The sequence below is a fragment of the Zwartia panacis genome (assembly GCF_030410395.1).
GTDB lineage: Bacteria > Pseudomonadota > Gammaproteobacteria > Burkholderiales > Burkholderiaceae_B > Zwartia > Zwartia panacis.
This window is the reverse complement of record NZ_JAUHHF010000013.1, coordinates 1-57,671: the sequence shown is the minus strand read 5'-3', so window position 1 is coordinate 57,671 and position 57,671 is coordinate 1. Positions and strand designations below refer to the sequence as shown.

Sequence of the window (57,671 nt, the reverse complement as noted above, 5' to 3'; positions counted from 1 at the left end):
ATATTCCATACAAAGGCAGTTCACCCTCTATCGCGGACGTCGTCTCAGGCACAGCATCCATGTCCTTTGCAGTGCTACAACCCGCCTTACCTCTCATCAAAGCCGGTAAGCTTCGTGCGCTAGGTGTCGTGATGGCGGAGCGCGCTTCTCAGCTGCCAGATGTACCGACTATCGGAGAAACGCTTCCTGGATTTTTAATCACGGGATTTAATGGTTTGTGTGCGCCAGCTGGCACGCCACCCGCAGTATTGAAAACACTTAACGACGCCATCACGAAAGTCGTGACGACACCGGACATTCGAGATCAACTTGTGAGTGCCGGCAACCCGGTACTGGATCGTCCGCTGCCGCCAAAAGAATTTGCAGAGTTCGTCAAAGTCGATATCGAGAGATGGCGAAAAATCGTCACGGACGGCAATGTCACACTTAAATAAAGCCTTCACTTCGAAACTGTCGATCAATCAACGTTTATTTGTATTCACATAAAGAGGTCCAGCATGTCTGCTCTTTCTGAGTCACTCAAGAAATATATCGGTGTGCAATCCGAAACCGAGATCGCTTGCGATACAGTCGAGCGCGGCGCGGTTCGTCGTTACGCGCAAGCCATCATGTATGAAGATCCTATTTTCAACACTGCTTGCGAAAATAACGCGCGCTACGGAGGACCTGTCGCGCCACCGTTGTTTCCGAACCATATGTTTCGGCGCGCTTTTGGTGAGCCGGATCCAATTCAGGACAACGCGCGAAATCCTGACTTCGATGGCATTGTCGCGGCGACAAGCTCGCAAGGATTACCAGCGATTGAACCCTTGGCCGGCTACGCGCTGCTCAATGGTGGATCCGAGATCGAGTTCTTTCGTTATGCCCGTCACGGGGAAACAGTCAAACTGACTTCCCGTTACGCGGACATTACAGAAAAAGAAACAAGCAAGGGACCGATCATCCTGGTCGTGACCGAGTCAGAATATCGCAATAGTGAAGGTGAGCTACTCATCCGCACCCGTCGCACACAGATCCGGAGGAAATGACATGGCACTCGGCAAAACACCTTACTTTGAGGATGTCATCATTGGTTCAGACATTCCCGGATTGGAAAAGGGTCCCCTGACAACGGCGCACCTGATGCGTTGGTCTGCCGCCATGGAAAACTGGCACAAAATTCACTACGACAAACCCTTTGCGATGGAGCACGACAAGTTGCCAGGTTTGTTAATCAATGGCTCTCTCAAACAACAATTCGTGATGCAACTTCTTGCTGATTGGGCGGGCCCTCAAGGGTGGGCCTGGAAAGCCAGCTTCCAGTTCAGAGCGATGAATCTTGTCGAAGAAACAGTCCGTGTCTGGGGTCGCGTCACAGGTAAACGGGAGGGTCCCGATTTTGGACTGATCGATATCGAACTGGGCATTATCAATGATGCAGGCAAGGAGTCGACCCCCGGTACGGCGACTGTCGCCCTGCCTTACAAGAATGGCAAACCACTTCCCTATCCCTTTGTTCCACCTAAGCTCTAATAGGTTCATGTATTCAACGAGCAGGTAGCGCGCATGGCACAGACTGATCCTGACGGCGCCTTGACCGGACTACGCGTTCTTGACCTGAGTCACGGTATCGCCGGGCCGTTTGCGGCTCGGCTGCTGGGCGACCATGGTGCGGATGTGATCAAGATCGAGCGTCCGATTACCGGAGACTTTGCCCGCACGCTGCCACCGCTCAAGCAAGATGCTCCGTTCCCCGAGCAAAGTCTGTTGTTCCAGTATCTCAACTGGAATAAACGGAGCCTTGCGCTGGATTTAAGACTCGCTGAAAACAAACCGACGCTTCAAAAACTGGTCGAGCAAAGCGACATCGTGATCGAAAGTTTCCGACCCGGCCGCTTAGAGAGCTGGGGCCTTGGTGTGGACCAATTACTCGACTGGCAACCTAAGCTTGTAGTCACCTCAGTGACCAACTTTGGACAAACCGGGCCCTATGCACAATACGCCGCGAGCGATCTGACGTTGCAGGCTTTAAGCGGCATCATGCAAATCAGTGGACAAGTTGATCGTGAGCCTCTGAAACACGGCTTGTCACAATCATTTTATTGTGCAGGATTGACGGCTGCGTATGCCTCGATCATGGCCTATACGGCCGCGCAAGCCGATCAGTTTGGCGAACATGTCGATGTCTCCATACACGAATGTCTCGCGTCTGAGCTGGTTCTCAACCAGTCCTATTACGCGTTCCTGGGGGCCGTTCAAGGCAGACGAGCGATCGTGCAAGATCCCTTTGCCGGGGAGCCCATCGCAACGCGCAAGGGCTATCTTGCATTTCAAACGGGAGGTGGAGCGCCATTTGAAACGTTTGCCGAACTATTCGATCGCCCAGAGTTTTTGGAGAAACGTTTTTCAAGTCCGCCAGAGCGTGAAAAACGTGTCGCCGAAGTCAAAGCACTGCTTGAAGAGTGCGTGGCGGATCGCGATGCGAAAGAAGTGTTTCTGGCCGGGGCACAAAAACGATTGCTTCTGGGAGTTGTGCAAAGTGCCGAAGATTTATTGCATTGCGAACATTTAAAAGAACGACAGTCTTTCGTCGAAATAGATCATCCTGCGACATCCACACAACTGCGCTTTCCAGCCGAGCTCGCCAAGCTGTCACTCACCCCCACATCGGTGCGTCGCCGCTCACCCACGCTCGACGAGCATCGCACTGAAATACTCGCACAGATTGGGAGAGGCAGATGACTCAACCCACCCTGCCGCTCAACGGCATCCGCGTCCTAGACCTGTCTTATGTTTTCGCGGTTCCCTACATGGCGGGCCTATTGAGTGACCTGGGTGCGGAAGTCATCAAGATCGAAGCGCCACATAAACTTGATCAAACACGTGGTCGAGCCTTTGGACCATACCTCGATAATGATCCCGCGCAAGATCCCTGGAATCGATCCGGAATTTTTTATGTCGTGAATCGCGGTAAACGTTCACTCGCGATGGACTTGGGCCAGCCACAAGGCCAAGAACTGTTTCGGGAACTTGTCGCCAAGAGCGACATCGTCCTGGAAAACTTCACGCCCCGCGTGATGCGTAAATGGGGCTTGAATTACGACGAACTCAAAAAAATAAAACCATCATTGATCATGCTGTCCAATACGGGCTATGGTTCTACGGGACCCTGGTCTTCGTTTCCAAGCCAAGGCACGACCTTGGAAGCCACGATGGGCATTACGTTTTACACAGGGTATCGGGATGACAAGCCTTGGAAAGTCGGACAGTCCTATCCTGATTTCATCGCCTGCTGGGCAGGCCTCAATGCATTATGGGCGGCCATCGCGCACATGCGAAAAACAGGTCAAGGCCAGTGGATCGATGTAGGGATGTATCAGCTTGGTGTCGCCCTGATGCCCGAACCGCTTTTACAAAAGCAATTGGACGGTACCGAACCCGTCAGAATGGGCAACGAACATCCTGAACATGTTCCGAGCAATCTATATCGGGCCCAGGGTGAAGATCAATGGCTTGCACTGACTGTTCGAACGGATACACAATGGGCTGCGCTGACGTCCCTGATGCAAAAGCCGGAGCTCGCATCGGATCCGCGCTTTTTTTCTGCACCCGCAAGACGGATCAATAGAGAGGTCGTGAACAAGATCGTCGCCGAATGGTGCATGACGCGTAGTCCAAAGGATCTTTTTGAACAACTACAAGCTCACGGGATTGCAGCCGCTCCTGTTTTAAATAGTCGAGATCTCCTCAGAGACCCTCATCTCAAGCAACGCAAGTTTTACGAAACCGTTCTTCATCCAGAACCGATTGGGGAGCGCCCCATCATTGGAAGGCCTTACAAATTGCGGTTTCGCGATGCCCATATTAAAAAACCCGGTCCGCGTTTCGCCGAAGATAACGACAGTATCCTCAGAGACATACTCGGGAAAACACCCAAACAGATTCAGGCGCTTAAGGCTTCTAATGTGGTGTCCGACTGCCCCACCAATCCAGGACTATCGGGAACAATGGATACCGAATCGATGCTAAGACTTAAAACCCTTGTCGCTGTCGACCCTGACTACCGCAACAAGTAAGAGGAGAGCCCACTGTGCATGTCATCAGTCGTAGCAAGGGATATATCTGGGCTGGTATTGTCGGGATTTTACTGTCCTCGGGCTACCTGCATATGACCCTAGATCTTCCGATGGGAGAGATGGATCAACCCGGCGCAGGCGTTTTTCCGATTTTGGTTGCGGGCATACTCTTGGCGGCAAGTCTGTCTTCCCTCTGGGAAGGGTGGCGACACAGACGACATAGTCCAGCGCTGGATCTGCCAGAGGGCGCAGATCGATCGCGACTGCTCAAGCTTATCGGTTTGCTTTTGATTTATTTTGTGACGATTCCCTGGGCGGGCTTTTCTTTGAGCAGCATCATTTTTTGCACGCTGCTTATTCGTCTGATCTCCGATCTGACCTGGCAGCGCAGCGCTCTGTATGCCTTTCTGATGACCGCTGCGATCCATATTATTTTTATCACGATACTCAAGGTTCCCATGCCAGCCGGAATCCTCATCGAAATCTTCAGGAGCTAGTATGGAGGCAATTGACGGGCTTCTCTATGGTCTGAGTGTCGCATTCACCTGGAACAATCTGCTTGCTGCACTAGTCGGAGCGCTCGCGGGCACCTTGATCGGTGTACTTCCGGGGCTTGGACCTACTGCGGGCATCGCCATGATTTTGCCACTCAGTTACTCACTGGATCCCACCAGCGGGCTGATCATGATGGCGGGCATGTATTACGGCGCGATGTATGGTGGCTCAACGACCGCAGTCCTGATTAATATGCCCGGCGAGTCGGCATCCGTCATCACATGTATTGATGGCTACAAGCTCACCAAAAAAGGACGCGCAGGCGCGGTACTCACGATCGTCGCGATTGGCTCTTTTGTGGGCGGAGGCTTATCTGTTTTAGGTGTGATGCTCTTTGCCCCGGCACTCGCCAATGTTGGTCTGCTTTTTGGTCCAGCTGAATTTTTCGCACTCACCGCGGGTGGTCTTTTGTTATTTTCAAGAATCTCCGGCGGCACACTTGCTGCCGGTATTTTTCCGATGGCGATTGGATTGATGCTCAGCACAATTGGCCAGGAGATGGTGACAGGCGCTGATCGCTTTACTTTTGGCGTGTCGGATCTCACACTCGGAGTCGAGCTTGTCGCACTCGTTGTCGGGCTGTATGGCTTGACAGAGATCATGTCCGTCATTGAATCTTTACAAAAACAAGGCAAACCCATTCACGTCAAGCTCAAAGAAATGTTTCCCTCTCGCGAAGAGTGGCGTCGATCCTGGGGACCTTATGGTCGAGGCACCGCGATAGGATTCGTGCTTGGATTGTTACCCGGCCCATCCGCCACGATGGCGAGCTTCGCGTCCTATCGTCTGGAAAAAGGCGTATCGAAACATAAAGAACAACTCGGAGAGGGAGCAATCGAGGGCGTGGCGGGCCCAGAAACAGCCAACAACGCGGCCGCGACTTCATCTATGGTGCCTTTGCTCGCGCTGGGAATCCCGTTTGGTTCCGTCACGGCCTTGATGCTGGCTGCCATGATGGTGCATGGTGTGCAGCCAGGTCCCATGATGATGACCTCTCACCCTGAAATATTCTGGGGTGTCATCGCATCCATGCTGATCGGCAATGCCATGCTGGTTATTTTGAATATCCCTCTCATCGGTGTCTGGGTCAGCCTCTTGCGTGTACCCAATCACGTTTTCCTGCCAATCATCTTGATGGTTGCCACTGTGGGATGCTACAGCGTGCGCAACAGCATGGTGGACGTTTACATGCTGTGGATCATCGCACTGATTGGATATGTACTGCGCAAACTTGAATTCCAGCTTGCACCAATGGTTGTGGGTGTGGTGCTGGGACCCTTGATCGAAAAACATCTGCGGGAAGGCTTATTCATGAGTCTGGGCGATGTTTCAGTGTTTTATACCAGTCCAATCGCGGTGAGTATCTGGAGCGTTGTCATCCTCGTCATGATGCTCGAACCGCTTCGCTCACTGTACGGGAAGCTGTTCGGCATCAAGGTCAAAAAGCTTATCCCGGAGAGCTCGGAGTAGCCTCCATCTTCACCCATCCCGGATCAAGACCAATCGCGCCTTGGTGGGCAAGTGCCGCGATTCGCTCTTGGGGATACCCCATTTCTTTTAAAATTTCCGCAGTATGTTGACCGAGTCGAGGAGGTGGCAGTCGCACCGATCCTGGCGACTCGCTGAACTTGATCGGCAAGCCAGCCATCGCCATCATCCCCAGACCTTCTAGCTCGATTTCCTGAACCATCTCTCGTGCGTGCACCTGAGGCTGCTCAACGACTTTGTCAATCGTATTCACAGGAGAACACGGAACATCGTTTTCTTTTAAACGTTTTTCCCAATATGCCAAAGGATGTTTGATCACAACATCACCAATCATCTGGATCAAAAGGGGTCGATTCAACGAGCGCATCTGTGGATCGATAAAGCGCGGATCTTCGAGCCAGTCTGGTTGCTCAAGCGCTGCGCACAGCCCCTTCCACATGCGTTGATTGAACGCAGAGATCACAATCCATTGATCGCTCGCCTGATACGCGCGATAGGTGGGGCTCGTCAACGCGCCACTTCCGCTTGGCCCGGGAACCTCGCCACTTGAAAAATAACGCGTGAAAAATTGAGCCAGCATTGCCATATGCCCTTCAAGCAACGAGGTGTCGACACGTTGTCCGCGCCCGGTTCGATGCCTAGTTTCCAACGCCATCATCACGCCGATTGCGCCGAACATACCGCCTCCAACATCGGCGACCGACATGCCCATCTTTGCCGGACTCCCCTCGGGATCACCAGTGATGCTCATGGACCCTGCGTAAGCCTGCATAAACAAGTCATTCGCAGGCTCTTTACTCAGAGGACCACTCGCGCCAAAACCACTGATCGCGCAATATATCAACCGCGGATTCACACGAGACAAACTTTCGTAATCCAGACCCAAACGCTCCAATGCGCCCACTCTGTAGTTATGCACCAGCACATCGGCGTCTTCGATCAGCGCACGCGCAATCCGCACGCCCTCTTCAGTTTTCAGATCAAGCGCCATGCCACGCTTGTTTCGATTCGCAGCGGCATAGTAATAACCCATCGCACCGTGAAAATATGGCGACCAGGCCCGACTATCATCACCGACACCTGTCCGCTCTATTTTGATGACATCAGCACCATAGTCGCCCAATAGCATGCCGCAAAACGGTCCCGCCATGGCCACACTGATTTCAACAACCTTAATCCCTGCAAGTGGTGCCGTCATATCTTTGTCTCATCCCATGCTGATCAATTATTTTTATAATTCACTTCTGTAGCGCCGCATGATTTCTTCATGTGTCTCGAACACGCCTTCGATGGCTGCCTGTTCGTTAATCATGTCAACCATTGTCGGCAATCGACTGCGTTCGATTTGGCTGTCAACATCCCAGAGTTTGGAACGCATGAACGCTTTTGCGCAATGCAGATAGGCTTGCTGAACACTCACGCGAATCACGAGCTTGGGTGCACGGACCTCGGTTGTGCAGCGTGCGATATCTTCAGGGTCTACACTCAACTCGGCGCGGCCATTCACTCTCAGCGTCTCATCCACGCCGGGAATCAAAAACAGCAAACCAAGACGCCCCGTGTGAATAATATTTTCCAGCGTATCGAGACGATTATTGCCGGGCGAATCCGGGATCAACAGAGTATTGTCATCGAGGACCTTGACGAAACCTGGTGCACCGCCACGTGGCGATGCATCGAGCACTTCATCACCGCCCATGCTTGAGAGCACGACAAATGGCGACAATCCGATATAGTGCTTGCAATGCCTATCAAGTGCAGCCAACTGTTTTTTTACCGCACGTTCTTTAGGTGTCGCATAGAGCGTCCTGAGTTGCGCGAGAGTTTCAATCCGCATCACATTAGTCCAGAGTTGCGACGATTTTTCCGAAATGTTTGTTTGTCCGCATCCGCTCAAAAGCCTGACCAATATCAGCGAATGCAAAGGTGCTATCGATCGGGAGTGCGAGTTTGCCGGACTCAAGGTGAGCGCCGAGATCGCCCAACGCCAGCGAGGTAATGCTTCTAACCTCTTCGACACTGCGTGTACGGAAGGTCACGCCGGTATATTTGATACGCTTGAGCGCATGCAGATCGAAATCAAACTCCGCAAAGCGTCCGGCCATGCGTCCAACGTTGACGATACGTCCAAGAATTGCACAGGCTTCAAGATTTTGTGTGCCGAACGGTCCAGAGAGCTGATCAATAATCAGATCGACACCCTTTCCGCCATTGGCTTCGATCGCGCGCTGTGGCCATTGCGGATCACTATTATCGATCGCGACATCCGCGCCGAATTTGGTCAGTTGAGCGCGCCTCTCAGCCGTGGTCGAGGTTCCAATAACTGTCTTGGCCCCCATCAGTTTGGCGATTTGCATCGCCATCAAACCCACGCCCGAGGAAGCGCCCTGAACGAGGACGGTCTCGCCTTTTCGCAGTTCACCTACAGTCACAATCGCGTTGTGCATTGTCTGAATCGCAATGGGTAATGTGACCGCCTGTGCAAAAGACATCGAAGGGTTGGGAATATCCATGACGCGTCCCCAGTCTGCCACGGCATATTCCGCATAGCCTGACGATCCAGAGCACATGACGCGATCACCGGGTTTGAAGCCTCGCACGCGAGCGCCGACTTCGACAACTTCTCCCGCCCATTCAATTCCGGGGATGGCGCCAACGCCACCCACATTGCCGTGCGCGCCTCCCGCGAGCACACCCAAGTCCGCACGATTCAAGCCGCAAGCGCGAACTTTGACCAACACTTGCTCCGGACCCACTGTTGGTTTGGGAACATCAGCGATTTCAAATCCACTCTTTGTGACGACAACTGCTTTCATTTTTTTATTCCTGTTCGTTTAACTTTATAAGGCTCACTATCCAATTCTTTCGCCATTACCGTGTCGCGGAAATGATGCCGCCATCCACCACGATAGTCTGACCTGTGATGTAACGCGCCTCATCGCTCGCCAAAAAAACGACAGCATGCGCGACATCCCAAGACTCTCCCATGTAGCCCGCAGGCACTTGCTTGTGACGATGCGCGACAAAACCTTCGTAGTCACCTTTAGCGTATTTTTCTGCCAGACGTTTTACTAAGGGAGTAAACATCAAACCAGGCGCGACGCTGTTGAGTCGAATGCCACGATCAGCATAAATGACGCCCGTGGTTTTCATGAGTTGCTCGAGAGCGGCTTTCCCTGCGGCGTAACCCACCTGGGGTTTACCAATATAGCGATGCCCCGCGACCGAGGAAATGCTGATGACTGATCCTCCACCCTGCGCCACCATTGTGGGCAGCACATATTTACACGCCAAGAATGCGCCTTTGACGTTAACGTCCATCTGTTCATCCCAGGTCTCCTCGCTCATGGAGACCGGATCTCCCGGCTCGGAACGTCCGACGTTATTCACCAGGATGTCAATGCGTCCATACTGCGCCAAACAAGCGTCCACCAATTTCTTGACGTCTTCCGCCCGGGTGGCATCGGCGACCATGACATGCGCCGATCCACCTTCTTCTGTGATGATGCGTTGTGTTTCCTGCGCGGCTTCAAGATTGAGATCGGAACCAAACACACTCGCTCCCTGCCTGGCCAAAGCCACTGCGATTGCCTTGCCGTTGCCCCAACCTTCTCCTAGTGTGCCGCAACCCGTTACGAGCGCGATTTTGCCATCCAGTCTAAACATAACGTCCCTTGTTTCTGTTGTTGTATGCAAAGCAATATTACCTGTGCGTCACAATAGGAGCAAAAGCCTTTTTAAAGCATACGTGACGCACCTTGAAATGTGGGTCCATCTGGTGAAATCAAGCAAGAACCCACATGATTCGCGCAGCAAAAAAAACAGGCCCGAATGTTGAGATTCGGGCCTGCGAATAACAGCGGAAAAATCGGATTGGCGCTACATCAAGTCAAATCGTTGACCAATGAGGCAAGCGTATCGTCAGGCAAGGTTTCCACATGCATCGGATACTCTTTGTGATCACAACCCACCATCATCTGAGCGCCCGCTTTGAGCGACTTTTTCATTTCAGGCGTCAACTCGAAACGCATAAAGTGAACGGATGATGTTTTGTCAGCCGTTGTGCGATCGAGATCTTCGTTCGCAATCGCGTACACGCGGGGCTGACCCTCGACCTGAATGAACATCTTGTGCTCAATGCCCAACAACTTCGCCAAAGCGAGACGGCGCTCGGCTTCGTTCGGGTATTCAAGCATCATCGTAGCCTTGAAGTTGGAGCCATCCGGTACGAGCGGGTTGTAAGCACCCAACTCGTCCTGAATACCTTCTTCGTCGAAAATTTTCTCGACACGCAACATTTCCTGAATTTGATAGCGCATCAAAAGCTCGCTTTCAAACAACAAGTTGAGATGCTCGCCCAGGCGGACGCTACGCTTGCGGCGCTCTTCGATCGCCTGCTTGCGCATCTCGGGACGGGCCTTATGATAAGCCTCGAGGGTCATCAAACTTTCACGCGAAATTTTGCTCATTTCCATTTCCTTTACAGACCGTATGCTTTGGCGATCAATGTGAGAGGATGAGCCATCTCAGCTTTCGCCAAGCCGTTTTCTTCCATACCCTGCTCGATGTGATGGCCAGCCAGCTGGCAATCCGAGCTAATGTAATCAGGTGTATTGTTTGCCATCGCCTTGAAGACGGGTTTACCAATCTTCATCGCCTGAGTATGAAACTCTTTCTTCACGCCCCAGGTTCCCGAGTGACCGGAACAGCGCTCGACCACGTTGACTTCAGTGCCGGGCACGAGCTTCAATGTTTCCGCGGTCTTTTTGCCCACGTTTTGCACGCGTGAGTGACATGGAATGTGATAACTCACGTGACCCAACTCTTCTTTGAAGTCAGTCTTGAGCAAACCATCTCTGTTGCGCTCGATGAAGTACTCAAACGGATCCCACATCGCTTCCTTGACCAGCTGGACATCCTCTTCGTCAGGGAACATCAAGGGGAGCTCTTGTTTGAACATCAGCGTACAGGACGGGATGGGCGTGACAATCGCATAACCTTCGCGTGCGAGCTTCGCAAGCTTGGGAATGTTCTTGTCTTTGTTCGCCGCAACGGACTCAAGATCACCGAGCTCGAGCTTGGGCATGCCACAGCAGGCTTCCTTATCCACCAACTCGTAAGGAATCTGGTTGTGTTCCAGAATCTTGATCAGATCCTGGCCAATACCAGGCTCGTTGTAGTTGATATAACAGGTTGCGTATATGGCAACTTTGCCCGGAGTCTTCGCGCCGTCCTTGACAGGCCATGCGGTCGAAGCCGTCGCAAGCTGCGGGAAGGTCTTGGATGCATACTCTGGAATCCAAGCCTTTTTATCCACACCAAGCGTGGATTCCATCACCGAACGCATGACACCTGTGCGGTTCAACGCATTGACGGACTCTGTCACAATCGGGATACCCGCGAACATGCCCATCTTGTCGGTCGACGCCAACAACTTGTCACGCATTTTGACTTCGCCGTTCTTGAACTTGACCGCTTTCGCACGCAGCATCAAGTGAGGGAAATCGAGGTTCCAAGGATGTGGAGGCACATAGGGGCACTTTGTCACGTAACAGACGTCACAGAGGAAGCACTCATCCACAACCTTGCCGTAGTCTTTTTTGTCAACGCCGTGAACTTCGCCGTCATCGGTCGCGTCAACCAGATCAAACAGTGTCGGGAACGAGCCGCACAGACTCAAGCACCGGCGACAGCCGTGACACATATCAAACACTCTTTCCATCTCAGTGTGCAGTTTTTCCTCGTCATAGAAGTCTGGATTTGTCCAATCCAGAGGATGACGGGTGGGAGCCTCGAGACTACCTTCGCGGTTTGACATAGTGGATCCTTAAATTTGTCACCCTGCAAGCGGGTGCAATGAAAACGATTGTGACCAGCATAGCCGGCCACAGATCTTGCAGTTTGGGCAGCAGTCGAAAATGTTCGCTGGCTGCCCAAATTTCTCAGAGACGCTTAGTCAACCAGTGCGTCCAGAGCTTTCTGATAGCGATTGGCGTGTGAACGCTCGGCTTTTGCCAAGGTCTCAAACCAGTCGGCGATCTCGTCAAAGCCTTCGTCGCGAGCGATTTTGGCCATGCCGGGATACATATCGGTGTACTCGTGTGTTTCGCCATGAACAGCGGCTTTCAGGTTGTCGCGGCTGGAACCGATTGGCAAACCTGTTGCTGGATCACCAGCAGCCTCGAGGAACTCGAGGTGGCCGTGTGCGTGGCCGGTCTCGCCTTCTGCTGTCGAGCGGAACAAAGCGGCAACGTCGTTCTGGCCTTCGATGTCAGCCTTGTTTGCGAAGTACAAGTAGCGGCGGTTAGCCTGTGATTCGCCTGCGAATGCGTCCTTCAGGCACTGTTCGGTCTTTGAACCTTTGAGCTGGGCCATATAGCCTCCTGACAAATGAAATTAAGAAGAAGAAGTGGAGTCTAGATCTGCGGAACCGGAAAAAACCGGCTCAATCTGTACTCTGACGCTAGTGTATGTCCTGCGCGTCGATGAAGGAAATTAAATTTATCTACTTTTTAGATAGTTTTTACCTAACAACACCCTAATAGGGGCGATCAGGCGCTCTTACCCCTGATACGCCCACTGGGGAGCGTTATTTGGCTGTATCGGCCATCCAACGTTCAGTTAAACGGACAAAGTAGCTGGCACCCACGGGAATAATGGCATCGTTGAAATCGTACGAGGTATTGTGCACCACACAAGCACCTTCGCCATGCCCCTCCAGACGATGATGGCCGTCTCCGTTGCCAATAAATGCATAACAACCAGGCTTGGCCATCAGCATATGCGCAAAATCCTCAGCCGCCATCACTCCGGGGAACTGGTCATTCACCATTTCAGGACCCACAATCTCTCTCATCACCTGCGCCGCGAACTGGGCCTCTTTTGGATGATTGACCACTGGAGGCGAAGCGCGCCTGAAGAAAATTTCGGCCTCGCACTCGTGCGCCCGGGCGATCTGAACCGCGAGCGTTCGCAATCGCTCCTCCAGGCGATCCAGGGCGGAGACGGAAAAAGTACGAATCGTGCCACCCACGGCTGCAACATCCGGAATGACGTTGGGCGCCACGGAACCCTCAAGCTGCGTCACGGCCAGCAACGCACGTTCAGTGCTCGGAATCACCTTGGCCACCAGACCCTGCAACGCTTGGGCAAACTCCAGTGCAGGTGCGACCGGATCCGTTCCTGTGTGAGGTAGCGACGCGTGCGTACCTTGACCTTTGATTGTGACCTTGAAGGTATTGCTCGAAGCCATGAATGGCCCGTTATTCAGAGCAAAGCCGCCCACGTTGCCGATCGAGAAGTTATGCAAACCAAACACCGCCTCACAAGGAAAGCGCTCAAACAGGCCATCTTCAATCATTTTTTTAGCGCCCGCCTTACCCATCTCCTCGGCTGGCTGGAACACAAAATTCACCGTACCCGTGAAATTGCGTGTCTGGGACAAGTGCCACGCCGCGGCGAGCAGCATGGTCGTATGTCCATCATGACCACAGGCGTGCATCTTTCCATCGTGGGTGGACTTATGTTCAAACTCATTGATCTCCTGAAGCGGTAATGCATCGAGATCCGCGCGTAAACTGAGTGTCCGGCCACCTTCGCCGACTTTCAACACCCCCACAACACCCGTGCCTGCGATGCCGCGATGCACTTCGATGCCCCACTCTTTAAGCAAGTTCGCGACGATCTCTGAAGTCCGATGCTCATCGAACCCGAGCTCGGGATGGGCGTGAATATCACGACGGATTTTGACAAAACGGCTGTAGTCCGCAAATGCATCGACGAGTTTCATGTTTAAGCTATTCCAATTAAAAGTTGACGTTATTTCCGCCTTTCAGACCCAAAATATCGCGCGCCTCGTCGGGCGTCGCAACCTCGCAATTCAACGCTTCAAGCACGGTACGAATCCGGGTGACCTGCTCGGCGTTCGATGCCGCCATTTTCCCGGGGCCGATCCACAACGAATCCTCCAAACCGACGCGCACATGCGATCCCATCGCCGCGCCCATCGTCGCCAAAGGAATCTGATTGCGGCCGGCACCGAGGATGGACCATTGATATTGATCACCAAACAAACGGTCAGCCGTTCGACGCATATGCATCAGATCCTCCGGATGAGGGCCAATTCCGCCCAAGATACCAAATACTGACTGAATGAAGATCGGTCCTTTAACGAGTCCCTTTTCCGCAAAGTGTGACAGGTTGTACAGATGACTGATGTCGTAGCACTCAAACTCAAAGCGCGTGCCGTTTTCCGAACCACGCCTCAATATCGTTTCAATATCTTTATACGTGTTCTTAAACACCAGATCGCGACTATTTTCAAGGTGCTGGCGCTCCCACTCATGCTTGAACTCTTTGAAACGATCCAGCATCGGAAACAAGCCAAAATTCATCGATCCCATGTTCAGCGAGGCCACTTCGGGCTGAAACGTCATCGCCGGACGCATCCGCTCCTCAACCGTCATGTGAGGACTGCCTCCTGTTGTGATGTTGATCACGGCATTGGTGGCTGCTTTGATTTCTTTTAAAAAGGGACGAAAAAACTCTGGATCTTGCGTGGGCTTTCCATCCTTTGGATCGCGCGCATGAAGATGCAAAATTGCCGCGCCTGCCTTAGCTGCATCAATCGCAGACTTGGCGATTTCCTCGGCAGTCACCGGCAGGTGGGGCGACATGCTCGGCGTATGAATCGCTCCCGTCGCTGCACAAGTAATAATGACTTTTCGCGCACTGGCCATACAGTCTCCACGTATTTGCTTTGAATGAAACTAGATTAAGTGAATGATTATTCAGCGGACTTTTTATGTGCGGCCAACGCCATCAGTCGTCTGTCACGCCATAGCCGTCTCTCAAGCAGCTTTTCCTTGGGCAAGATTGAACGGCGTTGCGCCTCAAGTTTTTCAATCACTGCTTCAGACCAGGGCTCGGTAGATGTCTGTTCGGTTGCGATAGTCTGATACATGTCATTGAAACGTCGTGCGTAATCCGCCAAACCCTCAGGCGCATTCAAATCAATGGTTTCAAAAGGTCCCATGAATGACCACCGCAAACCCAGGCCCTCGCGCACCGTGACGTCCAGACCCTCTGCGTCGACATAGCCCTGCTCGACCAGCCTGAAGGCCTCGCGCAGCAACGCACCTTGTAAACGATTGAGCACAAACCCCTTGAGCTCGCGATGAATCTTGACGGGCTTTTGTCCGACCCCCTCCATCACATCCCATGTTTGTTGAATCACCTTGGCATCGGTCCAGGGTGCACCGCAAATCTCAACCACTGGCACTAAATAGGGAGGATTCACAGGATGCGCGATCAAGCAACGCGCGCGTCCTGCAAGATCCTCTGTAAACGCAGAAGCAGGGATGCTCGATGTCGAACTGGCCAAAATCGTCGTGGGTGGCGCAAGCGCATCCATCCGAGCAAAAATTTCTTTTTTCATCTCGAGTCGTTCAGGCAGACTTTCCTGAACATAATCGGCACCGGACATCACCTCTTCGAGGCTTGCACACCCACTGATGCGGGAAATCAGGCCCGCAGCATCTTCAATCAATCCTGCTGCCCGCAGGTCCGACACTTGTTTCTCAATCAGTCTTGCAGCCTGACCCACAGCACTCGGATCCCCATCCCACATCTTCACGCGATGGCCACCGCGGGCAAATACGATCGCCCATGCCTGTCCGACCAATCCTGATCCCACAATCGCAATATTCATATGCTCCTCAGTATTTTTGCTGTTCGTACTGTGTTGTTTCGCGCAATCGACTCATCACGATAATACGGTTAAGTCAGGACCAGCAAGCGATTTGCGTCCATGGGATGCGCGATGACCGTCCAATCCACACCAAAGGCCAGTCTGAGTGCCTCAGAAGTGAGAACTTGACTGGGTATACCGTTCGCGATCACGCGCCCTTCGCTGAGCAAAACAAGTCTCTGACAGTGGCGCGCCGCCACATTGAGATCGTGCACCACAATCAGCACACCAATGCGCGCGGTGCAGACAAGCCGTTCCAATACCTGCATGAACTGAATCTGGTGCCTGGGATCGAGGCTCGCTAGGGGCTCATCCAAAAGCAAATAGGCTGACCCTTGGTAATGTTCGATTGCAAAACATTGGACAAGTGCGCGCGCCAGTTGCACGCGTTGTTGTTCACCGCCAGAAAGCTCGGTATAAATCTTCTCTTGCATGGAAACCAGTTCAGTCATGGTCAATGCGCGGTTTAACCATTGTTCAAGCTGGGCTGGGCTCGCTTGCGGATATGGATACGCCCCCATCGCCAAAATGTCGGCGACCTTCAGGGCAAAACTCAAATTGGATTGCTGCGTCACAACGGCGCGCCTGCGCGCTTGCTCAAGTGTGCTCAGGTGATCGAGTCCGACCCCATCAAGCTCGACCATGCCGTCAAGACTCTTGAATTCACCGGCCATCGCAGCGAGCAGTGTCGACTTGCCGGCGCCATTAGGACCTAACAGACCCACGAGCTCACCGGGCACAAGCGAAAGCTCGACTTCGTTCAACACAATGCGTTGAACACGCTCGAATGTGAGACGAGTGACGTTGAAAGGCATTAAGCTAAAAAGCCGCGACACTGCGCGGCTTTTTTCCTTGGAGCATCAAGCAGACGGGACGGTTTTGGCCATAGGAGGCAAGCCCTCGACACTGGCGTACCATGCCTCGAGTTTTGGATGACCCGGACGCCATGGCTCATTGGCAAAACGGAAATCCAGATATCCAAGCGCGCATGCGACGGCGATATCGCCAATCGTCTTCAAAGGTCCCAGACTGGCGACCTCTTTTTCGAGCACATCCAGAGCACGCGCGACCTTGCCACGCTGCAAATTAATGTAACCAATACGTCCCTCATCCTGAGGCAAGGCGATTTCTCGACGGCGCGGCTGGCTCGCATCCAGGATGCCATCGCCAAGCGCTTGCAGACGCAACGCAGCCCAGCGGGCAGGGCCCGCAGCAGGGAAAAGAGGAGGCGCGCTACCAATGCTGTCGAGATACTCGCAAATCACCGGACTATCAAACAAAGCCACACCTTGATCGGTGATCAGTGTCGGAATTTTCCCCAGAGGATTGGACTCTGACAAAACCGGATCCGTCGTGGCAATCGTCCACCTTTCAAGTTGATTGTCGATCCCGCGAGCAATGGCACAAGCAATCGCTTTACGAACATAAGGACTAGCGGCAGAAGCGGTAATTTTCATAAATGCATCCGATTAAAGAGTGTCAGAACAAGTTCGGTCTATTTGTACTACAAAAACCACGTCTGACGACACTGCTGCTATGCAGCAAATATTCATCGTCTCAAAAAGAATGGTCTGTAGTAAATTTTGTCCCAATCATTTGTTCTCTTGCGCTTCCTCGGACACCTCATGCCTAAACCGATCAATCTTCACGACTTCAGAGTGCTCGCCCAACGCAGGCTCCCTAAAATCGCATTTGACTTCATTGATGGCGGTGCCGATGACGAACTCGGCATGCTTCGCAACCGAGAGGCGTTTTCAACCTATCAACTTTTGCCGCGCTATCTGATCGACGTCACGCACCGAGATCAATCCGTAGAACTCTTTGGTCGACGTTACGCAAGTCCGATCGGCATTTCGCCAACAGGCATGGCCGGTCTTTTTCGCACTGGTGCCGATGCCATGCTCGCTGGCGCGGCTAAAAAAGCAAACGTCCCGTTTCTCTTATCGAGTGCAAGCAATCTCAAAATCGAAGATGCCGCGAAAATCGCGCCTGAAAATGTCTGGTTCCAGATGTACGCGACGAGCGATCCTCGCATCAATGAAGACCTCGTCAAACGGGCTCGGAATGCAAATGTGGGCGTTCTAGTCATTACAGTCGATGTGCCCGTCAATTCGAATCGAGAGCGCAATCGTCGCAACGGCTTTACGCGTCCTTTTAGGATGACGCCCGCCATCATGCTGGACGCCCTGACGAAACCAGGCTGGGTCATAGAGTATCTAAAAGCCGGTGGCATGCCCATGATGAGCAACTGGCAACCTTATGCCAGGGAAGGTGCGTCTGCGAACGAAGTCGCGGACATGTACGGCACCTTGACACCTGCGCCGATGACTAGCTGGGAAACTGTCGCCGCAGTCCGGGAACAATGGAAGGGGCCACTGGTTATCAAAGGTCTTCTACACCCTGATGATGCGACACAAGCTGTCAAACTCGGCGCTCAAGGCATCATTGTTTCAAATCACGGCGCGAGACAACTCGACAATGCGCCCTCGCCACTCACCATGCTTCCCGCGATCAAGGCAGTGGTTGGTGATCGCGCCACCTTGATGATGGATAGCGGCGTACGACGCGGCTCCGATGTCGTCATCGCAAAGTGCCTGGGCGCTGAGAGTTGTTTTTTCGGACGTCCCACACTCTATGCCGTGGCGGCCTTGGGACAGGATGGTGCCGAGCAGGTCTTTGCCATCATGCGCAGAGAAATTGACGCTGTGCTCACACAAATCGGGTGCGGAAATTTCAATGTGCTTGATGGTCGATATTTACAACCATCCTTTACATCGGTCTGACCATCCGTCTAACTGACGAGATCAATCACTACGTTGCCGAGCACCTTGCCTTGCTCAACCGCTTCATGCGCGGCAACGATATCCGAGAGAGCGAAACGCGCGCCAATGGCATGTTTGAGCTTTCCCGTCGCAAGCAGCTCACTCAGCCCCTTTAGAGCCGCTTGCCGCTCAGCGGGAGTCAAGTCATACACGAGAAAAAACTGCAGACTCAAACTCGTCGTCAAACAAAGCCGAAAAGGAATCAAAGGAGGTTCGACACGATTCGAACCGAAACACGCGACGGTTCCATGCGGGGCCAGCGCACCATCGCGCACGAGATCCGTTGTCGTGGAGAAGTCCATATCGATGATTGCATCGGCACCACGCCCGCCTGTGAGCTCCTTGACTCTTTGAGCCACAGCTTCGGTTTTATAGTTGATTGTTTCCTTCACTCCGGCTGCGCGCGCATGGGCCGCCTTGGCTTCGGAACTCACGGTTCCAATGACGCGAGCGCCTTTAAGCGTCGCCATCTGAGCGGCATAATGTCCAACAGCCGAAGCCGCTCCGATCACCAACACATTTTTTCCCGCAATATCGCCGCATCGTCTGACTGCTTCATAAGCAGTTAGCCCCGGAATTCCCATGCAAGCTGCGCCGTCAAAATCGACATGATCAGGCAAAGCAACGGCTTGAGCCTCAGGCAATGCAACATATTGCGCGGCAGTACCGAAAGGCCTTTGATACTGAGCATTCCAAAGCCAGACACGCTCACCGAGCCGGTCTTTGGATACGCCAGGCCCAACCTGGTCAATGACGCCACCCGCATCGCTATGCGGCACGATTCGCGGATCGTTGATCGGGCGATTGCGACGGGACTTGACGTCCGAGGGATTCACGCCTGAGGAGTGAATCTTGACACGGACTTCGCCTGGTCCCGCCTCGGGTGTAGGCAAGTCGCCCACGATCAACACTTCACGGGCTTCGCCGTTTTTTTCATACCAAGCTGCGTGCATTGCCTCTTCCTGATTTTTATATTTTTTTAAATGATTAATTCACGCAAGTTTGTTGATACTGAATCAACCGACCGTACTGATCGTACACGGGAATCTGCGCAGTCCGGCAAGGTACGGGCAGCGAGTAAAACTGGCCGTATGGAGGCACGGCCGGAGGATAGACATTGACGACCTGAGGGTAGACAGGAGGCGCGACATAGCGGTTGTATTGGCTGCCCACGCCGATCACCACACCCACAGCAGCACCGAGCGCTGCCGCATTCCAGGCATTAAAGTTGTTTTGCTTGTAGCCATGATAATGTCCATGACGATATTTGTTTGGGCCGGCATGCGCGGGCGCGAGTGCCGAGACAGTCAGGGCAGCTGCCGCAATCGCCAGTGTGATGGACTTTTTCATCATCGACTCCTTGGAGTATTCCAATCAGATCAACACGATTTCCGCAAGAGTTGCAGACTATCGTTACTACCTAGTTTACGACCAAAATTTAGCGCATGTGAGTGATCAAACAATAAATTTTTTACAAACCGCCCTTGATGCGGTCCTCCAGATGCCCCACCGATACGATTATGATGAAAGAGCGACATTTGGACGGGCGAATCCATGACTCAGACTGACGCACCTCTTGAAAGTTCCACCACTTTTCAAATACCTGGCATGGATTGCCCCGCCGAGGAACAGCTTGTTCGTCTAGCCCTTGCCTCTTTGGAAATCAACGCACTCTTCTTCGATCTTAATCAAAAAAAACTAACCGTTCGACATCGCATCGCGTCCAGTGACATCCTGGAAAAGCTCCAGCCTCTTGGACTTGGAGCGGCCATACTTTCTGATGAACAAGTCATTGCCACCCCCGCAACGGCAGCCAGCGACGCTTCACAAACTCGCGTCCTGCTTTGGCTCTTGGCACTCAACGGCACTATGTTCTTTGTCGAAGTCACGGCGGGCTGGTTTGCCGAATCTGCCGGGCTCATCGCGGATGGGATTGACATGTTCTCCGACGCTGCCGTCTATGGCGTCTCACTTTACGTCGTTGGAAAATCCGCCGCATACAAGCTCAAAGCGGCAAAGTTCGCGGGTTTCATTCAAATCCTTCTAGCCGCGGGTATATTCACTCGCGTGGCCTATCAGGTCTCAACAAACGCCATGCCTGCGCCTGACTCGATGATTGGCTTTTCATTTTTGGCGTTGCTCGTGAACATCACTTGCCTGTATCTCGTCGCCAAGCACCGGGATGATGGCGTGCATATGCGAGCTAGCTATATTTTTTCAGCCAACGATGTGATAACGAGCCTGGGAGTGATTGTCGCGGGCTTCCTGGTAGCGTGGTTTTCCAGTCCCTATCCGGACTGGATCATCGGCGCGATCATCGGTTTCATTGTCTTTCTAGGCGGGATCCGGATACTCAGACTCTGACCTCAACCCACTAGGGCGATTTGAGCTCTTCTGGTGCCCAGGCGGGCCAACGCTTTTCAAGGAATGCTGCGACGCCTTCTTGCGCCAAATCACCACCTGATGCGGTCGTGCCATCTCCACGAACTTGCAGGGAGGCATTTTTCTGACCACTGCCAGCATCCAAAGATTTGACGAGTTTTCTGGTCGACATGACTGCGCCCAACTCCGCTGTCATCAAGTGACCCAAAATGCCATTTATCCTTGCATCCAGTTCGGATGCATCGCAAATTTCATGAACAAGCCCCAGACGCCAGGCTTCAGCCGCGCTCAGCGTTTCACCTGTCATCAGCCACCTGCCAGCCTGGCGCGAACCAATCGCGCGAGCAAGATAGGGCGCAACCACTCGGGGAACCATACCGAGTCGCGTTTCCGCTTGGGTGAACTCGGCCTCGTGACTGGCAACCGCAATGTCCGCTGCCGCCACCAATCCGACGCCGGTGCCCACGCAGTGACCATGCACGCGAACAATCACAGGGACCTGAACGTCGTCGATCACCTTGAGCAGTTCGGCGAAGGCAGCGTCTGGCGCATCATCCGATTGACCGCGCTCGTGCCAGGCGCGCTGATACCAACCGAGATCCGTTCCGGAACAGAAGGACTCCCCGCGGGAAGCTAAAACAATCGCGCTGACCTCTTGATCAGCGCTTGCATCACGCATCGCCTCAGTGAGCTCCTTTACCATGACCTCATTCACAGCGTGATGCACCTCTGGCCGATTCATCCAGATCACGGCAACACGCGAGCCGCGAACAACTTCGATTGTTTCAAACATATTATTTGTAAAGTACCTCAGGCAACCACAAACCAATCGCGGGGAACATGTAAAGCAAGAATATGGCCAAAATCTGTATACCCATGAACGGCAACATACCCAGGAAGATTTGATTCAAGGTCACGTGTGGAGGAGAGACTCCTTTCAAATAAAACGCTGCCATTGCGACTGGAGGTGATAGAAAGGCCGTCTGCAAATTCAAGGCAACCAAGAGTCCGAAGAACAGTGGGTCGATATTAAACTGAGCAAGCAAAGGCACGAAGATCGGCATGAAAATCACGATGATCTCGGTCCACTCGAGCGGCCAGCCCAGGATAAATATCAGGATCTGGGCAAGCAACATGAACTCCAGCGAAGTCAGCCCAAGAGACAGGACCCAGTCTTCGATGATTTTCTGGCCGCCTAACAAAGCAAACGCCGCGGAAAAAATCGACGAGCCCACAAACAACCAGCAGACCATCGCACTGGTTTTGGCCGTCAGAAAAGTTGACTCTTTGAGGACGTTTAAATTCAGACGACCGTAGGCGAGCGCCAGCAGCGCGCCTCCAAGTGCCCCCATCGCCGCCGCCTCGCTTGGTGTCGCCAAACCAAATCCTATGGAGCCCAGCACCGCGCCAATTAACACTGCCAGTGGGAAAAATGATCCCATCAACATTTTGAATACTTCAAGACGCGCCCAGGTGAGGGTCACATAAAACACCAGCATGATCAGCGCCGCGATGCCCAGATATATCCAGTATCCGGTTGGAACAGGCAAACGCTCGACGGTGGCATCACCCTTGGCAGGCTCTTGCGCAGCAGCGGGAGCGGCTTCCTTGGCGGCAACCGATGCTGCCGCGGGCTCGCTCGAAGGCGGCTCAGCCAGACCAGAGGGGGGCTCAGCTAAGCCAGAACCGCCACCGCTCAAATTACTGGAGAGTTGCAATTCTGCCGGGATCTCAAAAACCTCCTTGGGTTCCGTCGCGACGCGATAAATCACCAGTGATAGAAACGCTGTAATCAAAAGAGGCAGCATCACGGCAAGCGCATTACGATTCATGTATTGCCGCGTCACAGCAGGATTTTTAGGGCCCTTGAAAAAATTCGACAACAAACCTGTCGCGGCGAGGGTATAACCTTGCGACTTGATCGCCTCTGATCCCGCGGGCAAAGCAACCTCGCGTTCCTTGGCAGAAAGCGGCGGGGCCATATCTGGCCAAATTTTGGCAACAATCATCACATACGCCGCATATAAGACCGCGAGCCCAATTCCGGGCAAGAGCGCGCCGGCATACAGCTTCACAACAGAGGTCCCAGTGGTCGCGCCGTACACGATCAGCAGCACCGAAGGCGGAATCAAAATTCCCAGACATCCTCCAGCAGTAATCACTCCGGCAGTCAGTTTGACGCTGTACCCGGATTTCAACATCGCGGGCATGGCCAGCAAGCCCATGAGCGTGACAACTGCGCCGACAATACCGGTTGCTGTTGCAAATATTGCGCATGTCACAAGCGTCGCAATGGCAAGTGCGCCCGGCAAACGCGCCAAAGCAAGATGCAGAGAGCGAAACAATTTTTCGATCAAGTTCGCGCGCTCAACCAGATATCCCATGAACACAAACAACGGGATCGAGATCAACGCGTCATTGGTCATGGTGGCGTAGGTACGTTGAACCATGAGCGTCAGCGTCTGATTCAGCGCCTTACCCGTCATCTCCGGAGCTTGCAAGATATAGGCAAGGAAAGTGAAGATCACGCCCATACCCATCAGCGTGAACGCGGTCGGGAATCCGAGCATGATGGCCACCACAATGAGTGCCAGCATGATCAAACCGATGTGTCCTGTCGTGAGCGCTGTCCAGGGCGTCAAAAAGATAATCAGCATCACGACGATGGCGATGCAACTAAACCCGAACCATATTGCCTTTGGCAGTTTCATTTTGCGTGCTCCTTGCCAACGACATACTTGTCCAGAGATTGGATGTCCTCATCTTTGACGTGCACAAGCTCCTTGAGTTTTTCCACATCGACTTCCTGCACATCAGCCTCCCGCTCCGGCCAGCTTCCGTTTCGCAAGCACATCACGCATCGCACGATTTCTGCAAAGCCCTGGAGCAGCAGAAAAAATCCTGCGAAAGGAATAAATGCTTTGAAAGGATAGACAGGCGGGCCATCCGCCATAAGCGAGGAGTGCTCATTAATGGCAATCGAATCTGCTGCGAAGGTCCAACCGGCCCAGACCATCGCTGTCACACCCGGTATAAAAAAAGCGACATACAAAATCAAATCAATCCAGGCCTGCCCCCGAGGCGGAAGATACCCATAAAGGATGTCTCCACGCACATGTCCGTTCTTAGCTAGCGTATAGGCCCCCGCCATCATGAACATGATGCCGTAATACATCGATTGCAAGTCAAACGCCCACGAACTCGGCTGATTGAACAAATATCTGGCAACCACTTCCCACGAAACATGCAGAGTGAGCACGACGATTAACCACGAAAACGTTTTACCCATCAACGTGGACATCGCATCGATGCGCCAAAGCCATTTATTCATACATTCATCCAGACGGTGTGTCGGGTCGTGAATCCACAAGAAAAGATGGCATCTTGCGCAGATGCCATCCCGATCTTCACTCTACAAAAAATCAACCTTTCTTTTGCGCGAAGAAATGGTTGTAGGCCATACGGAAGTTCACGTTCGTATCGCCTGACCACTTTCCAGCGCGCTCGGCGAATGCTCTTTGAGAATCGAGCACTTTTTTGAACAAAGGATTCTCTGCCGAACGTTTCGCAATCATCTGATCCCAGATCTGAAGCTGTCTTTGCAAAATCGCATCCGGAGTTTTGTAAAACTTCACCCCTTTGTCTTTCTGCAAAACTTCATAGTCTTTGGAATAACGGTCAATCGCTTTCCAGGACATATCGGCACTCGCTGCCTGAGAGGCAACCGCCAACACACTCTTGAGGTGCTTGGGCAAGGCATCGTATTTCGCCTTGTTGAACAAAATCTCGAACTGCTCGGCGCTTTGGTGGAAACTCTGCAACATGCAGACCTTGGAGACGTCTGGAAAACCAAGAATCAGGTCTGAAGAAGCATTGTTAAACTCGGCGCCGTCGAGCAGTCCACGATCCAGTGCTGGCACAATCTCGCCGCCTGGTAACGCGTTGACCGCTGCACCCATCGCTGTGTACATGTCGATGGCGAGACCCACTGTACGGAACTTAACGCCCTTGACGTCTTCGACTTTTGAAATAGGTTTTTTAAACCAGCCAAATGGTTGCGTTGGCATCGGTCCGTACATCAGTGAGACGACGTTGACACCCATTGCCTTTTGAATTTCCACAAGCAACTCTTTACCGCCACCGTACTCGTGCCAAGACAACAGCATGTTGGCATCCATACCGAACGAAGGTCCCGATCCCCAGAGCGCCACGGCAGTGTTTTTACCGTACCAATACGCCACAACGCCATGACCGCCATCCAGCGTTCCCGCAGAGACAGCATCCAGCAAATTAAAAGCAGGCACGACCGCGCCGGCGGGAAGGACATCAATCTTGAGTTGCCCTTCTGCCATGTCATTCACTTTCTTGGCATAGTCGAGCGCATATTCGTGGAAAATGTCTTTGGCGGGCCAAGTACTTTGAAAGCGTAACGTGATGGGTGCGTTTTGGGCTTTGGCAACAACCGGTACACCTAATACAGCGGCAGAGCCGACCGCAGCGGTAGAGAAAAACTTTCTTCTGGAAGACTGAATGGACATCCTCAACTCCTTAAAGTCGATAAACGCTGCGCTTCATCCCTGTCGACAATACTTTTGAAGTTTTAAATTCTTTTGTCGATCTATTTAAACAATCTGTTTAGACCATTAGACGCTGCCATCAGATCTCAGACAACCACTTAGTTATAAGTATTAACCCTCCCTTTTAACGATTTGAGCTGGGATCAACGATCCCGTTCGATCGCAAAGGCACAAAAATCAATCAGGGCCTGTCTAGCCGGCGAGTCGGGGAGCGTTTCAATCGCTTGGCGGGCAAGCGTGGCTTCGGCAACCGCACATCGGCTCGCGTGCTCAAGCGCACCGGTTTCCTGGATCGCCCTGGCAACTGCATCAAAATCAGCCTCGCCTTTTTCAATTGCGTCCCGAACCAGCTGTTTTTGTGCCGGCGTTCCGATTTCGAGCACCCTGATCAGAGGCAGAGTCGGTTTGCCCTCGCGCAAATCGTCACCCACATTTTTACCGAGCGCCCCCACATCTCCGTTGTAATCCAGCACATCGTCGACCAGCTGAAAAGCGGTTCCGATATGACGTCCATAGGCCGCGGCGGCCTCTTGCTGGGCTGGGGATGCCCCGGCCAGAACAGCACCCGCCTCGGCGGCGGCCTCGAAAAGCTTGGCGGTCTTGAAACGTACCACCTGCAAATACCGGGCCTCGGAAACATCAGGGTCGTGGATATTGAGCAGCTGGAGCACCTCGCCCTCGGCGATCACGGTGGTGGCGCCCGACATGATCTGCATGATCCGCATGCTGTCGACGTCCACCATCATCTCGAAGGCGCGGGAATAGAGATAATCCCCCACCAGAACGCTTGCGGCATTGCCAAACACAGCATTTGCCGTCCCGCGACCGCGCCTGAGGTCGGATTCGTCCACGACATCGTCGTGCAGCAGGGTCGCCGTGTGGATGAACTCCACCGCCGCCGCCATCAGATGGTGATGGCTCCCCTTGTAGCCGAGCGCCTGGGCGACCAGCAACAAGAGGACCGGGCGCATGCGTTTTCCGCCTGCGCTGATGATGTATTCGCCGATCGTCCGGATCAATACGACGTCGGAATTGAGTCTGGAACGGATCACGGTATCGACCGTTTCCATGTCCCGGGCCACTGGGGCTAAGAGGTTTGAGAGCTTATGCAAGAGACTTTCTTTTGACTTTCAAGTGGTTACACGCTATTATTTCTGGCTCGGCATCTTAGCCGAGATCCCATTTGCACTAAAACAAGAGGTTAACCCATGTACGCGGTCGTAAAAACTGGTGGCAAGCAGTATCGCATTGCTTCTGGTGAAAAACTTAAAATAGAACAGATACCGGCAGACATTGGGCAAGAAATTACGCTAGACCAGGTGTTATCCGTAGGTGAAGGCGACCAATTGAAAATTGGCACCCCGCTTGTGGCAGGCGCAGTGGTTAAAGCAACGGTTCTTGCGCAAGGACGCCACGATAAGGTCAAGATCTTCAAGATGCGTCGTCGCAAGCACTACCAGAAGCGTCAAGGCCACCGTCAAAACTACACCGAGATTCTGATTGGTGAGATCTCGGCTTAATTGCCGCGATTCATTCAAACAGATCACGGCAAGCACCAGGAGTAAAAAATGGCACAGAAAAAAGGCGGGGGCTCTACCCGCAACGGTCGCGACTCAGAATCGAAACGTCTAGGCGTGAAAGCCTACGGCGGCGAACTGATCCCGGCCGGTTCGATCATCGTGCGTCAGCGCGGTACAACGTTTCACCCCGGTACAAACGTAGGCATTGGCAAAGACCACACGCTCTACGCGCTGACCGACGGTCACGTCAAGTTCTCAGTTCGCGGCAAACTCAACAAGTCGACAGTCTCGATTATTTCGGCTGAGTAATTTGCCTGTTATCCCAAAAAGCCCTGTCGCAAGCGGCAGGGCTTTTTATTTTCACGGTACCATTAGCGCATGAAATTCGTCGACGAAGCCACCATTGAAGTCATTGCCGGCAAAGGCGGCAACGGCGCGCACAGCTTTCGCCGTGAAAAATTCATCCCCAAGGGCGGACCCGACGGTGGTGACGGCGGCAAAGGCGGCAGCGTCTTCGCCGTCGCGGATCGCAACATCAACACCCTGATCGACTTCCGCTACGCGCGCAAGCACTTGGCAAAAAATGGTGAAAACGGTCGCGGCTCTGATATGTACGGCGCGGCCGCACCCAACATTACCTTGCGTGTGCCTGTGGGCACGATTATTTATGACGCGGACACCGGCGAAGAACTTTTCGATATGAATCGCCATGGGCAACAGGTGATTTTGGCAGCTGGTGGCGAAGGCGGACTGGGCAACGTGCATTTCAAGTCCAGCGTCAACCGCGCGCCTAAGCAATGGACGCCCGGCAAAGAAGGCGAGCAGCGCAAACTGCGCATGGAACTCAAGGTGCTGGCCGACGTCGGTCTCCTGGGTATGCCCAACGCTGGCAAATCCACGCTGATCAGCCGAATTTCCAACGCGCGACCTAAAATCGCCGACTACCCATTTACGACACTTCACCCTAATCTGGGTGTCGTGCGCACCTCCGAGTCGCGCAGCTTTGTCGTCGCGGATATTCCCGGTCTCATCGAAGGCGCTTCCGAAGGCGCGGGCCTAGGACACCTGTTTCTGCGTCACCTGACACGCACCCGTATTTTGTTGCATATCGTTGACGTTTCCTCTCATGATCCCGACGAAGACTCTGTCGCGCGGGCGCTTGGCGAAGCGCGGGCAATCGTCGAAGAGCTTCGCCTCTATGACGAAGCGCTCTACAACAAGCCGCGCTGGCTCGTCCTGAACAAGCTCGACGTTGTCCCCAATCCCGAAGAGGTCAAAAAGCGCTTCTGCAAGGAATATGGCTGGACCGGTCCTGTTTATGCGATTTCCGCACTTTCAGGCGACGGTACCCAACAGTTGATCTGGGATTTGCAAAACGCCATCGACGCCTATCGTCAAGAAGACAATATCGCCGAGGACAAGGCCGATGGCACTTATGTCGCCGAGGACCCTCGCTTCGACGAGTCACGTAGCGCTGCCGATACACCTCCGTCGCAACCAAAAGACTAATCGCGTCCCATACTGATCCAGCTTCTGATCTGTACAACATCCATGAATGCCCACGCTTCGCCCCTCTCCGTGATCGCATCCGCTTCGCGCATCGTCGCGAAGGTTGGATCTTCCCTTGTGACCAATGACGGTCAAGGCCTAGACAGACAAGCCGTTGCGCACTGGGCAAGCCAAATCGCCGCCCTGCGCAATCAAGGCAAACAGGTGGTGTTGGTATCAAGCGGCGCGATCGCGGAAGGCATGGCGCGCCTGGGTTGGGCTAAACGCCCAACTTCCATGCACGAGCTTCAAGCCGCTGCGGCTGTCGGTCAAATGGGCCTGGCCCAAGCGTACGAAGTCGCGTTTTCCAAACACAACCTGCGTACGGCCCAGATTCTCCTCACTCACGAAGATCTCGCAGACCGTCAGCGCTATCTCAACGCACGCTCGACGCTCTTTGCGCTGCTCAGACTGGGCGTAGTCCCCATCGTCAACGAAAACGATACGGTCGCGACCGACGAAATCGCCGTTGGCGACAACGACACACTTGGCGCACTCGTCACCAACCTGATCGAAGCCGATGCGCTGATCATCCTGACGGATCAACGTGGCCTGTACGAATCTGACCCCCGTAAAAATCCCGAGGCACGTTTTGTCTCCCATGCCAAAGCCGGTGACTTGACCCTCGAAGCCATGGCGGGCGGAACCGGAAGCGGGATTGGCAAGGGCGGCATGCTCACCAAAATCCTGGCGGCCAAACGCGCAGCGCGTAGCGGAGCCCATACGGTCATTGCCTCGGGTCGCGAACATGAAGTCATGGTTCGACTTGCCGCAGGGGAATGTATCGGCACTGAGCTGCGCGCCGAGTTACCCGTCCTATCTGCGCGTAAACAATGGATGGCTGATCATTTGCGTCTGCGCGGCAAGCTCATGCTTGACGCAGGCGCGGTACAAGCATTGCTCGTCGAGGGCAAGAGCCTACTGCCCGTGGGTGTACGCAATATCGAGGGTGACTTCGAACCTGGCGATGTTGTCGCTTGCCTCGACCTGGAAGGCAGAGAATGTGCCCGCGGACTGATCAATTACTCCTCCTCGGAAGCCAGACGCATCATGGGACAACCCTCTAGCAAAATCGCCGAAATCCTGGGTGCGATGACCGAAGCCGAGCTCGTCCATCGGGATAACCTGATCATTCTTTGAGATTGCCGAGGGCATCCACGCAAAACTGCCCCATCCTGTCCTATACTTTGCACTTGAATGCGGGGGTACTTGGCAATACGCCAGGTTGAGAGAGTCCCTTCGTACCAGTACGGATAATGCCGATGCTGGGAGCGCATCCCGGCTCAGCCCGGGATCCATCCCGATTCGGCTCCAATCGATTTTTGGAGCTTTTTCATGAACGCCAATCCTAAATTCCTTGCAGCGACTGCCGAAGTTGACGCCGCCGCTGTCGCCCCCCTGCCAAAATCACGCAAAGTCTACGAGATCGGCTCGCGTCCCGACATTCGCGTTCCCTTTCGCGAAATCGAGCAAGAGGACACCTCCACCTCGTTTGGCGGGGAAAAAAATCCTCCCTTGACCGTCTATGACACAAGCGGCCCCTACACCGACCCCAACATCAAAATCGACATCCGTCGCGGCTTGCCAGAATTACGCCGTGCGTGGATCGAAGAGCGTGGTGACACCGAACTGCTAAGCGGTCCAAGCAGCACCTACGGTCAGGAACGTCTGGCCGATCCCAAGCTGACAGCCATGCGCTTTGACTTGCGCCGCCATCCCCGACGCGCCAAGGCGGGTGCCAATGTCTCGCAAATGCACTACGCGCGACGCGGCATCATCACGCCCGAAATGGAATTTGTCGCCATCCGCGAAAATCTTCGCCGCGAACAATACATCGAGAGCCTGCGTGCCACGGGTCCCGAAGGCGAAAAAATGGTCAAACGGATGTTGCGCCAACATGCGGGTGAGTCGTTTGGCGCCTCCATCCCCAATCTGATCACACCAGAATTTGTCCGTGATGAGATCGCGCGCGGTCGCGCCATCATCCCCGCCAACATCAATCACCCCGAAGTCGAGCCGATGGCCATCGGACGCAACTTCCTGGTAAAAATCAACGCCAACATCGGTAACTCCGCGGTCAGCTCCGGCATTGCCGAAGAAGTCGAAAAAATGACTTGGTCGATCCGCTGGGGTGGCGACACAGTGATGGATTTGTCCACTGGTAAACACATCCACGAAACACGCGAATGGATCGTGCGTAACTCGCCCGTGCCAATCGGAACAGTGCCAATTTATCAAGCCCTCGAAAAAGTCGACGGCAAAGCCGAAGAACTGACTTGGGAGATTTTCCGCGACACCCTGATCGAACAAGCCGAACAGGGCGTGGACTATTTCACGATCCACGCCGGCGTGCGCCTGCCCTTCATCCCGATGACGGCCGATCGAATGACTGGCATCGTGTCACGTGGCGGCTCGATCATGGCCAAGTGGTGTCTGGCTCATCACAAGGAAAGCTTCCTGTACGAGCGTTTCGAAGAAATCTGCGAAATCATGAAGGCCTACGACGTCAGCTTCTCGCTGGGCGATGGCCTGCGTCCGGGTTCAGGCTTCGACGCCAACGATGAAGCGCAATTTGCCGAACTCAAAACACTCGGCGAGCTCACCAAGGTGGCCTGGAAGCACGACGTTCAAGTCATGATCGAGGGTCCCGGACACGTTCCCATGCAGCTCATCAAAGAAAACATGGAGATGCAGCTCAAGCATTGCGACGAGGCGCCTTTCTACACACTCGGACCATTGACCACCGATATTGCGCCTGGCTACGACCACATCACGTCCGGCATTGGCGCGGCACTGATCGGCTGGTACGGTACCGCCATGCTCTGCTATGTCACACCGAAAGAGCATCTGGGTCTGCCCAACAAGAAAGACGTTAAAGACGGCATCATCACCTACAAGATCGCCGCGCACGCCGCCGATCTGGCCAAGGGGCATCCTGGTGCCGCCATCCGTGACAATGCCTTGTCCAAAGCACGTTTCGAGTTCCGCTGGGAAGACCAGTTCAACCTCGGCCTGGATCCAGACACTGCGAAAGACTTCCATGACGAGACCTTACCCAAGGACTCGATGAAAGTCGCTCACTTCTGTTCGATGTGCGGTCCGCACTTTTGCAGCATGAAAATCACGCAAGACGTGCGCGACTATGCTCAAAAACTGGGGGTCGCCAACGACGCGGCACTCAAGGCAGGGATGCAGGAAAAGGCGGTCGAATTCGTCAAGAAAGGTTCAGAGATTTATCACAAGACTTAAACCTTGAACCTTAAACGGGCGATCAACACGTGACTCGCAGGCTACCCTTCATCGACGCAGCGAAGGGTATCGCCTGTCTGGTGATTGTCGTGCATCATCTCGCAGTCTACGGTCCGATGTCAGAAGTCATCGGCGCCGTATACCCGCAGCTGATTGAGGCGATCGTCGTGTACGGCCGTCTGGCTGTTCAACTGTTTTTTGTCGTAGCGGGTTATTTTGTCGCCTCACAGTTCGCACCAAACGGCGTCACCACATCCATCAATCCGGGCCCCTTGGTCTGGAAACGCTACAAGCGTTTAATCACACCTTTTCTTTTCGCTGTCACGCTTGCCGCTTTGATCACGGCGCTTGTGCGTCCATGGTTTCAACACGACTCACTCTCGGCCGCACCCACAGTGGGGCAACTGATCGCGCACGTATTCCTGATGTACGACCTGATCGGTCTCGAAGCATTATCGGCAGGCGTCTGGTATGTGGCTGTTGATTTTCAGCTCTTTGCCATCATCACCGTACTCATCGCACTGATACATATGTTGCCCCCGCGTTGGCACGTACTGTTACCCGTTGTGGTGACTGCCCTCACCGCTTGGTCTTTATGGCATCTCAGTCGATATTCTCAATACGAAATCGCCGCGCCCTACTTCTTTGGCTACTACGGTCTTGGCATGCTCGCCTTCTGGGCGGCGCGCACCCCGGCCAAAGCCTGGTTCCTGGCCTTGATCGCCTTGTTAGGTTTGATCGCGCTTGGCATTGAATTCCGCAAATCAGTCGCGACCGCGACGCTGAGCGCACTGATTTTGAGTATCGCCAGCGCGCGCGGCTGGCTGGAGCAATGGCCGCGTTCAGCCAGTCTGCACTGGCTAGGGGAACGCTCCTACTCGATTTTTTTAATCCACTACGGTTTGATCATCGGCGTCAATGCGCTCTGGAGCGTATGGTTCCCGACTGGCTTGCTCATCAATGCAATCGGGATACTCGTCGCAATCGCTATGTCGATTACAGGAGGCGCAGTCCTCTATCGTTACGTCGAGTCCCGCCCCGACGTACTGGGCTTAAATGGCACAACCGCCCTGCTCATCCTGGGCGTCCTCGCCACGCTCACAATCGAAACATTTTCACGCTGACGGCTGCCAGCGCAATCTCGTTAGCCCAGGTTCGGCGCCAAAGTCCTCTTGACGTCCGCCGCCGTCCTGCCCGAACGCTTCACATAGTCCTCGACCTGATCTTCGCCAATCGGTCCCACACTAAAGTACTGTGACTGCGGATGGCTAAAGTAGAAACCTGACACGCTCGCTGCGGGATGCATGGCATAGCTCTCTGTCAGCATCATGCCGATATCCGCACCATCCAGGACCTCAAACATCTCGCGCTTGACCACATGCTCTGGGCAAGCTGGATAGCCTGGCGCAGGTCGAATCCCCACATACGCTTCCTTGATCATCTGCTCGTTCGTCAAAGACTCGTCAGGCGCATAGCCCCACAAATCGGTTCGGACGCGCGCATGCAAAGCTTCGGCGAAGGCCTCGGCCATCCGGTCCGCCAAAGACTTCAGCATGATGGAGGAATAGTCATCATTGGCTTGTTCGAATTCTTTTTCTTTCTTGTCTATACCGATTCCGGCAGTCACCGCGAACAGTCCGATGTAGTCCATCACACCTGATGATTTGGGCGCGATGAAATCCGCCAGACATTTGTTTTCAACGCCTTCGCGCTTGATACCCTGCTGGCGCAAGCCACGCCAGGTAAACAAGACCTTTTCGCGCGTCTCGTCCTGATAGACCTCGATATCATCATCGTTGATCGAGTTGGCCGGATAAAAAGCCACTACGCCATTCGCAGTCAACCAGCGACCATCAATGATGCGCTTGACCATCGCCAAACCATCGGCGTGGACCTTGCGCGCCTGCTCGCCAACAATCTTGTCATCCAAAATCGCGGGGTACTGCCCGAACAAGCTCCAGGTCTGAAAGAAAGGTGTCCAGTCAATAAAACGGGCGAGCTCGGACAGATCGAAGTTTTTAAACGTGCGTCGACCAATGAACTTGGGGCGTGGCGGCTGGTACGAAGACCAGTCAAATTTGGGTTTGGCCGCGCGCGCATCAATGATGGACATCAGTGGAGCGGTTTGGCGATTGGCATGACGGCGACGCACGTCTTCGTACTCGACCGCAAGCTCTTCGAGATATGTATTGGCAGTTTCCGAGACGAGGTTTTGTGCCACACCGACTGAACGACTCGCATCGGGGACATAGATCACCGGCCCTTCGTAATGCGGGGCAATCTTGACCGCCGTGTGTACGCGGCTCGTGGTGGCGCCACCGATCATCAGCGGAATCTTGCGGCTGCGGAAATACTCGTCACGCTGCATTTCACTCGCGACATAGGCCATCTCTTCAAGACTTGGCGTAATCAGCCCGGACAAGCCGACGATGTCGACATTTTCTGCTTTCGCGCGTCCGAGAATCTCGGCCGCGGGAACCATCACCCCCATGTTGATGACTTCGAAGTTATTACATTGAAGCACCACGGTGACAATGTTTTTACCAATATCGTGCACATCGCCCTTGACCGTCGCGATCAATATCTTGCCCTTGGCGCGCACATCGCCCCCGGCGGCCGCGATGAGCTTTTTTTCCTCTTCGATAAACGGCACCAGATGGCCCACGGCCTGCTTCATCACGCGGGCCGATTTCACGACCTGGGGCAAAAACATCTTTCCTTCGCCGAACAAGTCGCCGACGATATTCATACCATCCATCAACGGACCTTCGATCACCTCAATCGGGCGACCGCCACGTTCGGCAATCTGCTGACGGATTTCCTCGGTATCCTCGATGATGAACTGAGTGATGCCGTGCACCATGGCGTGCGCCAGACGCTTTTCAACGGACTGCTCACGCCAGGTGAGATCTTCTTCGCGCTTGGCGCCACTGCCTTTGACCGAATCCGCAAAAGACACCAGCCGCTCGGTTGGTGTGCGGGTATCGCCAGGCTCTGTCAAGCCAACCGGCTGCTGACGGTCCAGCACCACATCCTCGACCAGGTCGCGCAGCGTTGGTGAAAGCTCCGCATACACACCGAGTTGACCCGCATTGACGATACCCATCGTCAAGCCTTCGCGAATCGCGTAATACAAAAATACCGTATGGATCGCTTCGCGCATCGGCTCGTTGCCGCGGAACGAAAAGCTTACGTTTGAAATACCGCCAGAGATCCGAGCATGGGGCAGCGCGGCGCGAATCCATTTAGTCGACTCGATAAAGTCGACCGCATAATGGTTATGCTCTTCGATACCCGTGGCGATCGCAAACACATTGGGGTCGAAAATAATATCTTCTGGCGGAAAGCCGACCTCATTGACCAGCAAGTTGTACGCACGCGTACAAATTTCCTTGCGGCGCACAAGCGTATCGGCCTGACCTTTCTCATCGAACGCCATCACCACAGCGGCCGCGCCGTAACGCCGGCACAGATGCGCCTGCTTGAGGAAAGGCTCTTCACCCTCTTTGAGGGAAATCGAATTGACGATCGACTTGCCTTGCACGCACTTGAGTCCGGTCTCGATCACCGACCACTTCGAGCTGTCGATCATGATCGGCACGCGCGCGATGTCGGGCTCTGAGGCGATCAAGTTCAAAAAGCGGTGCATGCAGGCTGCCGAATCCAACATGGCTTCATCCATGTTGATGTCGATGATCTGCGCGCCACTTTCAACCTGCTGTCGCGCGACGGCGACCGCTTCGTCATATTTTTCTTCGCGAATCAGACGGGCAAACATCTTGCTGCCCGTGACGTTGGTCCGTTCACCGACGTTCACAAACAATGTCTCGCCGTCGATATTGAGCGCCTCGAGTCCCGACAGACGCGTCTTGACAGGGATCTCCGGGACCACGCGCACAGGCAGACTGCAGACCTTGTCCGCGATGGCTTTGATATGCTCGGGCGTCGTGCCGCAGCAACCTCCCGCGACGTTGACGAGCCCGGAGCGCGCGAACTCCTCGAGCAATGCCGAGGTATCCGCAGGCGTCTCATCAAAACCCGTCTCGCTCATCGGATTGGGCAAGCCCGCATTCGGATAGACACAAACGTAGGTATCGCAAATCTTGGCCAGTTCGGCGATGTAGGGACGCATGAGTGCGGCACCCAGCGCGCAATTCAAGCCAATCGTAATCGGACGCGCATGACGCACCGAGTTCCAGAATCCTTCGACCGTTTGTCCGGACAAGATACGTCCCGATGCATCGGTCACTGTGCCGGACACCATCACGGGCAGACGCTCGCCACGAGCCTCAAAGACTTCTTCGACCGCAAAAATAGCCGCCTTGGCATTCAGCGTATCAAAAATCGTTTCAATCAAAATCAGGTCAACACCGCCATCAAGCAAGCCGTTGAGCTGCTCGGTGTAGGCCGCACGCAATTCTTCAAAGGTCACATTACGCGCACCGGGATCATTGACGTCCGGCGAGATGGAGGCGGTTTTCGGCTGAGGGCCCAGGGCACCTGCAACAAAGCGCGGACGCTCAGGCGTACTGAACTTGTCACACGCGATACGTGCCAGCCGTGCGGACTCCAGATTCAACTCATAAGCGAGCTCGGGCAAGTCGTAGTCACCCTGAGCGATGGAGGTCGCGCCAAAGGTGTTGGTTTCTACGACATCGGCACCGGCCTCGAGATACCCTTCGTGAATCGCCTGAATGATGTCAGGACGTACGAGCGACAACAATTCATTGTTACCCTTGACGTCTTTGCCATGCTCGGCGAAACGCGCGCCGCGAAAATCCGCCTCAGACAATTTATATGTCTGAATCATCGTGCCCATCGCGCCATCGAGAATCATGATGCGCTCGGCCAGCAAACGGGCAAACGCCGCGCCTCTGGTGTAGCTTTCGATGGGATAAGGCAATTTAGGATAGGTCATGACGATTCAGAAAAAAGCGTGAAGTCCGGGGTAATGGACTCAGTTGCTGAAAGGGTTCAGCCGGTAAACAAAACCCTTTGCGCAATGCGCAACAAATAACTTGTCAGTTTAACAAAAGAGACGCCGTGCTACAGTGATACCAGAATTGGTGCTTTCGATGCAAAAACGGTCTTGCCACAAGCAAAATCGAGCATTGGGAAAGTTAAACGGGAAACAGGGAGATCGATCCATACGGATCCTCGTGCCTGTGCTGCCCCCGCAACGGTCAACGTCCGGTCCTTCAACAATGAAGCCCACCTGACGCCAGCCCGATACCGGCCAGTTTGAGTGGGATTGGTGCTTTTAGCCAGTCCTTTTGAACGTTCAGGATGTGCGGGGACGCACATCACTACGAGGCCTCACATGCATCACTCAACCAACCGAACTCGGTCCGGACGCACGACTATTACCCTTGCGATGACTACGGCTTTCGCTTCAGGGATCGGAATCACCGCTCTTTCACCCATCCAGGCGCTCGCTCAGCCGGCCCCCCCTGCAACCGCAACGACAGTCCCGCAGCTCGCCACGATTGTGGTGACCCCGGCTCGCACACCAGAACCTCTGTCAGAAACCCTCGGCGACAACAGTGTCATCACGCGGCAAACGCTCGACACGCTTCCAAACGGAACATTGTCCGATGCCCTGATTCGCTCGCACAGTATCGAGGGGGTCAATCTGGGCGGCCCTCAAACCGTCAGCACGATCAATATTCGCGGCACGAACAGCAACCAGTCTTTGGTGCTCATCGATGGCGTGCGCGTCAACAACGCCACTAACGGTCTGCCACCGCTCAACGCCATTCCGCTCAACAGCATCGAACGCATTGAAATTGTCCGCGGCACCAGCAGCAGCCTGTATGGCGCGGATGCAATCGGTGGTGTGGTCAACATCATCACCCGCCAAGATACCGACCGCCCCTTTTCTGCCTACGCGAATGCTGGAGTCGGTACGTATGCCACCACCCAATACGATGCCGGATTTTCTGGCGCCAAGGACGGCTGGAGCTACAGCTTGTTTGGCGGCTATGGACAAAGCGCGGGCTTCAGCGCGACTCAACCCTCCAACTATTACCAAAATCCGGACAGTGACTCATACTACCGGAGCAATATTGGCGGCTCGCTTGGTTACACGTGGAAACCTGGTCAAACTCTGACTGTTCAAACCTATCAGTCTAAAGTCAACGGCAGCTACGATGCTGGCGCTCCCTATTTTGGCGACCGCGGCATTCAAACTCTCAGCAACAACATCATCACCAGCCGAAATGTGATCTCTTCATTTTGGACCAGTACGCTCAGGGCTGGCTTCACGACAGACATCTACAAAACCGTCAACGTCGATGCGTCGCAGAATTTCTTCAACACGCCAGATGGCAAACAGCATTTCAGAACCAACCAAAGCCAGTATGTCTGGCAAAACGACCTCACCTTTTCACCCACTCAAATCGTCAGCCTCGCCTATGAAAGGCTCGAACAGAATGTGGATGGTGCCCTGGTCGACAACATCTCTCCCGGTGTCGTCAACTATCAGCAAAATGCGCGCTTCACGAACTCTCTGCTCGCGATTTACCGGGGGACCTGGGGACCGCAGTCCGTGCAGGCCAGCGTGAGAAATGACAACAACTCCCAGTTTGGCAACGTGACAACAGGCAGCCTGACTTATGGTCTGGAGCTCACGCCTAGCTGGAAGGCGAGCATTGGCGCAAACACCGGCTTCAGGGCGCCAAACTTTAACGAACTGTACTGGCCTGTCACGCCTTTCTTTATGGGCAACCCGACGCTCAAGCCTGAGCGTTCACAAAACATTGAAGCAGGCCTGAAATACACGACAGACAAGACTCAGCTTGGACTCACGCTTTACCGTAACAATATCGACAACCTGATCTTGAACGAGCCTTCCATCCCGGGAGACGTCTACTCCCCTTACATCCCGATGAACATTGATCAAGCGCTGATCACAGGCATCACGCTCACCGGTTCACAACAAATCGGACGCAACACGCTTGTCAAAGGCAGCTTCGACTGGTCCAATCCTCGCAATGCCAGTACGGGCGAACTCTTGCCGCAACGTGCGCAACGGGTGTTCAAAATGGCGATTGACCAGTCTATTGGGCGAGCCCGGCTAAGCGGCGAGTTTTTCGTCACCAGCCAGCGGCAGGATGCGTTGACAGGCGATACTCTGGGCGGATTTGGCTTGATGAACCTGGTCGCAAGCTACCCAGTCACAGATAACGCTGAAATCCAGGTTCGCTGGAACAACGTTTTTGCCAAGCAATACACGCTCGTTCAAGGCTATACGGCCCCTGGCTCAAATGTCTTTGTGAATTTGGCGCTCAAAATGTAGGAATAGGCTGAAGTGCTGAAACATATGGTGAAACACTTGCTGGGTGCATTGATCGGTGTGCTTGCCTGGTTCGCCACGGCATCGCCCCTTCATGCCCAAGCGATTGTCACAGACGATCGCGGTCAAACCGTACAGCTTGCCAAACCCGCGCAGCGGGTCATCACGCTCTCACCCCACGCCACGGAACTTGTTTTTGCCGCGGGTGGCGGTGAGCGTATTGCCGCTACCGTGATCGCCAGCGACTTTCCCGAAGCCGCCAAACGGTTGCCACGTATCGGTGATGGTTTACTACCGGACTCCGAGCGCCTGCTCCTGCTCAGGCCGGACCTGGTGATTGGATGGCAAACATCGCAACTTTCAAATCTCGATCGCCTGCGCATCCCCACTTTTTTGAGCGCGCCTCAAACGCTGGCCGCCATACCCGATACGATTGAAAAACTAGGCATGCTGTTTGGCACCGCAGAGCTCGCTCAAGACCGCGCAACCACACTCAGAAACAAGCTCGAACGTCTCAAACACTTCCCTGACCCCGCATCACCCGTGCGTGTTTTTTTACAAATTGGCGAACCGCCAGAATTTTCACTCAATCGCACTCATCTCCTCTCCCAGATAATCGAGGCATGCGGGGGAGTCAATATTTTCGCAGAGGCCGCTGCGATCGCACCTAAAATCAGTGCGGAAGGCGTGCTGGCGCAGCGCCCTGACCTGATTCTGCTCGGGCGTGTCGGTGGACCTGCGCATCCGACCCCCGACGCAGAAACACGCAAGTACTGGTCGCGGTTGAATTTGCCTGCCGCGCTGGCGGAACGTGTCTTTGTGATGGATTCGGATGTACTCTATCGTCCCGGCCCGCGTCTGATCGAGGCCGGTGACGCGATTTGCAGCATGATTCAACAAGCCCGAAAATAGCGGGTGATGTCATTCAACCGAGAAGGCTTATGAAGAACTCCCCCAACGACCCACTGGTCATCGCAGGCAAGGCCTATCAATCTCGACTGCTTGTGGGTACTGGCAAATATCAGGATTTCGAACAGACACGCCAGGCAATTGATGCCAGCGGTGCCGAAATCATCACGGTCGCGATCCGTCGCACCAACATCGGACAACACGCCAACGAACCCAGCCTGCTTGAGTATTTACCCCCCAGCCAGTTCACCCTGCTGCCTAATACAGCTGGCTGCTACAGCGCCGAGGATGCCGTGCGTACCTTGCGTCTGGCGCGCGAGTTGCTCGATGGGCACCGTCTGGTCAAACTCGAGGTCCTGGGCGACCCGCATACCCTTTTTCCCAATATGCCCGAAACCCTCTCTGCTGCCAAAACACTTGTTGCGGACGGTTTCGACGTGATGGTTTATTGCACCGACGATCCAGTCCAGTGCCGCATGCTCGAAGACATAGGCTGCGTCGCCGTTATGCCCCTGGCCTCTCTGATTGGCTCGGGTATGGGTATTCTCAACCCCTGGAACTTGCGTCTGATTATTGATCAGGCTCGTGTGCCTGTGCTGGTCGACGCCGGAGTCGGCACAGCCTCGGATGCGACCATCGCGATGGAGCTTGGTTGCGACGGGGTGCTGATGAATACCGCGATCGCTGGTGCGCATCAGCCCGTCCTGATGGCCAGCGCCATGAAAAAAGGAGTCGAGGCGGGTCGTGAAGCCTTTCTTGCGGGTCGTGTCCCCCGTAAAACCTACCAAGCCGCTCCAAGTTCACCCACCACGGGGCTGATCACACCCAAGAGCCGCACATGAGTCAAGCCCAAGCGTCTCGCCCGATCCCCAACACCCTGACCATCGCCGGCATGGATCCCTCCGGGGGAGCGGGCATCCTGGCTGATGTCAAAGCGATGAGCGCCCTTGGTGCCTATGCCTGTGCAGTGGTCGCCGCGTTAACTGCCCAAAACACGCAGGCCGTGACCGATATTTCACCCGTCAATCCGAGCTTTGTGCGCGCCCAGATCGACACGCTGTTTGCGGATGTAACCATCCATGCTGTCAAAATCGGCATGCTCGGCCAGACCGGAGTCATTGAAGTGGTGGCGGACCGACTGGGGCATTTCAAACCCGAACATGTCGTGCTCGACCCCGTCATGGTGGCCAAAAGCGGAGATTTATTGCTTGAACAAAAGGCCGTCGGCGCTTTGAGAGAGCAACTTCTTCCTCTGGCCACGATGATCACCCCCAACCTTCCCGAAGCTGGCGTGCTGCTGGAGATGCGCAGCGTCGAGACCGTGCGCGAAATGCGCCGAGTCGCCGAGCGCTTGCGCAACCTGATGACGCACGATGGTCACCGCTGGGTACTTGTCAAAGGCGGACATCTGCCCGGCAATGACACCATCGACATTCTTCATGACGGCGATCAGATGATCGAACTGCCCGGTCACCGCATCCCGACGCGAAATACGCATGGCACGGGCTGCACATTGTCCTCTGCGATTGCCGCACTGATCCCTCAAACTACGAGTATTCCTGAAGCCACCAAGACGGCAAAAAATTACTTGGTACAGGCGATTTTGCACGCTGATGCTTTGCGTGTCGGCCAAGGTCACGGCCCTGTGCACCATTTTCACCAACTATGGTCAGGAAAACCCTTACAATAAGGGTTTTCCGCCATGTGACATTGTCTACGTGACATTGTCTACGTGACATTACTGAGCGACCGACTTGTCGACCTGTTGATTTTATGAAAGCTAATACTTTGCCTGATATCGAACGCGCGCGCTTTAACATGATCGAACAACAGATTCGTCCCTGGGACGTCTCTGACAGCAAAGTGCTTGAGGCGTTGTTTAGCGTCAGACGCGAACTTTTCGTTCCGTCGACCTATCGTTCCCTCGCGTTTTCCGATCTCGAAATCCCGTTGACCATTCCTGCTGGCGAAACGCATCAGACCATGCTGACGCCCAAGCTCGAAGCCAAATTCACTCAATTGCTTCAATTAAAAGAAGACGATTGCGTACTTGAAGTTGGCACCGGTTCGGGCTATCAGGCGGCACTCCTCGCGCATCTCGCCCGTGGCGTCATGTCCATCGAGATCGATCCTCGCCTCACTGCTTTTGCCCAGCTCAATCTCCAGCAGGCTGGCATCAACAATGTCACGGTCGAAACAGGTGATGGCAGCAACGGTTGGGGGACGACTGAATATGACGCGATTTTGGTCACAGGCGCATTGCCCAGCATCCCAGATGCGCTCAAATATCAATTATGCGAAGGTGGACGCATGGTCGTTGTAGTGGGTCAGGCTCCCGCGATGACTGCTTACCGGGTCACACGTACCACAGCGGCAAGTTTTGAAACGACACCGCTTTTCGAAACCGTCATCAAACCTTTGACCGGCGTTCGTCCGTCCAAGTTCAAGTTCTAGGTCTGACGGATTTTTGTCACCAACGCGGTCGTAGAACGCGCAAACTCAAACGGGATTGCGATGGCGCGACCGCCCCAGGATTCGACCAACTTTGTCTCTGGCAAAGTCTGCATATCGTAGTCCCCTCCCTTGACAATGATGTCTGGTCGCAACTGACCGATCAGCGCGACCGGCGTGTCTTCGTCGAAGAACGTCACCGCGGTCACGCAAGCCAGCGACGCAAGCAAAGCCGCCCGATCCTGCGCATTGTTCAACGGCCTGTCCGGACCTTTACCGAGTCTTCGGGCTGATGCATCCGTATTGATGGCCACGACCAGGGTACCTCCCAACTGGGCCGCCTCATCCAGGTATGTCACATGACCACGATGCAAAATATCAAAGACACCGTTTGTAAACACCACAGGACGCGCCCAATCTCCCCGGGCAATGTGTTGGGCGCATGCCTCGGGGGACAGGATTTTGCTCTCAAATCTTGCGGTCATTTCATCCGTCCGAGCGCATCAAACCGCTGAAGGCGCAGAAGGCAAAATACCCGGCACAACCAGTGGGACCGCGCGCAATAACTCCTTGCGATACCGATTCAGATCCTGAACAGTTTTAAAAGAACTGTCCATCAATAAAGACATATTGTGCAAAATACGCGTGCTGACTTTGCCTTCCCAGTCTTTGTCGAAGTGAATCTGATGATCAAGCCAACGCTCAAGCCAACCAGGCTCTGGCAGCTTGGATTGCACCGTATCGTTCGGGAACATGTCTTTATTGACGTGCAAATTGGTCGGATGCAGCGCCTGAGGCGTGCGATGCGCCGAAGCCATCAATACGCCAATTTTTGAAAAGGCGATGCGCGCTTGAGTCGCAATATCCGCACCGCGCTGTGTCAAGGCACGTTTCATGTAGCGCAAATAAGCGCCTGCGTGTCTGGCTTCGTCCTGAGCGATGATGTTGTATATCGCCTTGATCACAGGCTCGGTATGCCAGTCAGAGGCACGGCGATACCAGTGGTTCAGACGCACTTCACCGCAGAAATGCAACATCAAGGTCTCAAGTGGCGGGGCAGGATCAAACTCGAAACGCACGCGATGCAACTCTTCCTCTGTCGGGACCAAATCAGGCGCGAACCGACGCAAGTATTCGATCAGTACGAGTGAGTGCTTTTGCTCTTCGAAAAACCAGACCGACATGAAGGCTGAAAAATCACTGTCATCACGGTTGTCGCGCAAAAACATCTCCGTGGCGGGCAACGCGGCCCACTCCGTGATCGCATTCATCTTGATCGTCTGGGCCTGCTCATCACTGAGTTTGCTCCGGTCGAAATCGTGCCAGGGAATATCGGTGGCCATGTTCCAGCGCACCGACTCCATGGACTTGAAAAGTTCTGTGTAAAGCATCATTCACTGCCTTAAAAATTCAGCTCAGACCGGTGTTGCTCAAAGATAAGATCTGCCGCTAAAGGTTCAACAAACAAACTCATCGGATCAAGGCCCAAAGAGCCACACCCAATGCCAGGGCCGCAACGCCCGTTAAAGCAACCAGCAAACGATTGCCCTGCTCGCGCGCTTTGCGCGAGCGCTGCAATTCGGATAACACTGCGGTCGATACATCCGGGCGAGTCAGCATGGCATATAACAACCGCGGAAGTTCTGGCAACCACTGAGACCATTGCGTAGATTCTTGCAGTAGCTTCTGCTTAATTCCCTTGAGCCCGACTCGCTCGTGCATCCAACGCTCTAAATAGGGTTTAGCTGTTTTCCACAAGTCTAACTGCGGATCGAGCTGACGGCCGAGTCCCTCCACGTTCAGGAGGGTCTTTTGCAACAACACCAACTGGGGTTGAATTTCCACATTAAAGCGCCTGGAAGTCTGAAAAAGACGCAAAAGCACCTGTCCCAGAGATATTTCCGCCAGCGGACGATCAAAGTAAGGCTCGCACACGGCGCGCACGGCGCCCTCGAGCTCTTCCTCGCGGGTAGTGGGAGGCACCCAGCCAGATTCAATGTGCAAACGCGCCACGCGACGATAGTCCCGCTGAAAAAAAGCCAGGAAGTTTTGAGCCAGGTAGTTTTTGTCAAATTCGGACAATGACCCTACGATGCCAAAATCCAGAGCAATGTAACGCCCAAGTGTCTCGGGACGATCGGACACATAGATGTTGCCAGGGTGCATGTCGGCATGAAAGAAACCGTCATCAAACACTTGTGTGAAAAAGATTTCAACACCAGTTTGAGCCAGCTTGGGGATATCCACACCTAACTCACGCAACCGGTCAATCTGACTCACGGGGATGCCGTACATGCGCTCCATCGTGAAAACATTCGTCGCGCAATAGTCCCACATCACTTCGGGGACCCACAGCAAATTAGGCCTTGGGCCATCGCTGGAGAAGTTTCGGCGCAACTGGCTGCAGTTGGAGGCTTCTCTGAGCAAATCAAGCTCATCATGCAGATGCTTGTCGAACTCGCCCACCACCTCGCGTGGCTTGAGGCGACGTCCGTCTGGGGCAAGACGTTCGATCAAGCCCGCCAATACCCGCATGAGAGACAAGTCCTTGTCGATAACCTCAAGCATGCCTGGCCGGAGCACCTTGACTGCGACATGACGCCCATCGTGCAGCACCGCGAAGTGCACCTGCGCGATCGAGGCTGACGCCACCGGATCCTGGGCAAACTGCGCAAACAGCTTAGACGTCGGCGCGCCGAGCGCCGCCTCGATAATGGCTGCAGCTTGGTCTGAAGGAAAGGGGGCGACCCGATCCTGGAGCAAGGTGAGCTCGTCAGCGATGTCGGGCGGAATCAGGTCTCGCCGCGTTGACAACACTTGACCGAATTTGACAAATATTGGACCCAGAGATTCAAGCGCCAGACGCAATCTCAAACCGCGAGGCATTTTTGGACGCGACCCCAGACGAACCAGCCAAAGCAAGCGAACCGCCAGGGGATGGTCGATACCGGAGAGCACGAGCTCATCCAGTCGATATCGCAAGGCAACGACGATAATGCGAACCAGACGTGGCACGGACATCATCGCTGTGCCCCTAATGATCGCTCAAGCCGCTGGACTCTGCCTTGCAAGCGAGCATGCGATTGTTCGAGTCTCTCGAGAGCCGCCAGCAAGCCCGACTGTTCGCTCTTATGCGCCAGCATTGCAGGCTTACCCACGAGCGCATCCGTTTCCTCGGACAAGTATTCGGCAAGATTCTGAGAAAGACTCAAACCAAAGGTTTGCGCAGTGTTCAAGACCTGCTTTGCGCCTCTGACCAGGCGACGAGCAGGCACATCCCCTAACCATTGGGCTAGCGCATCCTCTGGGTCGGGTCTGAGATCCCGCGCGAGTTCGGACATCACCTGCGCGAGAGCCGCCTGGCCCGACACATGGACATATTCAGCCATATCCGGTTTGCGCGACTGACCTAACAGAGCGATCGGATTAAACTTTTCAACCAGAATCTCGAGCGTCACGTCCGGCACAGCACTGTCATGCGCGCGCACGAGTTGCCCGTCCGGCTCGATGCTCCAGTTGAGCTGAAAGCCGCCAACAGTGATGCGGATGGTTTTGCCGGCATGCTGAGCCAAACGCTGAGCGGCCCACACTTGCTGCTGCGTCAGAGTATTGATCGCCACAGCCATTGCCTGGACTGGATGCGCGGGGACAAAACCGAAAAGAGTGGTGGAGATACTATTCACCTTAGTGTGGCGGAGCCTAATCAAGCATTTTAACGGTTGTCGCGTCACTTCCCAAACAAAACGCCCGCTATTGCGGGCGTTTTGCCTGATTCACCTGAATAAACTAAGTCATCAACTCGCTTGGCTGACAGGGATCTGCTGGATTCCTGCGAGTAACCAGCCGCCTTGCTCAGGCTTAAAGAGGTTCCAAACCTCTTCAAAACGGAAAGCTTCGGCACCGGCTTGCTCTCTCAACATGCCCGAAAAGCGCACGCTCGCCAAATGACCGTCGTTGACTTTCTCAATTCCGAGAAGCTCGGCGTTGAGCAACACCACTTCAGTGTGGTTCTCTTCGATACGGTCGCTAATTTGAGCTTGCAGCTCTTTCATCAGATCATCGGTCAGGAAATTACGCATTTCAGCGATATTGCCGCTGTCCCAAACCTTCTGGATCGACACGAACTGCTTTTTAGCTTCGCTCAAGAAACGCTGGGTATCGAAATCAACAGGAATAAACCAGTTTTGATCTGGTGCAGGCGCATCTGATCCAAAACCAGCTGCTGACATGGACCCTGTCGCCGATGGTGGCAAAGCGACCGGAGCTTGCGACACAGGCTCGCTGCTTTCGCGCCACATGCCATTTGGCTGGGCGGTCGCGTTTCCTGCCCCCATGCCGGCACCCTCTGCAGCGGGTTGAGGACCGCGCATTTTGCGCAAAACGAACATCACGCCAAAGACCACAACACCTGCGATCAGAGCCAACACTAGGAAATCTGCAAGGGCGCCGCCTAAGCCTAAGTGTGACAGCAAGGCCGCAATACCCAGACCTGCGGCGATACCGGCCAGAGGGCCGAGCCATTTTGACGCACCCGTTTTGGCGGCGGCACCTGCCGTCGCAGCACCTGCTGCTGCGGGCGCTGTCGCGGCACGCTGTGTGGTTGTACTCGTCGCCGAGGAAGGTTGCGCGGTATTTTGGTTGGTGACGTTGCTCGACTGACGGCCGGCATTACCACCCTTGCCAACACGGGCGGCCTCCGCGTCAAAAGTCACGGCAGTGAGAGCCAGTCCGCTCACTGCTACGAGGGCTGCAGCAAAGAAACGAATCAGAGGACGAGACATTGAGTGCTCCTGGGCGGAAAACGCCTGTTAATGAAACAAAAAACACTAGAAAAAAAACGGATTCAGCGAAAAGCTGAATACAAGCTGAATAATACCTGAATCTTACTAAAAGCTGAACGTTTTTTGTCAATCATAGACTCCCGTTGAACCTTAAAGTTCAACGGTCAGACTCAGACCATTTTGATGCCTTCATGCAAAGCCGTGAGTCCCGCTGTCAAATTGAAATACTGTACGCGGGAGAGACCTGCCTGCTCCAGCATGCCCTTAAGCGTATCTTGGTCTGGATGCATGCGAATGGACTCTGCCAGGTAGCGATAGCTATCCGCATCGCCTGCTACTTTACTGCCCAGCCAAGGCAGCACATTAAAAGAATACCAATCGTAAGCAGGCGCGAGGGGTTTGGCGATGCGGGAGAACTCCAGCACCAGCAACTTCCCGCCGGGACGCAACACACGCGTCATCTCCGACAGCGCGCGATCCTTGTGCGTCATATTGCGCAAACCAAACGCGACCGTCACACGGTCAAAATAATTGTCGGGAAATGGCAAATGTTCGGCATCACATACGGCACAAGGCAAAACAACCCCGTCATCGAGCAGTCGATCCCGACCCACGCGCAGCATTGAATCATTGATATCAGTCAGCCAAACTTCACCCTGTGGACCAGCCTTTAGTGCAAAGGCTCGTGCGAGATCGCCCGTCCCGCCCGCGATGTCGAGCACCTTCATCCCGGGCCTGACCGCTGCGCGACCGATCGTGAAAGATTTCCAGACCCGATGCAAACCTGCGGACATCAAATCGTTCATGACATCGTAACGGGCGGCAACAGAATGAAAAACCTGGGCCACCTTGCCGGCTTTTTCGGACTCGTCGACCGTCTGGAAACCAAAGTGTGTCTTTTCTTGGGACATAGTTATTCGCTCAAATCAATGCAATGCCCAGTTTAATCTCTCAGCAGCCTTTTCCACGAGGAAAAAGCATAAACTGCAAGCTCTTTGCCAAGAGGCTTCACACCGCATCCGAGTAAACCGATCAGCATGTCTTCGATCACCTACACTTTGCGCCCCCAGGGCGACCGCTGTCTCAGCATTGACTTTGGTGACGCCATCAGCCTTGAAACCGGTGAGCTCTGCCTGTCCGCCGCAGCGACACTGGAGCGCGCCCGACTTCAAGGCGTCACGGACATCGTGCCCTCCTACACCGCCGTCGCACTTTTCTATCAGCCGGGTGTCGATTTCGGTGGCACCGACTTTGGCACGCTCTCTCAACAAGTTCGTGACACGCTCAGTGCGGATCTCGTCCAAGCCACCACTTCGGCGCGACAGATCAAGATCCCAGTTTGCTATGGCGGCAAACACGGTCCGGACTTGAGCGAAGTTGCCCGGAAAATCGGCATCTCCGAACAAGAGGTCATCCGCATCCACACCAGCCCGGGCTGCATGGTGTTTGGTCTCGGTTTTTCTCCCGGTCACCCTTATATCGGGGTGCACGATCCCTTGTTTGCACTGCCGCGGCGCGATGTCCCCCGGACAGCAGTGCCCGCGGGATCCGTCGCGATCGCCAACCGTCAATCCACGATTTATCCCACACTCTTGCCGGGAGGATGGCATATCTTGGGTGCAACTCCACTGAAGCTCTTTGACCTCAAACGTTCTCAACCCTCTCTTTTGCTGCCCGGCGATCAGGTCCACTTTGTCTCCATTTCCGAGCCTGAGTACGACAAGCTTGCCGCCGAGCTAGCCAAGGAGGGCGCATGAGCATGCGCGTTCTTAAACCAGGCATGCTGTCGAGTTTTCAGGATGAAGGTCGGATCGGCCATCAACCGCTTGGGGTCTCTGTCGTGGGAGCGATGGACCAGCGCGCGCACCGGCTCGCCAATATCCTCGCGGGCAATCTGACCGACTGCGCGAGTCTTGAAATCACGCTCACGGGTCCTGCCCTGCAGTTCACCGAAGCTTGTTGTATCGCGATCTGTGGAGCAGACCTCAGCCCGACCTTGAATGGAAAACCTGTCGCGATGAATCGGCCGCTGGTTATCCGTGCGCAAGACGAGTTGCAATTTGGCGCGAGGCGACATGGCACACGCGCTTATTTGGCAGTGCATGGCGGCTTCGCGATTCCCGAAGTACTTGGCAGCCAGAGTACCTATCTGCGCAGTCACTTTGGCGGCTGGCAAGGACGCGCGCTCAAGCGCGGCGATGAAATTCCGTTGCGTCGCCCCCTAAAAGAAACGGGACTCGATGGTGGTGCGCTTGAAACACTGGCGCAATCGCTTTGGTCGATCAAGCTCTATTTACCCAGCATCATTGCAGGCTCCACCCGGGCGCGCATCCGTCTCATCAAGAGTGTGCAATGGGATGAATTCACGCCTGACAGTCGCGAGGCCCTGGTGAATGAGCCTTTCCGGATCAGCCCCGACTCGGAGCGTATGGGTTATCGCCTGCAAGGTCCCGATATTTTGATGACAAAACCCAGGCAAATGATCTCCGAGGCCACGACTTTTGGCACAATACAAGTACCTGCAGGGGGTCAGCCCATCGTGCTGATGGCCGATCGGCAAACGACCGGAGGCTATCCAAAAATCGCCTATGTGGCCACGGTGGATTTACCCTTGCTCGCGCAAATGGGACCCGGCGACAGGGTGCAGTTTGAACTCGTGTCTCTAGAGGCGGCTCAGGCTCTGGACGCCTCCCGCATCCGCGCTTTTCACGACCTTGAGCAGGCGCTCGCGCCCCTGCGGACTTTATTGCTTAATCATTAAGGATCTCAATCATGGCACTGCGAATTGATTTGAATTGCGACATGGGCGAAAGCTTTGGCGCCTGGAAAATGGGCAATGACGAGGAAATCCTCCCTTTTGTCTCCTCGGCCAACATCGCCTGTGGTTTTCACGGTGGAGACCCTGCAACGATGCGTAAAACTGTTGCCGCTGCCCTTAAACATGGCGTATCGATCGGCGCGCATCCTGGTCTGCCTGATTTACAAGGCTTTGGTCGCCGCAACATGGCGATCACCGATCAGGAAGCCTACGACATGATGGTGGTCCAGATCGGTGCGCTTGCGGGTGTCGCCGCCTCTCAAGGCACGCGTCTACGTCACGTCAAGGCGCATGGACAGCTCTACAACATGGCAGTCAAAAACGAGGGTTTGACTCGAGCGCTGGCGCAAGCTACTTACGATGTGGACAAAGAACTTGTTTTTTTCGCTCTGGCTGGCAGCCAGATGATTCCGATTGCCGAATCAATCGGACTCCGCGTCGCCAGTGAAGTGTTTGGTGACCGCAACTACTCGCCCGATGGCACTCTGAGCCCGCGTAACCAACCTAACGCGATGATTACTGACGTACAGCAATCGATCAAACAAGTGTTGCAGATGGTCAAAACCGGCACACTAACCGCCAACGATGGCACGATCGTCAAAGTCCGTGCAGACACACTCTGCATTCATGGCGATCAGCCTGGCGCCGTCACCTTCGCCAAGGCCATTCGTGAAGCCTTACGCGCCGAGGGCATCGAAGTCGGCGTGTAGGCTCTTGTTGTGCGAGCGCGGTTTTCGTTTTAGACGAGAACGCGCTCGATACCACCGTCATTGGCTTTTTTAACGTAGTCTTCCAGCCAGTTTTCACCCAGAATGTGCTTGGCCATTTCAACCACGATGTAGTCTGCTTTGGCGCCGCTATCCGCTTCAAACCTGGACAAACCTTGCAAGCACGAGGGGCATGAGGTCAGGACTTTGATCTCACCCTCGAAACCATCCCCGCGCAATGTCGCATCATTTTTGGCGAGCTCCTCTTCCTTGCGGAAACGGACTTGAGTCGAAATGTCCGGGCGCGTGACCGCCAACGTACCTGACTCACCACAGCAGCGCTCGGTCTTGATCGCTGTGTCGCCCACCAGAGAACGCACTGTTTTCATCGGATCCTGCAACTTCATCGGTGTATGGCAAGGATCGTGATACATGTAGCGCGTTCCTTGAATGCCCTCGAGCTTGATATCCTTTTCCAACAGGTACTCGTGGATATCAATCAAACGACAGCCCGGAAAAATCTTGTCAAACTCGTATCCAGACAACTGGTCATAGCAAGTCCCGCAACTCACCACGACGGTCTTGATGTCGAGGTAGTTCAGCGTATTGGCGACGCGATGAAACAGCACGCGATTGTCCGTGATGATCTTTTCAGCTTTGTCGTTCATCCCGTTGCCACGCTGCGGGTAACCGCAACACAAATATCCTGGCGGCAAGACTGTTTGCACACCGGCATGCCACAACATCGCCTGCGTTGCCAGACCCACTTGGGAAAACAAGCGCTCAGATCCACAGCCGGGGAAATAAAACACCGCCTCGGTATCGGCCGGAGCTTCGGGCGGACGAATGATTGGCACGTAGTCCGCGTCTTCAATATCCAGCAACTTGCGCGCAGTCTGTTTAGGCAACCCGCCCGGCATTTTCTTGTTGATGAAATGCACGACTTGCTCTCGCAAGGGCGCCTTGCCAACTGTCGCAGGTGGTTTTGCAGTTTGTTTGCGTGCAAACTTGGACAACAGATCGCTCGCCATGCGCTGGACTTTGTAGCCCACGCCCACCATCGCAGCTCGGGTCGCATTGATCGTCGCAGGGTCTTTGGCATTCAAGAAGAACATCGCGGCAGAAGTGCCGGGATTGAACGACTTGCGTCCCATGCTGCGCAACAGCGCCCGCATATTCATCGACACGTCGCCGAAATCGATATCGACAGGACAAGGGTTGTAGCACTTGTGACAGACCGTGCAGTGATCAGCCACATCCTCAAACTCTTCCCAGTGTTTGAGGCTGATGCCGCGACGCGTTTGCTCTTCGTACAGGAAGGCCTCGATCAACAGCGAAGTGGCCAAGATCTTGTTGCGCGGTGAATAGAGCAGATTTGCACGAGGGACATGTGTCGCGCATACGGGCTTGCATTTGCCGCATCGCAAACAATCCTTGATCGAATTGCTGATCGCACCGATCTCGCTTTGTTGCATGATCAAGGACTCGTGTCCCATCAGACCAAAGCTCGGCGTCCAGGCGTTACGCAAATCCGCACCCGGCATCAACTTGCCGGCATTGAAATGATCGTTTGGATCGACACGACGTTTGTAATCCTGAAAAGGCAACAATTCCGCTTCAGTCAAAAACTCGTACTTGGTCAAACCGATCCCATGCTCACCTGAAATCACGCCATTCAGATCGCGCGCGATTTGCATGATTCGCACAACCGCGTCATTGGCTTCGCGCAACATCTCATAGTCATCGGAGTTCACGGGAATATTGGTATGCACATTGCCGTCACCAGCGTGCATGTGCAAAGCCACAAAGACACGGCTCTTGAGCACGCGATCGTGAATAGCCTGCATTTCGGTCATCACAGGGGCAAAATCTGTTCCACCGAATACGCCAGCCAGATCCCCTCGCACCTCGTCTTTCCAGGAAATCCGCAAGGTGCGATCCTGCACCACGTCAAACAGGCGCGCCTCGGGCTGCGATGTCAATCGCTCGACCAGAACGGGTTCAAGTGCACCCAAGCCATGCGCAGACAGGCCCGACAAGGCTTCGCGCAGAGGCGCATCCAGGTGCTCAAGCACCCATTGCCAGCGGGCGCGCACGCGCATCAGGAGTTCGACGGCCCGACGTCGGCGCTCATCGAGGGACTCCTCGAGCAATGCGCCTTCTTCACTGCCACGGTCAAGCTTGGCGATCGGCAGCTCACCTTCGAGAGCGGACTGCAGCGCGTCGAGTAACTTAAGCTTATTGTGGGTGGATAGTTCGATATTGATCCGTTCAATGTGATCGGTGTATTCGCCCATGCGCTCAAGCGGAATCACAACGTCTTCATTGATCTTGAAAGCGTTGGTATGGCGAGCAATCGCCGCGGTGCGCGAACGATCGAGCCAAAACTTCTTGCGCGCCTCGGCGCTCACGGCAATGAAGCCTTCACCATGACGTGTATTGGCCAAACGAACCACTTCGCTGGTCGCATGCGCGACCGCAACTTCATCGTCACCAACGATGTCACCAATCAGCACCATCTTGGGCAAGACACCACGCTTGCTTTTTGTGGCGTATCCCACCGCGCGGAGATAGCGCTCGTCCAGATGTTCAAGACCCGCGAGCAACGCTCCACGCGCACGCCCCTGAACATCCAGATAGTTTTTAATTTCAACAATCGAAGGAATCGCGTCGCGGGCTTGGCCAAAAAACTCCAGACAAACCGTACGCGTATGGCTTGGCATGCGATGCAATATCCAACGGGCTGCAGTGATCAAGCCATCGCAACCTTCTTTTTGCACACCCGGCAAGCCAGACAAAAACTTGTCCGTGACGTCCTTTCCCAAACCAACCTTGCGAAAACGCGCACCATCGATCTCAAGGATTTCTGTACGCAACACGCGCGAACCCGCAGGCGCGCTGCCATCAGACCATTTGAGCTCAAAACGAACCTGGCCCGCCTCGTGAATTTTGCCCAGATTGTGCTCAAGTCGTGTGACATCGAGCCAGTTGCCTTCGGGATCGACCATCCTCCACCAGGCCAGATTATCCAGCGCGGTCCCCCACAGCACGGCTTTTTTACCGCCGGCATTCATCGCAACGTTGCCGCCCACGCAAGAAGCATCGGCTGAAGTCGGATCGACTGCAAAGACAAAACCGGCCGCCTCGGCAGCTTCGGAAACTCGCTTGGTGACCACGCCGGCTCCGGCCCTAACCGTTGCGACCTGCGTGGCGACACCGGGCAAAGCACCCAATTCAACAGCACCCAGTGTGTCGAGCTTTTCCGTATTGATGACCGCGGACCGCCAGGTCAAAGGAATCGCACCACCGGTATACCCTGTGCCACCGCCTCGCGGAACAATCGTCAGACCCAGCTCAATACAGCCACGCACCAGAGCGGCGATTTCATTCTCATCATCCGGTGTCAGCACCACGAAGGGGTACTCGACACGCCAATCGGTCGCATCCGTCACATGTGACACACGCGACAAACCATCGAATTTAATATTGTCCTTGGCTGTGATCTTGCCCAGTACTTTTTGCACCTGGCGACGCAAACGCGCCGTTCTCTCGAATTCTTGCTCGAAAGCCTGCACGGCGGCGCGCGCACGCTCGAGCAAAGTCGCGACTTTTTCATCACGGCCAAGATCATCGGTCATCCGACGACGATCGATCTCGGTGAGCCGATGTTCGAGCGCCTCGATCAAGAGCTTGCGACGCTTGGGGTTGTCCAGCAAATCATCTTGCAAGTAAGGGTTGCGACGCACCACCCAGATATCGCCCAAGACCTCGTACAGCATACGTGCGGAGCGACCTGTCTTGCGCTCGCCGCGCAAATCGGACAACAAGGTCCAGGCATCATCCCCAAGCAAGCGACACACGACTTCCCGATCGGAAAAGGAGGTGTAGTTATAAGGGATTTCGCGCAAGCGGGACTGCGCGTCATGCGCGGGCTCGGCATTCAATAAATGGGTAGGAAACGGGGCGTTCATAGGTCCGGGTTCAGGTAATTGCCCTTAAAGAGACATTTTAAGTCATCGGGCAGCGGCGTACCCAATAACCTTTAAATCAAGGGGTCGCGCGATAGCTAAGTAGGGGCAATCGTCCAGGCCAGGATCCAGGCGATGGTCAAATAGCGGCCAAACTTGCCTATCGCCATGTAAATGACACATTGCCAAAAAGGCAAGCGCAACCACCCAGCCACTGCGCACAAAGGGTCTCCCACCACAGGCGCCCAGGCCAATAACAGGGCAGGTGCGCCAAACCGCTGCACCCAGCGCTCGGCACGCGCGCGCGCCGGGGTTAAAACTGGCTTGGGATCAGCATGCAGCAGGGTGGCCATGTCGCGCCGCCTGGTTGCGCGCCATCGTCCGAACAGTCCGTGCGCGCCCGCCCCCATGCCATAACTCACCAGGCCCCCCAGCGTATTTCCAAGCGTGGCCACAGCAATCGCCATCCAGAACCTCTCGGGCACCGCGACCAGATAGCCGACCAACACAGGCTCGGAACCGACCGGCAAAAGCGTCGCGGCCAGCAAACTCATCACGAATAGTGCGGGCAATCCAACGCCAGGCAAAGCCAGCCACGTCAATAGACCCTGTATGAACTCGTCCAGAACGTACTCCCGTCGATACACATCAGAATTAGCACTTGAAAATCACCCGTCACAAAGGGCACCGTCAGGGCCAAAGCCCCCGTGGGATAATGTCACATCAGTCGGCAGTCAAATCAGGAACACCATGGCCACGGATTATCTCAGACGTATTCTTACCTCCAAAGTGTATGACGTTGCGGTCGAAACTCCGCTGGAATACGCCCCTCAGCTTTCCCAACGCATTGGCAACACTATCTTGCTCAAGCGTGAGGACACTCAGTCAGTCTTTAGTTTCAAACTGCGCGGCGCCTACAACAAAATGGCCCATTTGCCCAAGCCGGCACTCGCGCGAGGCGTGATTGCCGCCTCCGCGGGTAATCACGCGCAAGGCGTTGCCCTGTCGGCCAAACGTCTTGGTTGCAAGGCCGTGATCGTGATGCCCACAACGACACCAGGCGTCAAAATCGATGCTGTTCGCGCACTGGGCGCCGAGGTTGTGCTCCACGGCGACAGCTTCACCGATGCCTATGGCCACGCTCTGACACTTGAAAAAAAACATCAACTGACGTTTGTGCACCCCTTTGACGATCCCGACGTGATTGCCGGTCAAGGCACGATCGGCATGGAGATCCTCCGCCAACACGCCGAGCCCATTGAAGCGATTTTCGTCGCGATTGGCGGTGGGGGGTTGATCAGCGGCATCGCTGCGTATGTGAAACAAATCCGTCCCGAGATCAAAGTCATTGGTGTCCAGACCGTTGACTCGGATGCCATGGTACGCAGCATTAAAGCGGGTCGGCGCGTGACCCTCACAGATGTGGGCTTGTTTTCCGATGGCACGGCTGTCAAGCAGGTCGGTGTCGAAACCTTTCGCTTGACGCGCGAGCTTGTCGACGACTATGTGCTCGTGGACACTGATGCCATTTGCGCGGCCATCAAAGATGTCTTCCAAGACACGCGCAGCGTGCTTGAACCGGCCGGCGCGCTCGCACTTGCGGGCGCCAAGCAATACGCCGCCGAACATAAACTCAAAGGCAAAACACTGGTCGCGATCGCCTGTGGCGCCAACATGAACTTTGACCGTCTGCGCTTTGTCGCCGAGCGCGCAGAGGTGGGTGAAGCGCGCGAGGCCATTTTTGCGGTGACGCTGCCCGAGCAACGCGGGAGTTTCAGAGCCTTTTGCGAACTTGTAGGCAATCGTAATGTGACCGAATTCAACTATCGCATTTCCGATTCGACTTCGGCCTATGTGTTCGTCGGGATTCAGGTCTCAAGTCTTACCGAACCCAACAAGATCGCGAATAACTTTCGCAAGCACGGCTTCGACACGCTTGATCTCACCCACGACGAGATGGCGAAAACCCATTTGCGTCACATGGTGGGCGGACGCTCCAACCTGGCCGGCAACGAATTGCTGTACCGCTTCGAATTCCCTGAGCGTCCGGGTGCACTGATGCGCTTTCTCAACTCCATGAAACCCGACTGGAACATCAGTTTGTTCCACTATCGCAATCAAGGCGCCGACTACGGACAAATTCTCATCGGTATCCAGGTGCCGCCGGGCAGCAAGAAAGCGTTCAAAGACTTCCTTGAAGAAGTGGGTTACCCACACTGGAATGAGTCAGAAAATCCAGCTTACAAATTGTTTTTGTAATGTGGCGGAAAGACTTGAGCGCACTTGATCGCACTTGATCGCACTTGAGCGCTAGTCGCCAGTGAACTGGCAAATACTAAAAAAAGGCGTGTCTGTCTGAGCGATTTTGGCTGAGCCACCGAGGTCGGGCAAATCCACAATCGCAGCCGCCTCGACCACGTTTCCACCAAGCAGCTGAAGCAACTTGATCGCAGCGAGCATCGTGCCGCCCGTCGCCACCAAATCATCGACGAGTATGACTCGCTGACCGGGCTTGACGGCATCCTGATGAACTTCGACCGTGGCGTCCCCATACTCAAGGCTATATGACTGTGCAACGGTTTTATGTGGCAATTTTCCCTCTTTGCGAACAGGCACAAAACCAACGCCTAGGGCATACGCCAAAGCACTGCCAAAAATAAATCCGCGGGCATCGATACCCACAACCAAATCAATGCGCTGACGCATGTGACGGTAGACGAAAATATCAATCAAGGCCCTGAATGCTCTTGGGTCCTGCAAGAGTGGCGTGATGTCACGAAACATCACCCCCGGCTTGGG

At 54.5% G+C, this 57,671-nt stretch carries 53 protein-coding genes and 1 riboswitch (1 of these 54 running past the window's edge); of the genes, 24 read left to right on the top strand and 29 right to left on the bottom strand.

The window, feature by feature from the left end; genetic code table 11:
- From QWY30_RS14160 to QWY30_RS14130, 7 genes are all read left to right on the top strand, one after another.
- On the top strand, positions 1-434 hold the 3' portion of the coding sequence (locus QWY30_RS14160; RefSeq protein ID WP_290242072.1) for a Bug family tripartite tricarboxylate transporter substrate binding protein. It extends 556 nt beyond the left edge of the window; only the last 434 of its 990 coding nucleotides appear in the window; the start codon falls outside the window, past its left edge; it ends in the stop codon at positions 432-434.
- Positions 435-497: 63 nt separating this feature from the next.
- The gene (locus QWY30_RS14155) at positions 498-1,028 is read left to right on the top strand and encodes an FAS1-like dehydratase domain-containing protein (RefSeq protein WP_290242070.1); all 531 of its coding nucleotides are present in this window, start codon (positions 498-500) and stop codon (positions 1,026-1,028) included.
- Between the two features lies 1 nt (position 1,029).
- Entirely contained in the window at positions 1,030-1,512 is a 483-nt protein-coding gene (locus QWY30_RS14150) for a hotdog family protein (RefSeq protein WP_290242068.1), read from the top strand.
- Positions 1,513-1,545: 33 nt separating this feature from the next.
- Entirely contained in the window at positions 1,546-2,721 is a 1,176-nt protein-coding gene (locus tag QWY30_RS14145) for a CaiB/BaiF CoA transferase family protein (protein WP_290242065.1), read from the top strand.
- Positions 2,718-4,055, top strand: a complete 1,338-nt coding sequence (locus QWY30_RS14140) for a CaiB/BaiF CoA transferase family protein (RefSeq protein ID WP_290242064.1) — start codon at positions 2,718-2,720, stop codon at positions 4,053-4,055. The genes QWY30_RS14145 and QWY30_RS14140 overlap by 4 nt, the downstream gene beginning before the upstream one ends.
- Positions 4,056-4,069: 14 nt before the next feature.
- Positions 4,070-4,552 (top strand): tripartite tricarboxylate transporter TctB family protein, encoded by a 483-nt coding sequence (locus QWY30_RS14135; RefSeq protein WP_290242062.1) that lies wholly within the window; start codon positions 4,070-4,072, stop codon positions 4,550-4,552.
- A gap of 1 nt (position 4,553) precedes the next feature.
- A complete protein-coding gene (locus QWY30_RS14130; protein ID WP_290242060.1) occupies positions 4,554-6,080 on the top strand; it encodes a tripartite tricarboxylate transporter permease in 1,527 nt (508 codons plus the stop codon).
- Here QWY30_RS14130 and QWY30_RS14125 read toward each other — a convergent pair.
- The 12 genes from QWY30_RS14125 to QWY30_RS14070 all read right to left on the bottom strand — a co-directional run bounded on the left by QWY30_RS14125 (position 6,058) and on the right by QWY30_RS14070 (position 17,303).
- Entirely contained in the window at positions 6,058-7,296 is a 1,239-nt protein-coding gene (locus QWY30_RS14125) for a CaiB/BaiF CoA transferase family protein (RefSeq protein ID WP_290242058.1), read from the bottom strand. The two genes, QWY30_RS14130 and QWY30_RS14125, sit on opposite strands and share 23 nt — an antisense overlap.
- Before the next feature lie 33 nt (positions 7,297-7,329).
- Complete coding sequence (locus QWY30_RS14120) at positions 7,330-7,935, bottom strand: pyridoxamine 5'-phosphate oxidase family protein (RefSeq protein WP_290242056.1); 606 nt, start codon at positions 7,933-7,935, stop codon at positions 7,330-7,332.
- Positions 7,936-7,939: 4 nt separating this feature from the next.
- On the bottom strand, positions 7,940-8,914 hold the full coding sequence (locus QWY30_RS14115) for a quinone oxidoreductase family protein (RefSeq protein ID WP_290242054.1): 975 nt from the start codon (positions 8,912-8,914) through the stop codon (positions 7,940-7,942).
- Between the two features lie 55 nt (positions 8,915-8,969).
- Positions 8,970-9,764 (bottom strand): SDR family NAD(P)-dependent oxidoreductase, encoded by a 795-nt coding sequence (locus QWY30_RS14110; protein WP_290242052.1) that lies wholly within the window; start codon positions 9,762-9,764, stop codon positions 8,970-8,972.
- A gap of 218 nt (positions 9,765-9,982) precedes the next feature.
- A complete protein-coding gene (locus QWY30_RS14105) occupies positions 9,983-10,567 on the bottom strand; it encodes a DUF3501 family protein (RefSeq protein WP_435433415.1) in 585 nt (194 codons plus the stop codon).
- A gap of 11 nt (positions 10,568-10,578) precedes the next feature.
- Complete coding sequence (locus tag QWY30_RS14100) at positions 10,579-11,916, bottom strand: heterodisulfide reductase-related iron-sulfur binding cluster (RefSeq protein ID WP_290242047.1); 1,338 nt, start codon at positions 11,914-11,916, stop codon at positions 10,579-10,581.
- Positions 11,917-12,050: 134 nt separating this feature from the next.
- Entirely contained in the window at positions 12,051-12,473 is a 423-nt protein-coding gene (locus tag QWY30_RS14095) for a rubrerythrin family protein (protein WP_290196011.1), read from the bottom strand.
- A gap of 214 nt (positions 12,474-12,687) precedes the next feature.
- Positions 12,688-13,887 carry a M20 aminoacylase family protein gene (locus QWY30_RS14090; protein WP_290242045.1) on the bottom strand — a complete coding sequence of 400 codons (1,200 nt, stop codon included), beginning with the start codon at positions 13,885-13,887 and terminating at the stop codon, positions 12,688-12,690.
- 16 nt (positions 13,888-13,903) lie between these two features.
- Positions 13,904-14,836 (bottom strand): 3,5-dioxohexanoate:acetyl-CoA acetone transferase, encoded by a 933-nt coding sequence (kce, locus tag QWY30_RS14085; RefSeq protein ID WP_290242043.1) that lies wholly within the window; start codon positions 14,834-14,836, stop codon positions 13,904-13,906.
- A gap of 47 nt (positions 14,837-14,883) precedes the next feature.
- Positions 14,884-15,807, bottom strand: coding sequence for a 3-hydroxyacyl-CoA dehydrogenase (locus tag QWY30_RS14080; RefSeq protein WP_290242041.1), 924 nt, complete (start codon positions 15,805-15,807; stop codon positions 14,884-14,886).
- 68 nt (positions 15,808-15,875) lie between these two features.
- The gene (locus tag QWY30_RS14075; protein WP_290242040.1) at positions 15,876-16,661 is read right to left on the bottom strand and encodes a heme ABC transporter ATP-binding protein; all 786 of its coding nucleotides are present in this window, start codon (positions 16,659-16,661) and stop codon (positions 15,876-15,878) included.
- A 45-nt stretch (positions 16,662-16,706) separates the two neighbouring features.
- Positions 16,707-17,303, bottom strand: coding sequence for a glutathione S-transferase N-terminal domain-containing protein (locus tag QWY30_RS14070; protein WP_290242038.1), 597 nt, complete (start codon positions 17,301-17,303; stop codon positions 16,707-16,709).
- Between the two features lie 168 nt (positions 17,304-17,471).
- On the opposite strand from QWY30_RS14070, the gene QWY30_RS14065 reads away from it, so the two are divergent.
- Entirely contained in the window at positions 17,472-18,629 is a 1,158-nt protein-coding gene (locus tag QWY30_RS14065; RefSeq protein WP_290242036.1) for an alpha-hydroxy acid oxidase, read from the top strand.
- A gap of 8 nt (positions 18,630-18,637) precedes the next feature.
- Here QWY30_RS14065 and QWY30_RS14060 read toward each other — a convergent pair whose 3' ends face one another.
- On the bottom strand, positions 18,638-19,621 hold the full coding sequence (locus QWY30_RS14060) for an NADPH:quinone reductase (protein ID WP_290242035.1): 984 nt from the start codon (positions 19,619-19,621) through the stop codon (positions 18,638-18,640).
- 34 nt (positions 19,622-19,655) lie between these two features.
- Entirely contained in the window at positions 19,656-20,018 is a 363-nt protein-coding gene (locus tag QWY30_RS14055) for a hypothetical protein (protein ID WP_290242033.1), read from the bottom strand.
- Positions 20,019-20,222: 204 nt separating this feature from the next.
- Between QWY30_RS14055 and QWY30_RS14050 the strand changes: the two genes are divergently transcribed.
- Positions 20,223-21,032: a cation efflux transmembrane domain-containing protein gene (locus tag QWY30_RS14050; protein WP_290242031.1), complete on the top strand. Its 810-nt coding sequence runs from the start codon at positions 20,223-20,225 to the stop codon at positions 21,030-21,032.
- Positions 21,033-21,042: 10 nt separating this feature from the next.
- Here QWY30_RS14050 and QWY30_RS14045 read toward each other — a convergent pair whose 3' ends face one another.
- The 5 genes from QWY30_RS14045 to QWY30_RS14025 form a co-directional block, all read right to left on the bottom strand.
- Positions 21,043-21,843, bottom strand: coding sequence for an enoyl-CoA hydratase-related protein (locus QWY30_RS14045; RefSeq protein ID WP_290242029.1), 801 nt, complete (start codon positions 21,841-21,843; stop codon positions 21,043-21,045).
- Position 21,844: 1 nt separating this feature from the next.
- A complete protein-coding gene (locus QWY30_RS14040; RefSeq protein ID WP_290242027.1) occupies positions 21,845-23,761 on the bottom strand; it encodes a TRAP transporter large permease in 1,917 nt (638 codons plus the stop codon).
- A complete protein-coding gene (locus QWY30_RS14035; protein ID WP_290242025.1) occupies positions 23,758-24,381 on the bottom strand; it encodes a TRAP transporter small permease subunit in 624 nt (207 codons plus the stop codon). Before QWY30_RS14035 ends, QWY30_RS14040 begins: the two co-directional genes overlap by 4 nt.
- Positions 24,382-24,472: 91 nt before the next feature.
- A complete protein-coding gene (locus QWY30_RS14030) occupies positions 24,473-25,588 on the bottom strand; it encodes a TRAP transporter substrate-binding protein (protein WP_290242023.1) in 1,116 nt (371 codons plus the stop codon).
- A gap of 182 nt (positions 25,589-25,770) precedes the next feature.
- The gene (locus QWY30_RS14025; protein WP_290242021.1) at positions 25,771-26,697 is read right to left on the bottom strand and encodes a polyprenyl synthetase family protein; all 927 of its coding nucleotides are present in this window, start codon (positions 26,695-26,697) and stop codon (positions 25,771-25,773) included.
- 138 nt (positions 26,698-26,835) lie between these two features.
- On the opposite strand from QWY30_RS14025, the gene rplU reads away from it, so the two are divergent.
- From rplU to QWY30_RS13995, 6 genes are all read left to right on the top strand, one after another.
- The gene (rplU, locus tag QWY30_RS14020) at positions 26,836-27,147 is read left to right on the top strand and encodes a 50S ribosomal protein L21 (protein ID WP_290242018.1); all 312 of its coding nucleotides are present in this window, start codon (positions 26,836-26,838) and stop codon (positions 27,145-27,147) included.
- A 48-nt stretch (positions 27,148-27,195) separates the two neighbouring features.
- Positions 27,196-27,456 (top strand): 50S ribosomal protein L27, encoded by a 261-nt coding sequence (gene rpmA, locus QWY30_RS14015; protein ID WP_290196038.1) that lies wholly within the window; start codon positions 27,196-27,198, stop codon positions 27,454-27,456.
- Between the two features lie 69 nt (positions 27,457-27,525).
- Positions 27,526-28,656, top strand: coding sequence for a GTPase ObgE (gene obgE, locus QWY30_RS14010; RefSeq protein WP_290242016.1), 1,131 nt, complete (start codon positions 27,526-27,528; stop codon positions 28,654-28,656).
- 42 nt (positions 28,657-28,698) lie between these two features.
- Positions 28,699-29,835, top strand: a complete 1,137-nt coding sequence (gene proB, locus QWY30_RS14005; protein WP_290242013.1) for a glutamate 5-kinase — start codon at positions 28,699-28,701, stop codon at positions 29,833-29,835.
- 195 nt (positions 29,836-30,030) lie between these two features.
- Positions 30,031-31,944 carry a phosphomethylpyrimidine synthase ThiC gene (gene thiC / locus QWY30_RS14000; protein WP_290242011.1) on the top strand — a complete coding sequence of 638 codons (1,914 nt, stop codon included), beginning with the start codon at positions 30,031-30,033 and terminating at the stop codon, positions 31,942-31,944.
- A 29-nt stretch (positions 31,945-31,973) separates the two neighbouring features.
- Positions 31,974-33,068, top strand: a complete 1,095-nt coding sequence (locus tag QWY30_RS13995) for an acyltransferase family protein (RefSeq protein WP_290242009.1) — start codon at positions 31,974-31,976, stop codon at positions 33,066-33,068.
- Between the two features lie 20 nt (positions 33,069-33,088).
- Here QWY30_RS13995 and metH read toward each other — a convergent pair whose 3' ends face one another.
- On the bottom strand, positions 33,089-36,862 hold the full coding sequence (gene metH / locus QWY30_RS13990; protein WP_290242007.1) for a methionine synthase: 3,774 nt from the start codon (positions 36,860-36,862) through the stop codon (positions 33,089-33,091).
- A gap of 149 nt (positions 36,863-37,011) precedes the next feature.
- Positions 37,012-37,199: riboswitch (cobalamin riboswitch) on the top strand.
- A 65-nt stretch (positions 37,200-37,264) separates the two neighbouring features.
- Between metH and QWY30_RS13985 the strand changes: the two genes are divergently transcribed.
- The 5 genes from QWY30_RS13985 to QWY30_RS13965 all read left to right on the top strand — a co-directional run bounded on the left by QWY30_RS13985 (position 37,265) and on the right by QWY30_RS13965 (position 42,601).
- Complete coding sequence (locus QWY30_RS13985; protein ID WP_290242005.1) at positions 37,265-39,241, top strand: TonB-dependent receptor domain-containing protein; 1,977 nt, start codon at positions 37,265-37,267, stop codon at positions 39,239-39,241.
- Positions 39,242-39,253: 12 nt separating this feature from the next.
- Positions 39,254-40,150, top strand: coding sequence for a cobalamin-binding protein (locus QWY30_RS13980; protein ID WP_290242002.1), 897 nt, complete (start codon positions 39,254-39,256; stop codon positions 40,148-40,150).
- 29 nt (positions 40,151-40,179) lie between these two features.
- Positions 40,180-40,989, top strand: a complete 810-nt coding sequence (locus tag QWY30_RS13975; protein ID WP_290242000.1) for a thiazole synthase — start codon at positions 40,180-40,182, stop codon at positions 40,987-40,989.
- Complete coding sequence (gene thiD, locus QWY30_RS13970) at positions 40,986-41,837, top strand: bifunctional hydroxymethylpyrimidine kinase/phosphomethylpyrimidine kinase (RefSeq protein ID WP_290241998.1); 852 nt, start codon at positions 40,986-40,988, stop codon at positions 41,835-41,837. The genes QWY30_RS13975 and thiD overlap by 4 nt, the downstream gene beginning before the upstream one ends.
- A gap of 83 nt (positions 41,838-41,920) precedes the next feature.
- Entirely contained in the window at positions 41,921-42,601 is a 681-nt protein-coding gene (locus QWY30_RS13965) for a protein-L-isoaspartate O-methyltransferase family protein (RefSeq protein WP_290241996.1), read from the top strand.
- Here the strand turns inward: QWY30_RS13965 and rfaE2 are convergent.
- The 6 genes from rfaE2 to ubiE all read right to left on the bottom strand — a co-directional run bounded on the left by rfaE2 (position 42,598) and on the right by ubiE (position 48,290).
- The gene (rfaE2, locus tag QWY30_RS13960; protein ID WP_290241994.1) at positions 42,598-43,083 is read right to left on the bottom strand and encodes a D-glycero-beta-D-manno-heptose 1-phosphate adenylyltransferase; all 486 of its coding nucleotides are present in this window, start codon (positions 43,081-43,083) and stop codon (positions 42,598-42,600) included. The two genes, QWY30_RS13965 and rfaE2, sit on opposite strands and share 4 nt — an antisense overlap.
- Before the next feature lie 18 nt (positions 43,084-43,101).
- Complete coding sequence (locus QWY30_RS13955) at positions 43,102-43,989, bottom strand: ferritin family protein (protein WP_290242156.1); 888 nt, start codon at positions 43,987-43,989, stop codon at positions 43,102-43,104.
- A 79-nt stretch (positions 43,990-44,068) separates the two neighbouring features.
- On the bottom strand, positions 44,069-45,622 hold the full coding sequence (ubiB, locus tag QWY30_RS13950) for a ubiquinone biosynthesis regulatory protein kinase UbiB (protein ID WP_290241992.1): 1,554 nt from the start codon (positions 45,620-45,622) through the stop codon (positions 44,069-44,071).
- Entirely contained in the window at positions 45,619-46,281 is a 663-nt protein-coding gene (locus tag QWY30_RS13945) for a ubiquinone biosynthesis accessory factor UbiJ (RefSeq protein WP_290241990.1), read from the bottom strand. The genes ubiB and QWY30_RS13945 overlap by 4 nt, the downstream gene beginning before the upstream one ends.
- Before the next feature lie 111 nt (positions 46,282-46,392).
- Positions 46,393-47,379 (bottom strand): Tim44 domain-containing protein, encoded by a 987-nt coding sequence (locus tag QWY30_RS13940; RefSeq protein ID WP_290241988.1) that lies wholly within the window; start codon positions 47,377-47,379, stop codon positions 46,393-46,395.
- Positions 47,380-47,549: 170 nt separating this feature from the next.
- Positions 47,550-48,290: a bifunctional demethylmenaquinone methyltransferase/2-methoxy-6-polyprenyl-1,4-benzoquinol methylase UbiE gene (ubiE, locus tag QWY30_RS13935; RefSeq protein ID WP_290241986.1), complete on the bottom strand. Its 741-nt coding sequence runs from the start codon at positions 48,288-48,290 to the stop codon at positions 47,550-47,552.
- A gap of 126 nt (positions 48,291-48,416) precedes the next feature.
- On the opposite strand from ubiE, the gene pxpB reads away from it, so the two are divergent.
- From pxpB to QWY30_RS13920, 3 genes are read left to right on the top strand one after another with little or no spacing between them, the layout of a single operon-like run.
- Complete coding sequence (gene pxpB, locus QWY30_RS13930) at positions 48,417-49,136, top strand: 5-oxoprolinase subunit PxpB (RefSeq protein WP_290241984.1); 720 nt, start codon at positions 48,417-48,419, stop codon at positions 49,134-49,136.
- Entirely contained in the window at positions 49,133-50,140 is a 1,008-nt protein-coding gene (locus QWY30_RS13925; RefSeq protein WP_290241982.1) for a 5-oxoprolinase subunit C family protein, read from the top strand. Before pxpB ends, QWY30_RS13925 begins: the two co-directional genes overlap by 4 nt.
- Before the next feature lie 11 nt (positions 50,141-50,151).
- Entirely contained in the window at positions 50,152-50,907 is a 756-nt protein-coding gene (locus QWY30_RS13920; protein WP_290241981.1) for a LamB/YcsF family protein, read from the top strand.
- A 29-nt stretch (positions 50,908-50,936) separates the two neighbouring features.
- Here the strand turns inward: QWY30_RS13920 and QWY30_RS13915 are convergent, their stop codons facing one another.
- On the bottom strand, positions 50,937-54,875 hold the full coding sequence (locus QWY30_RS13915; protein ID WP_290241979.1) for an FAD/FMN-binding oxidoreductase: 3,939 nt from the start codon (positions 54,873-54,875) through the stop codon (positions 50,937-50,939).
- Positions 54,876-54,970: 95 nt separating this feature from the next.
- A complete protein-coding gene (locus QWY30_RS13910) occupies positions 54,971-55,486 on the bottom strand; it encodes a YqaA family protein (protein WP_290242154.1) in 516 nt (171 codons plus the stop codon).
- A gap of 136 nt (positions 55,487-55,622) precedes the next feature.
- Here QWY30_RS13910 and ilvA point away from each other — a divergent pair, with 136 nt between their 5' ends.
- Positions 55,623-57,131, top strand: a complete 1,509-nt coding sequence (ilvA, locus tag QWY30_RS13905; RefSeq protein ID WP_290241977.1) for a threonine ammonia-lyase, biosynthetic — start codon at positions 55,623-55,625, stop codon at positions 57,129-57,131.
- 51 nt (positions 57,132-57,182) lie between these two features.
- Here ilvA and QWY30_RS13900 read toward each other — a convergent pair.
- On the bottom strand, positions 57,183-57,671 hold a 489-nt coding region (locus QWY30_RS13900; RefSeq protein WP_290241974.1), incomplete at its 5' end, for an adenine phosphoribosyltransferase.

What these genes read in the sequence shown, in the direction of transcription:
- QWY30_RS14115 (WP_290242054.1), bottom strand. Translation starts at nt 8,914, where the DNA reads ATGAAAGCAGTTGTCGTCACAAAGAGTGGATTTGAAATCGCTGATGTT.
- QWY30_RS14070 (WP_290242038.1), bottom strand. Translation starts at nt 17,303, where the DNA reads ATGAAAATTACCGCTTCTGCCGCTAGTCCTTATGTTCGTAAAGCGATT.
- QWY30_RS14130 (WP_290242060.1), top strand. Translation starts at nt 4,554, where the DNA reads ATGGAGGCAATTGACGGGCTTCTCTATGGTCTGAGTGTCGCATTCACC.
- QWY30_RS13925 (WP_290241982.1), top strand. Translation starts at nt 49,133, where the DNA reads ATGAGCATGCGCGTTCTTAAACCAGGCATGCTGTCGAGTTTTCAGGAT.
- QWY30_RS14045 (WP_290242029.1), bottom strand. Translation starts at nt 21,843, where the DNA reads ATGTTTGAAACAATCGAAGTTGTTCGCGGCTCGCGTGTTGCCGTGATC.
- QWY30_RS13985 (WP_290242005.1), top strand. Translation starts at nt 37,265, where the DNA reads ATGCATCACTCAACCAACCGAACTCGGTCCGGACGCACGACTATTACC.
- QWY30_RS14100 (WP_290242047.1), bottom strand. Translation starts at nt 11,916, where the DNA reads ATGTCAAACCGCGAAGGTAGTCTCGAGGCTCCCACCCGTCATCCTCTG.
- QWY30_RS13965 (WP_290241996.1), top strand. Translation starts at nt 41,921, where the DNA reads ATGAAAGCTAATACTTTGCCTGATATCGAACGCGCGCGCTTTAACATG.
- ubiE (WP_290241986.1), bottom strand. Translation starts at nt 48,290, where the DNA reads ATGTCCCAAGAAAAGACACACTTTGGTTTCCAGACGGTCGACGAGTCC.
- QWY30_RS14025 (WP_290242021.1), bottom strand. Translation starts at nt 26,697, where the DNA reads ATGGAAACGGTCGATACCGTGATCCGTTCCAGACTCAATTCCGACGTC.
- kce (WP_290242043.1), bottom strand. Translation starts at nt 14,836, where the DNA reads ATGGCCAGTGCGCGAAAAGTCATTATTACTTGTGCAGCGACGGGAGCG.
- QWY30_RS13975 (WP_290242000.1), top strand. Translation starts at nt 40,180, where the DNA reads ATGAAGAACTCCCCCAACGACCCACTGGTCATCGCAGGCAAGGCCTAT.
- ilvA (WP_290241977.1), top strand. Translation starts at nt 55,623, where the DNA reads ATGGCCACGGATTATCTCAGACGTATTCTTACCTCCAAAGTGTATGAC.
- QWY30_RS13940 (WP_290241988.1), bottom strand. Translation starts at nt 47,379, where the DNA reads ATGTCTCGTCCTCTGATTCGTTTCTTTGCTGCAGCCCTCGTAGCAGTG.
- QWY30_RS14155 (WP_290242070.1), top strand. Translation starts at nt 498, where the DNA reads ATGTCTGCTCTTTCTGAGTCACTCAAGAAATATATCGGTGTGCAATCC.
- QWY30_RS14080 (WP_290242041.1), bottom strand. Translation starts at nt 15,807, where the DNA reads ATGAATATTGCGATTGTGGGATCAGGATTGGTCGGACAGGCATGGGCG.
- QWY30_RS14060 (WP_290242035.1), bottom strand. Translation starts at nt 19,621, where the DNA reads ATGCACGCAGCTTGGTATGAAAAAAACGGCGAAGCCCGTGAAGTGTTG.
- metH (WP_290242007.1), bottom strand. Translation starts at nt 36,862, where the DNA reads ATGACCTATCCTAAATTGCCTTATCCCATCGAAAGCTACACCAGAGGC.
- QWY30_RS14035 (WP_290242025.1), bottom strand. Translation starts at nt 24,381, where the DNA reads ATGAATAAATGGCTTTGGCGCATCGATGCGATGTCCACGTTGATGGGT.
- QWY30_RS14090 (WP_290242045.1), bottom strand. Translation starts at nt 13,887, where the DNA reads ATGAAACTCGTCGATGCATTTGCGGACTACAGCCGTTTTGTCAAAATC.
- QWY30_RS14095 (WP_290196011.1), bottom strand. Translation starts at nt 12,473, where the DNA reads ATGGCCCAGCTCAAAGGTTCAAAGACCGAACAGTGCCTGAAGGACGCA.
- QWY30_RS13920 (WP_290241981.1), top strand. Translation starts at nt 50,152, where the DNA reads ATGGCACTGCGAATTGATTTGAATTGCGACATGGGCGAAAGCTTTGGC.
- QWY30_RS14065 (WP_290242036.1), top strand. Translation starts at nt 17,472, where the DNA reads ATGCCTAAACCGATCAATCTTCACGACTTCAGAGTGCTCGCCCAACGC.
- QWY30_RS14120 (WP_290242056.1), bottom strand. Translation starts at nt 7,935, where the DNA reads ATGCGGATTGAAACTCTCGCGCAACTCAGGACGCTCTATGCGACACCT.
- QWY30_RS14105 (WP_435433415.1), bottom strand. Translation starts at nt 10,567, where the DNA reads ATGAGCAAAATTTCGCGTGAAAGTTTGATGACCCTCGAGGCTTATCAT.
- QWY30_RS14150 (WP_290242068.1), top strand. Translation starts at nt 1,030, where the DNA reads ATGGCACTCGGCAAAACACCTTACTTTGAGGATGTCATCATTGGTTCA.
- QWY30_RS14030 (WP_290242023.1), bottom strand. Translation starts at nt 25,588, where the DNA reads ATGTCCATTCAGTCTTCCAGAAGAAAGTTTTTCTCTACCGCTGCGGTC.
- rfaE2 (WP_290241994.1), bottom strand. Translation starts at nt 43,083, where the DNA reads ATGACCGCAAGATTTGAGAGCAAAATCCTGTCCCCCGAGGCATGCGCC.
- QWY30_RS14140 (WP_290242064.1), top strand. Translation starts at nt 2,718, where the DNA reads ATGACTCAACCCACCCTGCCGCTCAACGGCATCCGCGTCCTAGACCTG.
- QWY30_RS14040 (WP_290242027.1), bottom strand. Translation starts at nt 23,761, where the DNA reads ATGAAACTGCCAAAGGCAATATGGTTCGGGTTTAGTTGCATCGCCATC.
- QWY30_RS13955 (WP_290242156.1), bottom strand. Translation starts at nt 43,989, where the DNA reads ATGCTTTACACAGAACTTTTCAAGTCCATGGAGTCGGTGCGCTGGAAC.
- obgE (WP_290242016.1), top strand. Translation starts at nt 27,526, where the DNA reads ATGAAATTCGTCGACGAAGCCACCATTGAAGTCATTGCCGGCAAAGGC.
- thiC (WP_290242011.1), top strand. Translation starts at nt 30,031, where the DNA reads ATGAACGCCAATCCTAAATTCCTTGCAGCGACTGCCGAAGTTGACGCC.
- proB (WP_290242013.1), top strand. Translation starts at nt 28,699, where the DNA reads ATGAATGCCCACGCTTCGCCCCTCTCCGTGATCGCATCCGCTTCGCGC.
- thiD (WP_290241998.1), top strand. Translation starts at nt 40,986, where the DNA reads ATGAGTCAAGCCCAAGCGTCTCGCCCGATCCCCAACACCCTGACCATC.
- ubiB (WP_290241992.1), bottom strand. Translation starts at nt 45,622, where the DNA reads ATGATGTCCGTGCCACGTCTGGTTCGCATTATCGTCGTTGCCTTGCGA.
- QWY30_RS14050 (WP_290242031.1), top strand. Translation starts at nt 20,223, where the DNA reads ATGACTCAGACTGACGCACCTCTTGAAAGTTCCACCACTTTTCAAATA.
- rplU (WP_290242018.1), top strand. Translation starts at nt 26,836, where the DNA reads ATGTACGCGGTCGTAAAAACTGGTGGCAAGCAGTATCGCATTGCTTCT.
- QWY30_RS14055 (WP_290242033.1), bottom strand. Translation starts at nt 20,018, where the DNA reads ATGAAAAAGTCCATCACACTGGCGATTGCGGCAGCTGCCCTGACTGTC.
- pxpB (WP_290241984.1), top strand. Translation starts at nt 48,417, where the DNA reads ATGTCTTCGATCACCTACACTTTGCGCCCCCAGGGCGACCGCTGTCTC.
- QWY30_RS14110 (WP_290242052.1), bottom strand. Translation starts at nt 9,764, where the DNA reads ATGTTTAGACTGGATGGCAAAATCGCGCTCGTAACGGGTTGCGGCACA.
- QWY30_RS13915 (WP_290241979.1), bottom strand. Translation starts at nt 54,875, where the DNA reads ATGAACGCCCCGTTTCCTACCCATTTATTGAATGCCGAGCCCGCGCAT.
- rpmA (WP_290196038.1), top strand. Translation starts at nt 27,196, where the DNA reads ATGGCACAGAAAAAAGGCGGGGGCTCTACCCGCAACGGTCGCGACTCA.
- QWY30_RS14125 (WP_290242058.1), bottom strand. Translation starts at nt 7,296, where the DNA reads ATGACGGCACCACTTGCAGGGATTAAGGTTGTTGAAATCAGTGTGGCC.
- QWY30_RS14075 (WP_290242040.1), bottom strand. Translation starts at nt 16,661, where the DNA reads ATGCCTTTCAACGTCACTCGTCTCACATTCGAGCGTGTTCAACGCATT.
- QWY30_RS14145 (WP_290242065.1), top strand. Translation starts at nt 1,546, where the DNA reads ATGGCACAGACTGATCCTGACGGCGCCTTGACCGGACTACGCGTTCTT.